Below are 54,663 nucleotides of genomic sequence, written 5' to 3' on the forward strand. Positions count from 1 at the left end.
ACTCGCGCCCATGTTGGACGAATCCATACGGCTTTTCGCCGCCCTTTTCGTCGTTCTGGGCCACGACTTTCCCTTTTATCTGGGTTTTCGCGGCGGCAAAGGCATTGCCACAACCTTCGGCTCCTATACGACGCTTGAGCCTCTATGGGGAGGCGTAGCGGCCGTGGCCGGCGTCATCGCAGCGAAGCTCACCAAATACGTGAGCGTCGGGTCCTTGACCTTTCTCAGCCTGAGTAGTGCGGCCATGCTTATAAAATACGGAAGCATCGGCTACAATCGCTGGGCGATTCTCGCCCTGTGGCTTATGGGCTTTATTCGCCATAAAGACAATTTGATTCGCTTGAAAGAAGGCAGAGAAAACAAGATCGGAGGTTGATTCGGTGAAGATCGGAATTTTAGGTTGCGGCAGTTGGGGCAGCGCCATTGCCAATCTCTTGGCCCGCATCGGCCACGAGGTGCATATGTACACACGCAACGAAAAACAATACGCGCGGATTCAATCGGTGGGGGACAATCCCGGCTATTTAGAGGATTTCACCTTCGATCCGTCCATTCAGGTGCACCTTTCTGTGGAAGAAACCATCGACGGTGCCGACGGCATCGTCTTGGCCGTGCCCACAGGGGCGGTGCGCTCCACCATGGAAGCCGTGGCTCGGGCGGGATCGAAAGCCCCGGTCATTAATCTGGCCAAGGGATTGGAACAGGGAAGCCATCTGCGCCTCTCTCAGGTGGCCAAAGAAATCCTGCCCGATTCGCCCTACATCGTCTTATCCGGGCCTTCCCATGCGGAAGAGGTGGCGAAATTCATGCCCACCACCGTCTTGGTCTGCGCCGAAGACGAAAAACACGCCCTGTGGGCCCAAGACTTATTTACTTACGACAGCTTCCGCGTCTACGTTCAAGATGATATGATCGGCGTGGAAATCGGAGGCGCATTAAAAAATATTATCGCCCTCGGCGCCGGTCTTTCCGATGGTCTGGGCTACGGCGACAATGCCAAGGCCGCCTTGATGACCCGGGGCCTTACGGAAATTCAGCGTTTAGGCATCGCCCTCGGCGCAAAGCCAATTACCTTTCAGGGCCTTTCCGGAATCGGCGATTTAATCGTCACTTGCACCAGCGTGCACAGCCGCAATTGGCGCTTCGGCAACCTCATCGGCAAGGGCACGGATCCCGATGCCGCCATCGAAAAAGTGGGCATGGTGGTGGAAGGGTATAAAACCACGAAGGCCTGCTACGAACTCTCTCGGGAGCTTGGCATCGAAATGCCCATTACCGAAAAACTCTACGACGTCTTGTACCGCGGCGCCGATCCCGGGCAGGCCGTGTCGGATCTCATGCAGCGGCCCAATAAACACGAAAACGAGAAGATATTTTTACTATGACTCAAAGTTCGAACGTTCGAAAAAAAATTCGACGGCGGCAGAACCGGAAGAAAAAGCGCAGGCGGCTTCTTCTCGTCCTCCTTCTGTTGTTGATTTTAGCAGGCGGTGGCTACTCCGTTTATTACCGCCTGGTTTGTGCGCCTAAAACGGAGCAGCCCCAAGAGGTGTGTTTTCGCGACGTGGTCCGCGGCGACGGCTACCTGCTTTTTGACGAAGAGACGATCTTCACAAAGGCGAGCGGCACCGCCGTTTACAATGTGCGGGAAGGAAAGAAGGTGCCAAAGGGTTTTCGCGTGGCGGATATTAATGTCATGAACGACAATTCCAAGGTGAAGGACCAGCTTATTCGAATTCAGGCAGCCATCGACTTTAAAAACGACCGCACCTCGGAAAAATCCAAGGACAGGATCAACGAAGAAGACGAAAATGTCATTCGAAACATTCAGCGCTTCATTCGCGACGAGGATTACGAAAAACTGATTTCCTCCATTAATACCTTGGATTTAAGCACGAAACATACGGTGAATGTGTCGGAACTCAACGAGTTGTTGAAACTTTCCATTCCCGAGTTGGAAGAGAAAAAAGATCGGCTCACTCGCCGCATTGCCTCTACCAGTGCCGATTACGTGGCCCCTTCATCGGGGATCGTAAGCTACACTTTCGACGACTTTAAAAAAGAGCTGTCCCTGGAGAATGACGACGATACCTTTACCGCAGCCTATTTGAGCGGAGTGAGCATCGAGCCTTTGACTCGGGGGGAAAATCAGGTAAAAGAAGGCAGGGCCTTTTTCCGTACCATCAGCGACACGGCCTATAAAATTGCCTTGCCTGTGGACGACGCGCGATTGGTAAAAGACGAAATGGGAAAAATGGTGACGGTTAGAATCGGAAAAGTCGTCACCGAAGCGCGGGTGGAATCCGTAGTAGGCGACGACGATTCGCCTGTGGTGATTTTAAGCCTGCAAGATAAACTGCAGGAAGTCTATCGACCCCGGAAGCAAAAGACCACCATTATAAAAAGCGAATCCCCGGCCCTGAAGATTCCAACCACGGCCATCGTCAAAGGAAAACACGGCGAAAAAGGCGTCTACGTCGATGCCGTGCGCCGATTCGTCACCTTTGTGCCGGTGGAGGTCCTGTCGATTCGTGACAAAGCCGCCTACATCAGCATGGGCGACGACAAAGGCATGATTAAAAACAAAAAAGGCAAAGAAGTGACCACTTTGCGCCCCACCAACGAAGTCATCGTGGAGCCGAAGAAGGTCCGAAAAGATAAAATTGTGTATTGATAACAGGAGGTGCGTATGTCGACGATTGGCGACGAACTCAAGCGGGTGCGAGAAGAAATCGAAGAAGCGAGACGCCACAGTTTAACCGGCGAGCCGGTGCAATTGATCGCCGTGACGAAAACCCACGGCGTGGATGTCATCGAAGAAGCATTGAAATACGGCGTCACGGATATCGGCGAAAACAAGGTGCAGGAGCTGACGCAAAAAATAGATGCCCTCGGTTCTCGTGTTCGTTATCATATGATTGGAAACTTGCAGTCAAATAAGGTAAAATATATCTACAATGATGTGGTTTTGATCCATTCACTGGACAGGCCGTCCTTGGCGAAAGAAATTCAAAAACGAGGATGCGAAACGGATCACGTCGTCCATTGTCTGTTGGAAGTAAATATCGGCGACGAGGCCTCCAAAGGCGGCTTGGCCTACGATCAGGTTCTGCCTTTTCTGGAATCCATCGTCGATTACTCCCATCTAAAAGTCGACGGCTTAATGACCGTCGCGCCCAATGTGGATGACGAGGCTTATTTAAGGAAGCTGTTTCGGAAAATGGTGGCCTTAAAAGAAGACATCGCCGGACGCCATTACGAAGGTGTCGACATGACTCACTTGTCCATGGGCATGAGCCAAGACTTTCACATCGCCATTGAAGAAGGCGCAAATATGGTACGCGTAGGCAGTCGCATTTTCGGTGCACGGCATTATTAAGGAGGAAATTATGGCAGATTTTGGTAACAAGTTAAAAAGGGCGTTCGGTTTCGGTGAAGATTACGAATACGACGACGAATACGATTACGCGGAAGACGACGCATTTCAAACGACGGAAGTGGAACCCATCACCACGACCCATTCGCAAAAACCCGTGGCTCCCCGCAGAAAAGACAGCGGCAATGTGTTGAGCATTCAAACGAAAGCCGCCATGGTCATTACGGTGCACGAACCCTTGAGCTACGACGAATCGCCGAAGATCGTTGACGACTTAAAGGAAAACAAGGCCGTCGTCTTAAATTTCGAACAACTGGATTTAGACGTGAAGCGGGAAATTTTTGACTTCGTCAACGGCGCCCTTTACGCCATCGAAGGCAAGATTCAAAAGGTGAACAAAGACATCTTTATTCTCGCGCCGGCGAACATCGCCATCGACGGGTTAAAAGAAGAATTACAAAACTCGGGCATCTTTCCTTGGTAAAGAGCCTTCGGAAGGATGAACTCCTTCGCCACATAAGAGAGCCTGAAAAAATCACTCGGTTGCGCCACGTTCTCGATCTGCCTGAAATCAGCTCGAGAAATTACAGGGCGACAGCCGGTGATTTTTTAGATCCCTACGAACAGAGCCTGGTGGCTTCCTGGGCTGGTCATTTCCCGGATGTGAAGATGACTTTCGAGCCGGCGGGGAACTGGGAGAGGAAGATCCCGGTTTACAAGCCCTTTCCCGTGGAAGAAGAATTTGTCGCGGCCTTTTACTTAGAAGGCGGCGACTTCGATCACCGGCAAATCCTCGGCTCCCTGTTGGGTATGGGCATCGAGCGTGACAAAATCGGCGACATCGCCCCCACCGACGAGGGGGCCTATGTCTTCGTGAAAAAAGAGATCGCGAATTTTATCGCCGTGAATTTCAGAAAAGTCGGCTCTGCGCCCATAAGCCTCAAAGAAATTCCAACGGCCTCCGTGCCTGAAATCGAAGAGGACTGGATCGTGTCCGCGGCCGTGGTGTCGTCCATGCGCTTAGACGCGGTGGTGCGGGCCGTGACCCACAAGTCGCGAGACGAAGTAAAGGGTCTCGTGGCCAAGGGCTTGGTGAAAGTAAATTTTAAGCGGGCGGAGAAGACCCACGACACCGTCGAACCCGGTGATCTGATTTCCGTGCGGGGATTTGGGCGCATAAAAATTTTAGAGCCCCTCTATGAGACGAAAAAGGGGAAAGTGCGCGTTCAGTACGGAACCTTAAACAGCAGATAGGAGCGCTATGGTTACATTCATTATTCTATTACTGATCGCCTTGGACCAGCTGTCCAAACTTGCGGTCTTGCGCCACTTGGCAGGCGGCGGGGAAGTGGAGATTATCCCGGGCTTTTTTCGCCTGCTCTACGTGGAAAATCGCGGCGCCGCCTTCGGCATTTTGCAGGAAGGCCGGCCCCTTTTTATCGTGATTACCGTCGCGGTGATCGGCGTTTTGCTCTACGGCATTTACAGAAAGCGGGATGAAGTGAAGGGGGCTTTGCGGGTGGCCTTGGTTTTGATTCTCGCAGGTGCCGTGGGAAACTTTATCGATCGGCTCCGCCTCCACTTCGTCGTGGACTTTTTGTCCTTCCGCTTCTTCGGCAGAGACTTCGCCGTCTTTAATCTCGCCGATAGTTTCATCGTCGTGGGCACGATTTTGCTTATGATCCACGTCCTTTTCGGGGATGAGAAAAACAGCCATGCTTCATAAATTGACGGCGGAGAATGCCGGCGTCCGCCTGGACAATTTTCTTGCCGAAAAACTGGAAATGAGCCGCTCCCAAGTGAAGCGGGCCGTGGACGAAGGGCGGGTCGCGGTAAACGGACAGAAGGTAAAGGCGGGGTATAAACTTCAGGCGGGGGACGAAATTTCCTTCGAAGAAGAAGCGCCCTATGTACTGGAGCCGAAGGACGTGCCATTCAATGTTCTCTACGAAGACGAGCACCTGGCCTGTATCGACAAGCCCTACGGCCTCGTGGTCCATCCCGGGGCGGGCCGGGAAGAAGAAACCTTGGTTCACGGACTGCTGCACCGCTTCGATAATCTGGCAAAGGGAAGCGATCCCCTTCGCCCGGGCATCGTTCATCGCCTGGACAAGGACACTTCCGGCGTCATGGTGGTAGCGAAAACAGACGCGGCCTATGACGGATTGGTAGAAGCTTTTCAAAATCGGCGGGTGCAAAAGATTTACTACGCTATTTGTCGCGGCGTTATACGGGAAGCGGGCATCATCGATTCACCCATCGGGCGGGATCCGAAAAATCGCATTCGCATGGCGGCGGGTGTGTATCCTTCCAAAGAAGCCTTGACGGAGTATGCGCCGGTGCTCGCTTTTCGCGATTTCACTCTGATTCGCGTGGCCCTTCACACGGGGCGCACCCATCAAATTCGCGTGCACATGGCATCCATCGGTCACGGGCTTTTAGGCGATCCCTTGTATGGGGCGAAGAACGACAGAGAAAAAGAACTTTTGCTCCACAGTTGCCACTTGGCCTTTACCCACCCGATCACGGGAGATGAAGTGGCCGTCACCTCGAAACTTCCCGAGCGCATGCTCGCTTATATACGAAAGGAGAAAGGGGACCGATGCACAAGATTTTAGATGAACTCGCCATGAAACGGGCCACGGCTCGCATCGCCAATGAAATTATCGAGCGAAACAAAGGGCTGGACGATGTGGTCCTCATCGGCATCGTGACGCGGGGCGAATTTTTCGCTCGCCGCCTTCAAGAGAAGATGAAACAAATCGAAGGCGTGCATGTGCCAGTCTATACCCTTGATCCGAGTTTTTTCAGAGACGATCGACGGGACGAGGCCTTTTTGCCCATGGAATTTATGGGAAAAATCGACGGCAAACGGGTGGTCTTGGTAGACGATGTTCTCTACACGGGCCGCACGGTGCGCGCCGCCATGGACGCCCTTATGGTGAAAGATCGGCCCAAGCTTGTGGAACTGGTGGGTCTCGTGGACCGGGGCCACAGGGAGCTGCCCATACGCGGTGATTTTATCGGCAAGAATGTGCCCACGGCTCAGTCGGAAAAAATCATCGTACACTTTAAAGAATCAGACGGCGAAGATGCCGTCTATGTAGAGGGATAAAAAACCGGCGGCGTGATCGGAAGGATCGCGTCGCCGGTTTTTTCTCGGATGAATTACAAGAGATCGATTCGTGCCTCTCGCACCACGCGATCCGAAGTAAAGACCTTATCCACGGCGCGGATAATCTTGTTTCTTACTTCTTCGGATTTGGAAATAACCATGGTGTCACTTACGCCGGTGCAGTAGTTGATGACGTGGCAAATATTGGCGTAGTGGAGGCCCATTTCCCGCGCCAGAACCACTTCCGGCACATTGGTCATGCCCACCACGTCGCCGCCGATGGAGGCGTAAAATTTTATTTCCGCGCGGGATTCGAAGCGGGGGCCTTCCGTGGCCACGTAGACGCCGCGGGGAAGTTTTTCGCCGAAGGCCATTTCAAAAGCGTCATTTAACTCCGAGTCGTAGGGCGCGCCCATGGCGATGTGTTTCGCCGCTTCGTGATCGCCGTCGTAAAAGGTGTGGGGCCGCGTCTTCGTAAAGTCTAAAAAATCGTCGCACAAGACGACGGAATCGGGGCCGTAGGCTTTTTTTAAACTGCCTACGGCGCTGATGCCGTATACTTCCGTAACGCCGATTTCTTTCAGCGCCCAAATGTTTGCCCGATAAGGCACCTTGTGCGGGGGAATGGTGTGGTCCGTGCCGTGGCGAGAGACGAAAACATAAGGCTTGTTTTCGGGATAAATAAGCTTGGCGTCGCCGTAGGGCGTGGAAAAAATTTCTTCTTTGGCGGGAGAAAAGGGAGCTTCAAAGCCGGTGCCGCCGATGATTCCGTAATGCATGATAACCTCGTTTCTCTTTCCTGAATATGGTACTATTATACATGGAAAGAGAGGGACCTATGCAATTTGACGGAGATTTAGCCTACATGCTTCAGGCGGAGCACGTGGCCTATTATAAAGACGGCGTCGTGTCGATTTTGGACCGGCGCATTTACCCGGTGCGGGTGGAATACGTGCGCTGCAAAACCCATGTGGAGGTTCGCGACGCATTGAGGAACATGGTAACCCAATCGGCGGGGCCATACACGGCGGCGGCCATGGGCATGGCCCTTGCGGCCCACGAATCACGCCACTTAAAAGGAGCGGCGCGGCTTCGTTACTTAGAAGAGGCGGCGGAGGTACTGGCGAGCGGCCGCCCCACCACGGCCATGCGTATGGCACAGGTGACTCGAGGCGCCCTTGCTGTGGCGAAGGATCATATAGACGAGGAGGATCTGGATTTGATCCTTCGGGATCACGCCCTTCATTCCATGGAAAAGCGCTACGCTACCATCCACCGCGTGGCGAAGAATTTCATGGAGCTGTTGCCCGAAGAGGGCACAGTCATGACCCAATGTTTCGGCGAAACCATTATCGGGATGTTGGCGCGGGAAATTATAAATAGCGGAAGAGACATCAGCTTTGTCTGCCCGGAGACGCGGCCTTTTTTACAGGGCGCCCGCTTTACCGCCTCGGTCTTATCTCAAATGGGCCTGGACACGACGGTGATCACGGACAATATGGTGGCGGCCTACATTGAAAATCACGGCATCACTCTGTTTACCTCGGCGGCGGATTCCATTTGCATGGACGGCAGCATCGTAAACAAAGTGGGCACCCACCAGATCGCCATCGTTTCGGCATACTTCGGCGTTCCCTATTACGCCACGGGGATTCCCGATATGGACGTAAAAAGTGCAAAGGACTTAACCATCGAAATGCGGGATCCTGAGGAGAGCCTGAGCGCTCACGGCGTCAAGCACACGATAGAAGGCGTGAAGGGCTATTATCCGGCCTTCGACGTGACGCCGCCGAATCTGGTCACCGGCGTGGTGACGGATTTAGGCATTTTCAAATCGAATGAATTAAAGGAATACGAAAAGAAAAAAGGAGCGGGCGATTTTTATTTCGCCGTATAAGTATGAGCCAACGATTAGACAAGCAGATCGAATTTATTTACGCTTTGGAAAAAATGAAAAGCGTCTACCGCAGAACCCATCTCCTCCACGCCGATCGCTTTGAAAACGACGCGGAGCACAGCTTTCACATTGCGGCCATGGCCTTTATATTGAAGGAATATGCCCCGGAGAATGTAGACATGGAGCGGGTGGTGTTTATGCTTTTGTTCCACGATGTGGTGGAAATCGAAGCCGGCGATACCTTCGCCTACGATACTGAAAACAACAAGACCAAGCGAGAGCGGGAAGTGCGCGCGGCGGAGCACTTGTACGGGATGCTTCCCAAAGAGCAGGGGGAAGAGCTGCGGACCCTTTGGGAAGAGTTTGAAGCCCAAGAGACACCGGAGTCGCATTTCGCCCTGGCCATGGACCGAATTGAGCCCATTCTTCTCAATGCGGCCGGTGGCGGCGGCACCTGGATCAGCCACGAAATCAAGCAGGAAGACGTCTACGCGCGCATCGAGCCGGTGCGGGAATTTCCGCCCCTCTACGCCATGATCAAAGAAAAAGTCGACGCGCATTTTGAAGGGAGAGTGAGTCCATGACGAAGATTCTACTCGTCGAAGATGAGGTATCCATTCGTAAATTTATTAAGATTAATTTAGAGCGGGAAGGCTTCGACGTATACGAAGCGGGAAGCGGCGAAGAGGGCCTTGAAATCGCCGAAAGGGAAAAGCCCGCCATCGTGCTTTTGGACATTATGCTCCCGGGCATAGACGGATTCGAAGTGTGCGATCGCCTGAGAAAATCCTTCCCGCACCTGGGCATTATCATGCTCACGGCAAAGGCCGAGGACTACGACAAGATTATGGGCCTGCAAAGCGGCACCGACGACTACCTCACCAAGCCCTTTAATCCCACGGAGCTCACCCTGCGGATAAAATCCCTTGAGCGACGCCTCGGCGGCGAAGACAGGGGCGAGAAAAAAGGCGAGCGCTTCTTGGAATCGGGGATCTTTAAAGTGGATGTCTTCGGCCATAAGTTTTATAAAAGCGGCAAGGAAATCGAGCTGACGCCGACGGAACACGAAATCGTCAAGTTTTTCATTACCCACGCCAACCGCGCCTTGAGTCGCGACGAGATTTTAAACGCCGTGTGGGGCGAAGAATTTTTAGGGGACAGCAAAATCGTCGACGTCAACATTCGACGCCTTCGCTCGAAAGTGGAAGAAGACGCCGCCCATCCCGTCTATATTGAAACCGTGTGGGGCGTAGGCTATCGCTGGAAAAACACAGCTAACGACGCATGAAACATTCCATTCGAAAAACGGTGACGCGAAATTTCGTCGCCCTGATTCTCTTAACCGTGAGCCTTTTGGATCTGGCTCTGATTTTCGGATTTCGCGAATACACCTACGGCGGGGTAAAATTCTACTTAAATCAACAATTGGACAGCGCCGTCTACACCTACGACCGCTATTTTAAAAGCCGAAGCATCGACGAACTTTTGGACGGCGACTACGATATGATCTTTAATCAATTTGGCGGCCAGGTGCAGATGATCGACAAGGATGCCCAGCTGGTCTACGATTCCATCGGCGCCATTAACGACCCGGTGAAAGATTACCCGGATGTCATTCAGGCACTGAAAGGAAAAGCCGGCTTTCGCATCGGGCCCGTGCCCTATTCCGACACGAAACTCTTGTCCGTCTCCCGCCCCCTTTATTCCAATGACAATCGCGTCATCGGCGCGTTGCGCTACTCATCATCTTTGGCGCCTGCCATTCGTTCGGTGTGGACATTGAGCCGCTATCTTCTTCTTTTAACAGCCTTTGTCATGGCCATTGCCGTTGTAGTCAGTCGCATGTTGGCGAAGAGCATTACAAAACCCATCGAGGAGATTCAATCCACCGCTATTCAATTGGCCGACGGCCAGTACAAAAAACACATCGTCATGAAGCGAGACGACGAATTGGGGCAATTGGCCCAGTCCATTAACACGCTGGCTGCGGAAATCGTGCGAAAAGAACAGGTGAAAAACGACTTTATCTCCTCCATTTCCCACGAACTGCGCACCCCGCTTACCTCCATCAAAGGCTGGGCGGCGGTACTGAAAGATACGGATCCGACGGAGACCGAAGTCATGAACGAAGGCTTCGAAATTATCGAAAATGAAACGGATCGTTTGTCGAAAATGGTGGAAGAGCTCTTGGATTTTTCCCGATACATTTCCGGGCGAATCACCCTGAAAAAAGATCGCTTCGACATTACTTCCACCTGCGAAGATGTGTGGAAGCAAATGAAGCCCCGGGCCTCAAAAGAGAACATTCACTTAGTTAACGAAATCAATGAAGATGTGGTGCTTCTGACAGCCGATGAAGACCGCCTGCGCCAGGTGCTCATTAATCTCATCGACAACGCCATAAAATTCACCGATCCAGGCGGATGGGTGCTTTTTGAGGCGCGGAAAAATTTCCCGAACTACGAAATGGTCATCTCCGATAACGGCGTGGGCATGGACGAAAACGAACTGGTCCTGGCCAAAGAAAAGTTTTACAAGGGGAAACACTCCAATTCCCACTCGGGCCTCGGCCTTTCCATCGCCGATGAAATCGTAAAGCTTCACAACGGCGCCATACAAATCGTGTCGGAAAAATCCGTGGGAACCACCATTCGAATCATCATACCCTTGGGAAGCGAGGCGGACGCATGAAAAAACGACTCCCGATCCTACTCCTGCTCCTGTTTTTAACGGCTTGCGGCCCCATTAAGGGCGACTACCGCATCATCGAAAAGCCCGCCCTCAATCGATCCCCTCTCCAGGGACGTTGGGTTGTGACGAAAATTCAAACCGTCACCGACGACAGCGTCGATCTTCGGCCTGTCATCGGATGTGACGCCATTTTCGCTCCCATGGGCGCCCTTTTTAACGGGCAGCGCATCGACAGTCCCACCTATGTCATTCGCAAAGGCAAGACTGACTATTTAATGAAAGTAGGGTATAATAAAACGAAAGACGACGTGGGCATCGCCGGAGACAATTTGTTTATCATCGACATCTACCAAGACGATGAAAAGCTCTTTACCGTCTATCGCGAAAAAGACGATGTGGCCTATATTGACATTTACGGCAATCTCTTGCAATTGGTCAAGACAAAACGCAGCCTCGACGAGCGTCAATTAAAAAATCTTATGGAACAGGCCGAGGCCCATCGGACGTATTACTCCCGGGTGCCCGGCAAGTAGGAGGATCACATGATATCGAAAATCTCTGAAAGTTTAAACGGAAACTTGCAGTATATAGGCATATTGGTACTGGCGGTTATCATCGCCCTTATTCTTACCTTCGTCATCAATATGATGGGGAAACAAATGAAATTTATGCGCTACCTACCCGGTTTGGCCCTGGTATTTATCGGCATGTTTTCGCTCATCATGGTATTGAATCGCCTCTTCGAACGCTCCAGTTTGACCAATATATTTATCTCCGTGGTCTGCATCACGGCGGGCATCTGCTCCCTGCTTTTCGCCCTGTGCATCGGCATCTACAATAAGGACCGCTACCCGGATGGTTCCCGGGAAAGCGAGCGGCGCCGGAGAGAAAACTAAACAGAAGAAATGAATTTGTCGCTTAGGCGGCAAATTTTTTTGTATTTTTAAAAAACAATCTTGCTATAATAGTGAGAAAGAGAATAAGAGGAAGAGAAAAGCCAACTGAATTTTGACGGCCTCAAAAATTGGCGGAATAAAACAATTGTGCTAAATGGGGATTTAGTATATATTATTGAGTATAGCTGGGAGGGATTATGAACGTCGGCGAAACGGGCGAAGGGATTGCGGCGAAGTTTTTGGAAAAACAGGGCCACGAAATTCTGGAGCGAAATTTTCGATTTCAACGTGGTGAAATCGATATCATAAGCTTTACGAAGGGCATCGTGGTCTTTACAGAGGTGAAGACGCGGACCAATGTCTCCTACGGCGACCCGAAGGATGCCGTGGACATCTTTAAACGGCGCCAGATCTATATGACCGCAGAGCACTATTTGACGCAACGATCGCCTTTTTACCGTGCGGCCCGTTTCGATGTGATCGAAGTGTTTTTAACGGACAAGCCGATGATTCATCACATAAAAAATGCCTTCGACGGAAATGACTTGGGGGAATAACATGTATGCCAGAGTGAAAACCTGTAGCTTAGAAGGATTAGACGGATTTGTCGTGGAAGTCGAATGCGATTTAAGTCGCGGGCTTCCGCGCTTTCTTATGGTCGGATTGCCCGACGCGCAAATTCGCGAATCCGGCGAACGGGTCCATGCGGCGATTAAAAACATCGGCATGCCTTACCCCCAACAGCGCATCACGGTCAATTTATCTCCCGCAAACCGACGAAAAGACGGATCCCAAATGGATTTGGCCGTGGCCGTGTCCATATTGGCCGCAGAAGGCTTTGGCGATCCGAAAGTCATCGACGAGTACATATTTTTAGGGGAGCTTCAGTTAAACGGCGAAATCTCCGCCATACGCGGCGCCCTTCCCATGGTGATTTCACTGAGAGAATTGGGATACAAGAAATTCATCGTCCCCAAGGCCAACGAAAACGAAACGGCCATAGTTCGCGACGTAAGCATTTATCCCGCTTCTAATTTAAAAGAAGTAGTTTCTCTCCTGACCGGTGAATCCACCATCGACGAGGCCGTGGTGGAAAATCCGATGGATCACATGAAGACCTACGATGTGGACTTTGCCGATATTAAGGGGCAAAGTCAATTGAAGCGCGCCTTGGAAGTGGCGGCGGCCGGGGCCCACAATCTCTTGATGATCGGCCCGCCGGGTAGCGGAAAGAGCATGAGCGCCAAGCGCCTGCCTACGATTTTGCCGCGCATGGCTTTTGAAGAGGCCATCGAAGTGACAAAGATTTATTCCGTCTCCGGTCTTTTGGCGGAAAACCGGCTGATGACGGAGCGGCCCTTCCGCTCACCTCACCACACGGCCTCCGGCGTCTCCCTCATCGGCGGCGGCCGCATCCCGAAACCGGGAGAAATTTCTCTAGCCCACCGCGGCGTCCTATTCCTCGACGAGATTCCGGAATTTCAGTCCAGCGTATTGGAAGTGCTGCGTCAGCCCATGGAAGACGGGAAGATTCATGTGGCTCGAGCCACGGCAAGTCTGGAATTTCCCGCCGATTTTCAGCTCATCGCCTCTATGAACCCTTGCCCCTGCGGCTATTACCAGGATCCCAATCACGAGTGCAGTTGCAGCATGCAGCAAATTCAAAAGTATCTGGGAAAGATTTCGCATCCTCTTTTGGATCGCATCGATCTGCAGGTGGAAGTGAAGCCCATTAGTTACGAAGACATGAAGGAAACGGTACAGGGCGAAGATTCGAAAACGGTACGGGAGCGGGTGGAACGGGCCCGCGGCTATCAAAAAGCCCGCTTCGAAGGCACGGGGATTATGACCAATGCGGATATTCCCGATCGCGACGTGGAAAAATACTGCTGTTTATCCCCGAGTTCGCAAAAACTCCTGGACATGGCCTATAAGAAATATAAATTCAGCGGACGGTCCTTACATAAAGTGCTGAAGGTGGCCCGTACCATCGCCGATTTGCGAGACGGAGGGCCCATTACGGACCAGGACGTTTTAGAAGCCGTGCGCTACAAATCTGTGGAGGGAAAATATTGGTCGGAATAAGAGAAGATTTGCGGTCCCTGTTCGTCCGATTGTCCCTCGCCGGCATGCCCAACGCCGAAATGATGGAGCTATACGGCTACATGACCGAAGAAGAAGAGCAATTGTCTCTTTTCGAAAGCGACAATATTCCGGAAAAGTTGAAGACGCGCACGGACATGTTCTTGAAAAGGGATTTGAGCAAACGAGAAAAGGTGCTGGAAACCCAATGCATTCAGACTCTGGTGGTGGGCGACGATTTTTATCCCGAGAAACTGGCCCTTACGCCGGATCCGCCCATGGTGATCTATGCCTTGGGCAATTTGGAACTCATGGCGAAGCCGGCCCTTTCCGTGGTTGGCGCGAGAAAACATACGGATTACGGCCAGAGGGTCTGTAAAAAATTCGTGTCTCAGCTGGCGGCATCGGGCCTCGTCATCATCAGCGGCCTGGCTCTCGGAATCGATAAGCTGGCCCATCAGGCCACACTGGACGCCGGCGGTGAAACCATCGCCGTCTTGGGAAACGGCATCGGCGACTGTTATCCCAGGAGCAACCGCGCCTGCTACGAGGCCATTAAATCCACAGGGCTGATTTTAAGCGAGTATCCGCCCTACACCTCGCCCCAGCCTTTTCGCTTTCCCGAGCGAAATCGCATCATCGCGGCTTTAGGCGACGGCGTGTTGGTGGTGGAAGCCAAGGAAAAAAGCGGCTCTTTGATCACCGCGCGCTTGGCGGCGGAATACGGAAGGGAAGTCTTTGCCGTCTGCGGCAATGTGGATTCCATTTACAGTCAAGGCACCAATCGCCTGATTTTCGACGGCGCATCCATCGCCCTTTCCCCGGAAGACATACTGGATCATCCGGTCTATCAGATGAAAAAAGAGAAAACTTCGCCGGATCTTTCCGAACTCTCTTTGGAAGAAAAAACATTGTATGATAGTATAAGAGACGGCCATCAAAATACGGAGGCCCTTATGGAGCATATCGGTTGGGATATTACCGACGTGTTAAGCGTATTAACCATGTTAGAATTAAAAAATTACATTACAGGTGTGGATAGCAACTGCATCGAAATACTTTAGTGCAGGAAAGGATTTGGAATAATTTGGCAAGGAATCTGATCATCGTGGAGTCGCCCACAAAGGCAAAGACCATCCGCAAAATGGCCGGCAGCCATTACAAAGTCGTGGCCACTGTGGGGCACATTCGTGATTTGCCTAAATCGAAATTAGGCATCGATATAGAAGACAATTACCAACCGAAGTACATTAATATTCGGGGCAAGGGTCCGGTTATTAAAGAGCTGAAGGCAGAAGCGAAAAAAGCCAACAAAGTGCTTCTCGCAACTGACCCGGATAGGGAAGGGGAAGCCATCAGTTGGCATTTGACTCATATTTTGGACATGGATCCCGAGGACAATGTGCGGATTTCGTTTAACGAAATCACGAAAAATGCCGTGAAAAACGGGATAAAAAATCCCCGGCCCATCAATATGGAGCTGGTGGACGCACAACAGGCCCGACGGATTTTAGATCGCCTGGTGGGCTATAAAATCAGCCCGCTCTTATGGAAGAAGGTCAAATCCGGACTCAGTGCGGGGCGGGTGCAGTCGGTGGTTTTAAAAATTATTTGCGACCGCGAAGAGGAGATCAACGAGTTTGAACCCGCGGAATACTGGACCATCGTGGCGAAAGCTCTGAAAAACCGGAAAACCTTCGAGGCGAAGTATTTCGGAACCCTAGAAGACGGAAAAATTCAGTCGGTGACTTTAAATACCAAAGCCGATGTGGACGCCGTAATGAATCGCATGGACCCGAAAGAATTGGTGGTCTCGGACATTCAAAAGGGATCGAGAAAGCGCCGCACCTTAGCGCCTTTCACCACCTCAACCATGCAGCAGGAGGCGAACAAGCGCCTGAATTTCACAACCCGCAAGACCATGCAGGTGGCGCAAAAGCTCTACGAAGGGATTACCATTCCCGGGGAAGGCTCCGTGGGTTTAATTACCTACATGCGTACGGACTCCACGCGGATTTCCGAGCAGGCCGTCGCCCAAACAAAGGCCCATATTTTAAAGGCCTACGGGGAAAAATACAGCGCGCCCTCCACCTGGTCGAAGAAGAAAGAAAACACCCAGGACGCCCACGAATGTATTCGCCCGGCGGATGTGAGTCGCACGCCATTGAGCTTAAAAGAAAGTTTGGGGCGCGACGAGTTTCGCCTTTATGAATTGATCTGGTCCCGCTTCGTGGCCTCGCAAATGACGGCGGCCCTTTACGATACGCAAAAAGTGAAGCTTTCAAGCCGCACGGAAATGTTTCAAGTGAACGGCAATACCCTGGTATTCGACGGTTTTTTGAGGGTCTTTCCCTCGAAGGATCAAAAGGACAAGGAGATTCCCGCCTTCGAAGTGGGAGAACACGTAAAAGTAAAAGAGATTTTGCCGGAACAACACTTTACCCAGCCGCCGGCCCGCTACAACGAAGCGTCCCTGATTAAGCTCTTGGAAGAGCTGGGCATCGGACGCCCCAGTACCTACGCGCCGATAATTAACACCTTGCTTTCCCGCTACTACGTGGTGAGCGAGGAGCGGCGCTTCGTGCCCACGGAGCTCGGGGAAACGGTCAATGACCTTTTAACGGATTACTTCCCCATGTTTGTCGACGAGGATTTTACGGCGAAGATGGAACACAGTTTGGACGCCGTGGCCGACGGGGAACTTGCCTGGCAAAAAGCCGTGGATCCCGTGTACAAGCAACTGGCCGAGTACCTGGAGCGGGCGGAAAAAGAAATCGAGAAAGTTGAAATTCGCGACGAGCCCACCGACGTTATCTGCGAAAAATGCGGTCGGAATATGGTCATAAAAATGGGGCGGTACGGCAAATTCCTCGCCTGTCCGGGCTTTCCCGATTGTCGAAACACCAAAGCCTTGGTGGAAAAAATCGGCGTGAAGTGCCCGAAGTGCGGCGAAGGGGAAATCGTCATAAAAAGAAGCAAGCGGGGGCGGAAATTCTTCGGCTGCGACAAGTATCCCGATTGCGATTTCGTTTCGTGGGATGAGCCCATCGACGAGCGTTGCCCGAAATGCGGCGATATATTGACGAAGAAGACCACGAAACGCGGCACGCGCATCCAATGCCACAATTCGGATTGCGATTACCAGCGCACGGAAGGCGACGAGTCAAAAGAATCATAGTGAAGGCGGGCATGGGAAGGGCCGCAATTTTTGGAGGCAGTGATGGACAAGAAATTTTCCTTTTCCGCATCGAAAGACAAAGGGCAAATGAATACCCAATCGACTGTTTCGGCGGGCCGCGTCAGTGCCGTCCAATTAAGCGAAAAAATTTTAAATGATGCCGCCGAAGCGTGCTGTTCCGACGTGCATATTGAACCGGCCGGTGAAAACTGGCGGGTTCGTATGCGTCGAAACGGCACGCTCTTTTTGTACGACACCTATCCGAAGCGATTGTACTCGGAATTTGTCACGCGGATCAAATTTCTCTCTTCCATGGACATAGGCGAAAAGCGGAAGCCTCAAGACGGCCGCTTCACCTTTAAGCACGACGGTCGCGACGTGGACGTGCGGGCATCGGCGATTCCCGTAAAGGGTGAGGAAAAGTTGGTGCTTCGCCTCTTGGACAGAAGCGGCCTAAACTACACCCCGGAAGGCATCGGCTTGGATGGAAAGAACCTGGCCCTAGTTGAAAAACTGCTGCGCCAACCCTTGGGCCTTGTTTTGATCTGCGGGCCCACGGGCTCCGGGAAAACCTCGACCCTCTATACGTTTATCCAACTCTTAAACAGCGTGGAGCGAAATATTCTGACCATCGAAGATCCCGTGGAATTTGCCATCGAAGGGATCAATCAAATGCAGGTGAATCCCAAGGCGAACATTACCTTCTCCACGGGTCTGGAAGCCATGTTGCGTCAGGACCCGGAGGTCATGATGGTCGGGGAAATTCGCTCCATGGAAACGGCGGAGATCGCCCTAAGGTCGTCGATTACGGGTCATCTGATCTTTTCCACGCTCCACACCACGGATTCGCCCTCGGCCATTATCCGCCTCATGGACATGGGCATCGAACCTTATATGTTGTCGGCGGGAATTATCGGCGTGATCTCCCAGCGCCTCGTACGAAAACTTTGCGACCACTGCAAGAAAGAAGTTTACAGAAAAGACGATTACTTTCGAATCGACGGACCGACCTACGAGGCCGCGGGCTGCGAACACTGTTTTGAAGGCTACACCGGTAGGGAAGCCGTCTTCGAAATCATGGCCATGAACGAAAAAATCCGCGACCTAATTAAGCCCGGCGTCACGTTAGATGCTCTGCGGGATGCGGCGGTGATAACGGGCATGATTCCATTGAAAGAGGCCCTGCGGGAGAAGATTCTTGCGGGAACCATCAGCCTCGATGAGGCCTACCGCACCATTATGACCATGTAGGTGAGCCATGAAGTTTAAGTATAAAATCATCGACGCACAGTCGAATCTCGTGACCGATGAAATGGACGCGGAGAATTTACAGGAGGCGCGGGAAAAGCTCCACGAAGCCGGCTACCGCATCGTCGCCTTGAAAGAAGAAGGGCGGCGACTTCAATTAACAAAGCCGCGGCGGGTGATTGCGAAAGGGCAATTGGCCTTATTGTTTTCCCAACTGGCCCTTATGTCGTCCGGAGGTTTGGACATCGTTACGGTCATGGAATTAATGGCCCGGGAGTCCAAAGGCCTTCAGAAAGAAAAATTGGAATTCATCGTGGAGGCGGTGCGGCAAGGGAAGCTCCTCTCCGAGGCTTTCCATGAAGCCGACTGTTTTCCCCATTTCGTCCCCGGCATGATTCGAAGCGGGGAGGCGGCGGGAACCTTGGGCGACATCTTTCGCCAACTGGCGGATTTTTTCGACGAGGAACAACAAATGCACAGAAAACTTGCAAATGCCCTGGCCTATCCCGTCATCCTTATGATTACATCCCTTTTTGTTTTGCAGGTGGTGCTTCATTCGGTGCTTCCCGTATTTACCGACGTCTTTGAATCCCGACAGGTGCCCTTGCCCCTGATGACCCGCATGCTCATCGCCATCGCCGATCATTTTAATCGCTTCGGCCTTCTTTACATCGCGGCGCTTCTCCTTTTGATGCTGATGATTTTGATCCTGAAAAATCATCCGAAAACCGCCGACGGCTTCTACCGCAGATGGTACCATCTGTCGATCGCTGCGCCTTTTTACCGAGACCCCTTTGAGCTGAGGCAATTAAGAACCATGAAGATGCAAATGGATAACGGCGTGGACCTGTTGCGCATTATGGAAAACATGAACGAAGGGGCGGAAAATCCCTACATCGAGAGAAAGGCGCAGGCGATGATTCGCGGCCTGATGAAAGGGGAGGAGCTCTCTCTGGCCATGGAGAAAAGCGATTTGTTTAAAGCGCAGAACTGCTCTTTCGTCGCCTTAGGCGAGGCCTCTTCCGCCGTAAGCGAGATGCTCGCCGTGGCCATCCATTTGGAGGAAGGACGGCAGAAAAATCGCGCCGAGCGCATAAGCATATACATAGAGCCGGCACTAATTCTGCTCATGGCCGTCGTCGTCGGATTTATTATTTTTTCTATTGCCATTCCCATGTTTGACATGGTAAACAGTTTTTAGGAGGAATTATGAAAAAGAAAAAGGGATTCACCCTGATCGAACTCATTATTGTCATCGCCATCTTGGCCCTGCTCATCGCCATCGCCATTCCCCGCTACCAACGCTCCAATTTAAGCGCTCAGGCCACAGCCCACAATGCCAATGTGCGGGTCATAAAAAATGCTGCGATCCTTTACTCCATGGACAAACCGACCGAAGGGACGATTGAATTAGATGATCTCAAGCCCTATTTGGAATCCGGCGAAGTTCCGAAGCCGGCCAAGGCATTAAGTAAATATACTTCTTTTACTGTGAAGGTAGAAAATGGAAACATTATCGTGGAGCCCGGCATGGTAAAAATAGATAATAATAATACTTTGGTGCCTGATACGGGTAAGCCTGATCAAGCAAAACAAAAATGATACTGATCTATCTGGTTGCCTTTTTTCTCGCGGCCTCCTTTGTGTCCTTTTTCAATCTTTTCGACGACAGGCGTAGGCGCGGCGAAAATTGGACCTACGGAAGAAGCCGCTGCGAATCCTGCGGCCGCATCATTCCGTGGCCCTATTTGATTCCCGTCCTCGGCTACATTTTCTGTCGCGGGCGATGCGCTTGCGGCGAAAAAATCTCCCTCTACCATCCGCTGAGCGAAGGAATCGGAGGCGCGCTCGCCGCCTTTTTGCTCCATTACTTGGGCATGGAGAAGGCCTCCGTCCTCCCGGTGGCCGCCGTATTTGTCATGTATCTTTTGGCTCTGGAAGACAGTCGCCACCAGGATGTGTTTACAGGGGATCTTGTCGTAGGCGGCGTTATCTTTGTCGTGGCTCTGATTCTCGATGGATCCATTCATCCCTTAAGCGGCGCCTTTCTCTTTTTCCTGATCGGCGCGCTTTATTTTCTCTTTCCCAAGGCGGTGGGCGAGGGGGACATTTATTATGCTTCGATTCTCGCCTTGGGCATCGGGGAGATATGGAGAAGCTATTTATTTTTTACCGTGACCTTTGTTTCGGCCGCCCTCATCGGCGGGGGCCTTTACTTTTTCAAAGGCCTCAAACAGAAAGCCGTCCCCATGTTTCCCTTTTTTCTGTTGGGTTTTTTGATTGTAGGAATTTATTTGTGAACGAAATTGTTTAAATTACATAAAAATTACGCATTCGTGGGATATAATGCTTGTAGGAGGGCGAAATGAAATTATTTAATAAGCGCGAAGCGATAATTTACTTCGAAGATCGTCGCTGCTATGTAGCAAACGTAGACGAAAACAAATCCGTAAGCACACTTTATTCTTTTGATATACCGATGAACGTCCTTAGTGACGGCGAAATTTTAGACAGCGCACAGTTGCACTATCTTTTGAAAAAGACCTTGGAAGAAAACGAGCTGACCAAGAGCCATGCCTTGTTCGTCATAAATTCCGCCTCGGCGGTAAACCGCACCATGCATGTGCCGTCTATGACGGAGAAGGAGAGGGCTTCGCTAATCGAAAACGAGTGTCCGTCACTTTTCCCTCAGGATTTAGAGGAATATGCCTTGGATTCGGTGGATTTAAAAAGTGACGACGACATCCACCATCTGTTAATTACGATATGTCCCGAAGAACTCTTGGAAGGTTACAGGGATTTAGCGAAAAAATGCGAAATAAAACTTCGCGGGATCATTCCTTTTTCAACGTTATGCCTGGAATACGCCCATTGGCTGGGCGGCGCAAGGGTGAATTTCGTCGGCACGAGCCACTTGGGCTTTTACTACGGCCACGAAAATCGCTTCTTCGACCGCACGGAGGTCAACGATTCCGTCCTGGACTTTATGAGTAGAAACGAACTGGAAGCGGAAGATGTCCTGCGCATTAAAGACGAAAATTTCGACGAGCGCATGAGCGATGTGGATCCCGCCGCCATGAAAAGGGAAATGCAATCGGCTTATTACGAAGCGTTGGGCCATGTGGAGCATATGGGCGGCGATTTTGCCCTGGCCGACAGGCAGTTAATCGCAGGATCTTTCGTGGAAAGCGGTTTATTTTCCGCACTTATGGACGAGGAAGTATACAAGCCGCTGAATTTAGGGGATATCTTTGCCGCCGCGGCGGAACACGGCGATGTTGCCGCCATGTTCTCCGGCACAAGACGCTCCGGCGGCGGAGGCAAAAACTACTACCTGCCCATCGGCGCCCTTGTCGTGGCCTTTGCCATTCTCATCGGCTCCTTTGTCTACGGTGAAAAATTAAAGCAGCAAAACCGAGACCTTATCGTCCGGACCCACGAACAGGAAATGGCGCAAGACGAATCGGATTCGACTGAAGGCGGAAGCGGTGCACAAAAGAGCGCCGACATTGCCGATGCCATTACCAAGGTGAAATCCTCTGCGCCGGATACACTGACCGTAACGGGCATGGATTACCAAAACGGCACCCTGTCCATTCGCGGCGAAGCAAAAGATGCCAACGAAATACAAAACTGGTGCAGTCAATTGGAAGACGTGTTGAAAGTTAAAGTGGAAGAAGAACCGACGGCGACGGTCGGCGATGTGATCTACTTCCAATTAACGGCCTATTTAATCGGCGGCGAAGAAGGTGATTCCACCCCTTCCGAAGAAACGGACGACGGTATGGATTCCGCAGGCGACGAGATGATGGGCGACGAGATGACGGTAAACGACGCCGGCGACAACAGCGCCAGTATATAGGAGTCATAAATGAAAGTTTATAAGGACGTAGGAAAACTATCCAACGAAGAATTGGACTCACTGATTCTTTCAAAAATAAAATCGAAGCGAAGCGAGGTCTTGAGCGCATCTTCCATCGGCGAAGACACGGCCATGTTGGACTTCGGCGGAGATCTGATCGTATTGAGCAGCGATCCCATTACAGGGGCTGCGGAAAACTTGGGCGCACTGGCCATTCATATCAGCGTCAACGACGTGGCGACGAAATCCGCCGACGCCGTGGGCGTGTTGCTGACGTTGCTCCTTCCGGTGAACACCACGTCGAAAGACATCGAAACCATTATGGCCGACGCGCAAAAGGCCGCCGACGCGGTTAATATGGATATTATTGGAGGACACACGGAAATTACCGATACCGTGTCCAAACCCATTATGATCTCCACCGTCGTGGGCCGCGTCAGCAAAGACAAAGTGCCCGATCCGTCGAAAGTGCGGGCAGGGGACGTGGTGGCCATGAGCAAGTACGCGGGCCTTGAAGGCACGGCCATCCTTGCGACGGATTGCGCCGAGGCCCTGAAGGAGATCGGCGAGGAGCTGCTCCGAGAAGGCCGGGGGCTGGTCGATGCCCTCAGTGTGCAAACGGAAGGCGAAGTGGCCGAGGATTTTCGCATTCGCGCCATGCACGATGTCACCGAAGGCGGCGTGGAAGGCGCCATTTGGGAAATGGCACAGGCACTGAAGGTGGGCGTGGCCATCGACAAAGAAGCGATTCCCGTATTGGAATCCACGAAAGCCGTGGCGAAAAAGGCCGAGGTGGATTTGTACCGCCTTATTTCCAGCGGCTCCATGTTGGTTGTATTGGATAAAGACGATTTTGAACCCATGCAAAAGAAATTAACCGACCGGGGCATCTTATTTACGAAAATCGGCGAAGTGACCGATGAAAACCGCGTCGTCTACAAAATGAAAGACGGCTCGGAACAAGAAATCGCCTCCCCCGGCCCCGACGCCCTCTACACGGCTTTAGTAAGATTACAATAAAGTTACAAAGATTACGGACTGTTTGACATTTAAAGGCGAGGGAACCATAATAATTATTGACAAAGTGTTACCAATTTGAAGGAGGTTCCCTTGAAACGATTTTTAAGAAGTTTCGCCTTTTGCTTCGCGTTTATGTTAATCTTTTCAGGATTTTCGGAAGCAGCCGGCGCAACCATGCGTGTTAAAACCAATGGCAACAATCGAAAGGTCAGCGTCGCCAATGTCAAGGTAAATGGCTTTGACCTATACAGTGAATACAAACCTTATGTAGACAACGGCCGCACCTTCGTTCCCATTCGCGAGCTCACGGAACTTATGGGAGCCAATGTTAAATGGAATCAAAAAACCAAATCGGTGAGCATTTCCATGATGGACAAAGACGTGAAGCTGAAGATCAACAGCTCCGTCGTCTACGTCAACGGAAAGAAAATGCGCATCGACGACGCGTCGGTGCCGAAACTGACCCAGTACACGGCCCAAAACAATGAATGCAAGACCATGGTGCCTCTGCGCTTCTTGTCGGAGTCCCTGGGATTCAGCGTCGATTGGGATCAAAACAAACGTTTGGCGATGATCGACAACGGCGTCGTTAAGGCGCCGCAACAACAGAATAATGCGAAACCGGTCCAAGAGCCGAAAGCGCCCGTTGAAAAAGTAAAAGAACCCATGCCTCTGCCGAAAGAGCCGGAAGTAAACGATGCGAAGCCCCAACCCATGGAGCCGGGTCAAAAGAAAAACATTACCGTCGTCATCGATCCCGGTCACGGTGGCAAAGATTCCGGTGCCATCGCTGAAGACAAGACGACGGAAAAAGCCTTGAACCTTCGTGTGGCGCCTCGCGTGGAATCCATGCTGAGAGAGCGGGGCTACAATGTGATTATGACGCGCACCACCGACGAATTTATCGCCTTGAGCGAACGGGCGGCCATCGCCAATCGCAACAATGCGGATATTTTTGTGAGCATCCACTTTAACTCGGCGGGCAGTGCGTCGCCATATGGAATCGAAGTTCTCTACGCCTCCGAAAATGACGTGGAACTGAAAAAAGATGCAGGCGATCAAACGCTCCTTGCGAGAGAGGTACTGAACGCCGTATTAAAAGAAACCGGAGCCAACAGTCGCGGAATCAAGAATCGTCCGGAACTCGCCGTGCTAAGACGAACCAATATGACGGCCTGTTTAATCGAGGGGGGCTTTATGTCCAATCCCGACGAACTTGAAAAGTTGAAGAGCGACAGCTATTTGGACAAATTGGCAACCGGCATCGTCAAGGGAATCGAAAACTACAATCGCAAATACATGTAAGGAAGGCGGGAGCCTTCCTTTTTTAAAGGAGACGCCATGAATATCATCCTGTCCACGGACAACGAACATAAGCTCAGGGAAATTCGTGAATTGGTCGACGAAAAATTCCGCGTCCTGTCGAAAACCGAAGCCGGCTACGGCGACATCCACCCCGTGGAAGACGGCGACACCCTGGAAGCAAACGCCATGATTAAAATCAAGCCCTTGGAGGGCGAAATCGTCATCGGCGACGATACTGGTCTTTTCGTCCAAGCCCTCGAAGGGCGCCCCGGCGTTTATTCCGCACGCTATGCCGGCGAAGACGGAAACGACGAAAAAAATCGCGAAAAACTCTTGCGCGAAATGGAAGGCAAATCCGACCGCAGCGCCTATTTTAAAACGGTCATCGCCGTGAAGAGAGAAAAAGAGATCTACACGGTGGAAGGAATCTGTCCCGGACACATAACCGAATCGCCTCGCGGCGAGGGAGGCTTCGGATACGATCCGCTCTTCGTTCCCGAAGGCTACGACAAAACCTTCGCCGAAATGACCGACGACGAGAAAAATGCCGTCAGTCACCGCGGCCTGGCCCTACGCGCATTTGTTGAATCATTAAAAAGCTAAAAAACATTTGACATGGGTATTAAATGATGTTAATATATATCCATCGTCAAATTTTGTGGTGGGTATGGCCTAGTCGGTTAAGGCGCCAGATTGTGGTCCTGGAGATCGTGGGTTCGATTCCCACTATCCACCCCATAATCCTTCGGGATTTCAACTCGCATCGCGAGTACGCGGGAATGGCGGAATTGGCAGACGCGCTAGACTTAGGATCTAGTGTCAACGACGTGGGGGTTCAAGTCCTCTTTCCCGCACCAGACGATTTAGTATTTTTCCGTTTGCTTACAAATGGCTAAAAATACGCATTTTAAAAGCACGTAGGGTTTTTATCCTTACGTGCTTTTACTTATTTTTACGGCTCCGTAGCCAACTCATAGCCAACAATTTTTATTTTTTCGCATAGATTTTATCGAAAACGGAGACGGCTTCTTTTTTCTTCTCGGGCATGACGTGGGTGTATATGTCCAGTGTCGTTTTATAGTCGGAGTGGCCCATGAGCTCCTGGACGGTTTTTATGTCCACGCCTTCCTCAAAGAGCCGTGTGGCGTAGGAGTGGCGAATGGAGTGTAGTGGCCTGGGTTCCATATTTAACCTTCTACAAATCGATTGTAGGCGCCGATTCGGACGTTTTTCTTCGATGGGATGACATAGGTCATCGGAAAAGATGAAACTGGAAGAAGTAAAGGCTTTGTTTAATCGTTTGTGTTTGCCGATAGATTCTTCTTTCAGACCATTTAAAAAGTCGACGGCGATTTCGGGAAGCGGGATGGTACGGAATGAACATTCCGTTTTCAGAGAATGAATCTTGTTTTTCTCTAAGGTGTTTGCGCCGGTATCGTCGAAGATGTAGTTTCTCCGCATCTGTTGATCGACTATGATGGAGTGATCATGGAAGTGTCGCCACTGGAGTCCTCGGAGTTCGTTGCGCCGAAGCCCGGTGAAGAAATCAAGGTAGAGCATTTGATCGACAAAGAAATTAAGATCGAGGGTAGCCATGATGTTCTCTTGTTCAGATCTTGAGAAAATGCGGTACTTTCCTGAATTAACATGGGTTTCTTTTTTAGGCACTGTTACATAATGACTCGGATTGGCTTGGATAATGCCCAAGACGATGCAGTAGTCCAAAAACAGCTTGATCAAGCTCAGGGTATTTTTAGCGATTAAGGCAGATGAGCCTTCTTCCTCAACCAAATAATTTACAAATTTTTGTAAGTTTAGGATGGTGATATCCTTCACCTTCGTATTGGCGTATGGATAGGGGAGAATGTGCAGCCTCAGCAGTTGGTCGTACCGGATGACGGTGGTGGACTTGATCTCTTTGGCTTTGATGTTAAATATCCAGTACTTTAGGAAGTCGCCGAGGATTTGGCTTCCGTTATCCACAATGCCGGAGACATTTGTAAAAGTGGATGCCTTTTTCATCTTTTCTACGATCTCGGATTTTTTATAGCCGGAGAAGGACTTCCGAATTTGTCTGCCTTGGACGTCCTGGCCAAGGGTGATCCGGCCTGTCCAATATTTCTTTCCGTTTCGCATGGTATAGGTGAGTGAACCTAATCCGCTTGCATTTTTTGACATAAAAATAGCCTCCTTAACTTGTGGAGGCTGTGATATACTAAGTGTGTTGTAGGTATACCACGCCTCAACCATTTGCCTCTATCCTGCTGCAACAGGGTAGGGGCTTTTTTATTCCTTTTCTTCTGGTTTCAAGTTTTTCCGGTAAATCTCTGATCTCATATTGATCAGACAATTATTCCAATAAACCTAAATAAATTGGAATAAGAGAGTAGCATTCCAATAAATCGAAATAAATTGGAATAAGATAACCTCATAATTATCCCGAGTTCTTACCCTATGAACGAAGGTAGGCGCTGATTATCTTCCTAATCCATGCTATTGTTCGATCAACTTTTCAAAGTCATTGCCGAACATGGACCGTAGATAGACATTGGCCGAAGGATCGTTCAGTTGGAAACCGACGACAACTTCAACCGGCGTGTTAGGCTTTATTTGAGTTTCGCCCATTTTGACCGCTTCGGGCTTATAATCATCAGGGAATAAGCCATTCGCTCCATTTAACAAGTCGACAGTGGCATCCGTTTCCTGCTCGCCTTTAATGGCAGTAGCAAAGTTTAACCAAGGATTTTGCGGCTGGTCTGTTTTGTTTACATAATCCATGGTGATGGCCAAGATTTTCTTGCCATATTTTCCATCTAGAAATTCGAAGTTTTTCATGACAAATGAGGCGTCTTTAGTTTCATATTTTGTAACCTCTTGAAAATCAATGGTTTTAGAAACAACCTCATGATCCTTTACGACTAGGAACGGCGTCTCAGAATCGTCTTCAAAAAAATAGTTTAGCGTAAAGTTGGGTGAAATATTTTCCTGCATCCAAGTGGACTCATCCAAGACTGCATCTAAAAATTCAGAGGTAAAGGTGGGGTGTTCATCATTAATATTGAAAACAGTGTGATTAATTGCCATTTGATCTTTGTTGAAAGACGCAGATACAACGCCGTGTTTATTGATCCCATCTAGGTATTCTTGGAGTTTTTGTTCATCAATCTTCTCGTTGGCTGCAGCTGAGTTGGCGGGCGCATTCGAAGCGGCTTCGTTTTTTGTGGCCTCCTGGTTTGAACATGCGGTGATCAAGGTGAGCGATAAAAGCAGCGGGAGTAAGAATTTCTTCATGAGTTCCTCCTTATGTATGGATTTAATGCATGGCGGACATCTATCTAAAAGCGCATGGACGCTGTTGTCGTTTATTTCACCGGGCGAAGGACGTGGGTGGCTTTACCCAGTATGATAACGGTTTGGGTGCCGTCGAGGTCGATAGGCGGGTAGTGGGGGTTATCGGCACGAAGCTGCACTTTATCCGCGATTTTATAGACGCGCTTGAGTGTGGCCTCGTCGTCAATCAAAACGGCGGCGATTTCGCCGTCGTCCACGTCGGATTGTTTTTTTATGAAAACCAGATCGCCGTCATCGATTTCGGCGCCGGTCATGCTGTCGCCTTTGGCGTAGAGGCAGAAGTCGGAGTCCAGGTATTTGTCGTCGGCAGTGAAATAGCCTATGTAGTTTTCTTCCGCGAGGATGGGGTTTCCGCAGGCGATTTGTCCGAGGATGGGGATGCGGCGGAGTTTTTTTATTGGAATGATGCCTTTGATTTTGGTCAGATCGACATCGTCTGAGCTGTTCCATCCCATGAGGTAGGAAGGGGACACGCCCAAGGCCTTGGCAAATTCAATAATTTTTGATTGAGACAAATCTACTTTTCCGGCTTCAATTTTAGCTATCGATGTCCGATCCTTGTATCCTGTCATAGCTGCAAGCTGTTCCTGTGAGAGTTCTTTGCTTAATCGAAGCGATTTAATGTTTTTATATAAATCTAACACTTGCGACCTCCTCCTTGGCTACATTTTAGCATCGACGTGAAATAAATTCAACAAAATTAGGAAATTTAGTTGACAGAAATTCACGGCGCGTATATACTCTAAATAGTGAATGTAATTCACGGAAGTGAGGTGATCGTATTACAACTCTAAGGGATAAAATAGCTGTGTCCGGATATAAGATGGAATATATCGCAGAGCAGCTAGGAGTAAACAGGAAGACGCTATACTTGAAGTTAAATGGGGAAACTGAATTTAAAGCTTCAGAGATTGCCATTTTACGGGATCTTCTTGAGATGAGCCCGGAAGAACAAGAACGTTATTTTTTTACGCCGAAAGGTGAATTAAATTCACTATAAGAGAATAAAGGAGGCGTGGTATGGACAGGGAAATTTATACGGCGAAGGAGCTCGCCAAGGTGATCCCCATTGGGGAGCACAAGCTCAGGGAGATGGCGAAGAAGTATCCGTCGTTTCCGAAGCTGCGTGTCGGGAATCGGACGCTGTTTTTCAAGGAAGAAGTGGAAGAGTGGCTTCGGAAGAGTTCGAAGCAGGGGATTCAACTGTGAAGGAGGCGAATGGCATGGCAAAACGAAGAGCGTGCGTGATGTATAACGATGCGAAGTATGTACGGCGCAGGACGTTGGCGTTTTTGGCCATCGTCGGTTTGGTGGCGCTGGTGAGTTTTATGCTGGCCGTTGCTTGTGACGATTTGGCGGAAAGCGCATGCGTTACGCAGCTTGATAATAAAGCGGCGTGGGCGGTGGCCTACAGTAAGGAACGCGGCCAGTACCCCTATTAGGAGGAAGCATGAACAATCAATGGAAGTCGCTGGCGGACATTCGGCCGAAGGTGATTGCGCTGCTTAAGCATTATGGACCCACCGAGGTTGTGGCCGATGTAGTCGGCATTGGAGATGAAACGGTGCAGCTCATTTACTCGCGGAAAAGGGAGTATGTGATCGGTCCGGTGGCAGAAAAGATTGAAGCCGCATTTGATGCTTTGCCTAAGCAGCGCCACCGGCAGCGTATCGTGGCAGGGCGTAGTCAACGGAAGTCCATCACGGCAAGGTGCAGTGAAGACATAAGGCCTCTAATTGCAGGTGAAGGCACCGAAATGTATTGGGATGCGCCGAAGCCGCAAAATATCGGCGGAACGCTTCGGGCGTTGGAAATAGGAAAGTGGTATTCCGTGACCTACGACAAAATGAATGGAACTAGACATAATAAGAACTTCGTTGCCGGGAAGGTCATCGGCGAGTACGCCCATTACTATTTGTTTGAGACCGAGCATAGGTTGAAGTCTTCGGTGCTGAAGAATGATTTGTGCCGCGAGACGACGCGCGTAAATGAAAAAATCTCGCCGGACAGGTGTCCAAGCGAGATCGATCGTTAACCACCATTAGTATAACACAAAGGAGATCAAAATGTATTACGAACACGTGGAACCCACCACAACCGGTGAAAGGTTGGAAGGGAAATTGGCGGAGTTAAACCGTTGCGATATCGATATCCGCATCGGTGAAGCAGCCAAGGAGAAGAAGCCCCGGCTTTTAGCCGAGATTCAGGAGTTGTGCCGGCAGTTAATGAATGAGGAGGGCGAGAAATGAAGTTGTATGACATTGCCGAGATTTACGAGAATCTCGAGAACATCGACGACGATGTGGCCGTTTCGGCGGCCATGGATTCCGTGGATGCAGCCCTGGAAGAAAAGTTGGAATCGACGGCGAAGGTGATTCGCAATCTGGAAGCGGAGGCGGAGGCGCTGGAAGCGGAGGAAAAGCGGCTCAAGGCGCGGAAGATGGCAGTGAAGAACCGCATCGCGGATATTAAGGGCTATGTGCAACAGAATCTGGAAGCCATGGGCAAGGACAAGGTCACTTCGGGGATCTTTAAGTGGAGCATCCAGGCCAATGCGCCGAGTGTGAACATTCTCGATGAAGATCTTATTCCCGATGCTTACTGGAAGATCGAACGAAAGCCCATGAAGACGGAGATCAAGAAGGCTATTGAGGCCGGAGAGCTGACGGAAGGCGCAGAACTCGTGCGAACGAAGTCGCTGCGGTTGAGATAGGAGGCGAAGATGGATCGCTATCTCGACCGGGAAGCGACGGAGGCGTTCATTGCGGCGCATTTCCGGACGAAAAAAGATTTTGTTTGTGCATGGGGCGTCAGTTATTCTCATTTCCTCAAAATGATGGAAGGGCGGGGCATCTGTGGCGCTAAGTCACTTGAAAAGCTATCGACCATCGCTGATCGTTACGGCGAGGATTTAGAACTGTTCCTGGAGCCGATTCCGATCCTTATGAAGGATATGGAGGTACGAGAAATCATCGTAAAGGACGCAAACGGCCTTTTGATCGCATCAATCGATTCGAATGGCAATGTTTGTTGTGAAGGTTATGTAGTTGAGTACATCCTAAAAGATGAACTAGTCTAAGTTATTTTTTGAGGATTTATCAGGGTTCGATACCGGCGTTTTGATGCCGTTAATCGTTCTGACATGGTACCCGGGATAGTTACCGGCATTTATGGATGTTACAAATTGTTTTCGTGTCATGTATCGGCCGGTGGTCGTGTCTTTAAAATGTGTGTTTCTGCCTGTTTTAGATTCACGCGTCACTTTGATTCGTCCCAATAAAGTTTCTCCTTTCTTCTTCGATGAGTAAACAGGAGGATGTACTCTTAAATAGTTTACTACAAATTACTACAAAAGCAACTATATATAGTAGTTATGGAAAAATACTCACTATATGTAGTACCAAATAGGAGGTCTTCTATGGATTTAAAATTGGATCGCAAGATTAAAATCGCCGCTTTACAGACGTTCTTTGAGGAGGATGCGAATTTAAGCAAGCTTTTCACGCATCGTTTGGCGGCCTATGTCTACGACAATTGGGAGCTGTTGGATCGGGTTATCGCCGGGAAGGTGGAAAATTTAAGTGAGGAGGTTCGCTATGTCGAATGTGAATGAAGTACAAGTGCAAGAAGTAAACGTCCTGTCTTTGATCGAATCGACGAATTTGCAGTCGATTCAAGGAAGTATTCAAAAGATTAAGCAGTTTCAGACGTTGGTGCAAAGTCAATTTACACAAAATCACGACTTCGGCGTGATCCCCGGCACGGGGAAGCCGACGCTTTTAAAGCCCGGCGCGGAAAAGCTGATTATGCTCTTGGGACTGACCAGTGAATTTGAAATTCTGGATTCAACACGGGATTTCGATACGGGCTTCTTCCAGTACCAGGTAGCATGCCGGCTGAAGAAGAACGGCGAGGTCATGACGGAAGGCTTCGGCAGCTGCAATACCCGCGAACGAAAATACATTAAGCAGGATCCTTACACCATGGACAACACGGTGCTGAAGATGGCGAAGAAGCGGGCCATGGTGGATGCAGCATTATTGGTAGGCTCTCTAAGCGATGTCTTTACCCAAGACATTGAGGACATGGACTTAGCCGGCAATCAGGCTTCGGCCTATCAACGGACCTACACGGATCGCGACGGCACGATTTCCCAAGCGCAGGCGAAGCGACTCTATGCCATTGCCAAGGGTGATGCTGAGTTGTGCAAGTCGGTAATGAGTAAGTACGGCTACGGCCACAGTGACGAGATTAAGAAGACGGACTACGAAAAGATTTGTCAGGAAGTCGAGGCAGAAGCAGCCAATAAATAATCGGTGAGGGGCATGTGCCCCTTACCATGCCTTTTGTACGCATATCTAGCGCCGATTCGGTTCTTGGTATGCCTACAGTGATGGAGGTAGTATGGCAACAACACAATATTTCCCGCATTATTCCAATGCCAGGAACGACGAAAAGATCCTCGCATTGCGCATGAAGTATGGGATGGAGGGCTACGGCGTTTTCTTTGCTATCCTCGAGCGACTCCTAGATAGTACAGACTACATGCTTTCCACAAATTATAATTTAATTGCTTTTGACTTCCGGGTGAGTAATGAGTTTATAAAATCGATCGTCGAAGATTTCGGTTTGTTTGAGTTTACGGAAGATCACGAATCTTTTTATTCGGTTCGCTTTTTGGAACACATGGAATATAAGGATGACGTCTCTAAAAAGCGCGCTGAAGCCGGCAGAAAAGGCGGGCTTAGCAAGGCGAAGAAGCAAGAGTCTAGCAATTGCTTAGCAAATGCTAAGCAAAGCTCTAGCATTAAACGAAACGAAACAAAACAAAACGAAACGAGACGAGACGAAACGAAACCAAACCCCGCGGCGGTTTCTTTTTTCGAGGCCGCGTGGCAGGCTTATCCCAACAAAAAAGGCAAGAGTGCCGTAACGAAAAAGGCCAAGGCGGCGATTCAGGACCTCGGGAAAGAGACTATTTTGCGTGCAGTAGAGAACTACAAGCAAGATGTGATGAATCAACGCGCCAATGGGTTTACGTCTCTGGCGTTTATGAACGGGTCGACGTTTTTTAACGGGCGTTATGAAGATTTTTTAGATGCGAGCAGCATCACGCCGTTGAATGGATCTCGCCCGGCATCGGGGACGGAGCGCACAAGGCAGGTACTGGAGGAGATGATGCAGGATGAATGCGAATAAAATACCGCAGGCTTATGCGAATTTGTTTATGGGCATCAAAGAGAGCTACCCGAAGTCCGGCCTTTTTGAAAATCGATTGGCCATTGAATTCTGGTTCAAGATGCTTGGAGACATTCCCATTGATGCCCTCACAAAGGCTGTGGCGAAGCACATCGCGACGAACAAATTTCCGCCGACCATTGCGGAAATTCGGGAACTCGCCACTGAAGAGGATGTGATGATTCGTGATTTTTCGTACGGCTATGGGCTGGTGCAGCGGGCAATATCACGTTTTGGAGGCTACCGGGAAGCGGAGGCCATCGCTTGGATTGAAGAGCGAGACCCGATTGCAGGGAAGGTGATTCGCCGCTTGGGCTTCCAAAGCTTTTGCTTGAGTGAAGATCCGAAGGCAGACCGAGCGAATTTTCGCATGGCCTATCAGAACACGAGCGCCATTGAACGCAGGGAAGCGCAATTGCCTGAGAATCTGCGAGGTCATGGGAGGGAACTGGAAAGTAAAAAAATGAAAATCGAAAATATGCTCGAGGAAGTGGCAAAACAAAGTCCATGGAGGTAGGGATGATTCAGGTACTGATGGTCCCTTACCGTAGCTTTAAGGAGCGAATGAGGCTCGTCGGCGAATTGCTCAAAGAGGGCTACCATGTGGAGGTGGAGGAAAATTATTTGTTTTGCATAAGGCATGTGGAAAGGAGCGTGTTTTGAGAGGCAAGGAAGGGAAGATTCAGAAGGAGATTGCCGATGCCATAAACGGCACAGGGCTGGGTCGCTGTTGGGTGGCGACCAGCGGGCTTTTAAAGAGTCCGGACGGGAAGCGCTTTGTGCGGGCGTTGCCGGAGGGTTTTCCGGATCTCTTCGGTTATAGAAAGGCGGACGGAAAGATGTTTTTCATCGAGGTGAAGACGGCATCGGGCGTGGTTTCTCAGTCGCAGATTGATTTTATGCGGTCGGAGGTATCGCCGAAGGTGCTTTATGGGATCGCCCGGAGCATTGACGATGCTTTCGGGATTCTCGGATATGAGCAGGGGAAACTGTTGTAGTTAACGTTTGTTAATGTTTTTTTGAGGGTTTGAAGGAACGGAGAAGATGATTTTAGATGCTTGTTGCGGGAGTCAGATGTTTTATTTTGACAAGAGCAGAGATGATGTTGTCACCATGGATATACGAAAAGAAAAGTTTGAAATCCATGGAAAGAAAGTAGATGTTAATCCGGATATAGTCGGTGATTTTCGAGACATGCCATTCGATGACGAAACTTTTCATCACGTGATATTTGATCCGCCACATTTGAAATCTCCAGGCAACTCTATCATGCGAGCACAATATGGCGGACTAGATAAAAATACATGGCAAGATGACATAGCACAAGGTTTTTCTGAGTGTTGGCGGGTTTTAAAGCAAAACGGAACTCTAGTGTTTAAATGGTCTGATCATGATATTAGCGTAAATAACGTTTTAAAACTTTTTAACGAGACACCAATTTATGGTCATAGACGAGGAAAGACAGTATGGACTGTTTTTGTTAAGCAGGGAGAAAGATGAAGGCAGAAAATCAAAGCAGAAAAAGGCGCGTCAAGTATAAGACATACCGCTTTAAGGGAGTTGTCGAAATATTTGTACAAAAAATGAACGTCGACGGAATAGAATTTGACGTAAACATCAATGCTTCGGCGTACAAAATCGCGCGAAGGCGACTTGATATGGTTGTTTTAGGCTACAGACCGGACCCGAGCAAAGAGCACTTTGTTTATTATTTTGATATTGACGGCGAGGAGGTAAGCGACGATGAACGAGTTGATTAAGAAAGTGGAAGCGTGGGGCGAAGAAAAAGGGATTGTGGATCCGTCTAATGCCGACAAACAGTTCGCGAAATTCAAGGAAGATGTCATCTGGATTGAGGCGATGTTGGATGTTGAAGTAACGAATTACGCTTCATACGGAGATTACGTGCTCTGCGATAAGACAAAGGTGAAATTTGGCGATGCGTTGGTGACATTGGTTATTTTGGCCAAACAATTGGGGATGGATTTGGAAGAGTGTTTATCTACTGCCTACAAAAAAATAAGGACAGCAAGGGCAAGATAATTGACGGCGTTTTTATAAGAGAGGAGGATTTGGAAGTACGTGGTGCGGTGATGAAAGTTTTTGTGGTGATAGATGGAGAAGAGACTGGAAAGGAATCAATTGTCGGAGTTTTCGAATCATTAGAGAGGGCAAATGCTGCATTCGCTGATTATATACTAAGCACAAAAGTGGGCACAAAATATTCTTGTTGTGTGGATATTGCAGAATTTGAGGTGGAAAAATGAAACTATTCAGCACAATACTAGCCGATTTTACAGAAGAAATTGGCAAGATGTGAAAGATGGAATCAAAGAGAGTATGATAAATCAGTTTGAAGAAATGTGGACGCAGTATTATGTATGGGATAGCGAACAGATCGAGGATATGTTAGCGAGCAAACTAGATGACTTTATTGCCGATCAATTTAGAGAACTCTTTAGTAGAAAAGACATGAAGAAACTTTTTATGCAAGAAATGATGAAGCAGATTAGCGGCAGTGGGAAATAAATTGAGAATTTCGAAAGGAAACACGAACAATGAAAGAAAAAGAAGACATAAAAAGCACGAGAAACTGTTTATGGTGAGGAATAGATAAAAGGAGTGGGAATAGTGAGAGCGTGGATATTAAGTTCAGACGAAAGTCCAGAACCTTATATTAGTCTTGTATGGGCTGAATCAAGAGGCAAAGCCAAGCAAATGGCAAATTGTTGGAGTCCTTATATGTATCAATGGGACCTAGAAGTAGAAAACTTTACAAGCATAAATGCAATTAGAGCCAAGAGTTTAGATAACTGTGAGGATTTATCAGAAAAAGAGATTTGCTTGCGACTTATGAAAGACTACGAGTGTATTTTTTATGTAGATGATGAAATTTATAACGAAGATAACATTGAAGCGTTTGAAAAACTTTTTGAAGCGGAAAGGATAAAAAATGACAACGAATGAACTTATAAAACTAATAGAAGAACTTGGACTTACGCCGGACTTTGATCATGTTTTATACTGCGATGGAGAGGAACGCGATGTGTTATCGGTTTTTAACAGGGAGGGCACGGTGGCAAATGTATACGTTAATATGGTCGGCTTATGGTATTGCCACGAATCGTATTTTGATAAGTTGGAGCCACATAAGCGCCACAAACTTTTAGATGCAATTATAGAGTATTCTTATACGCCTGTTATTGATCGCGAGGAGGAAAAACGATATATTTTCCCGCTTCCGGGGTTAATTACCACAGACGGGGAGCAGCAGTATTTGACGCAAAAAGGGGGACATTGGTTTGCGTGCCGGCGAAAGAAGGATTTGCGGCAGACATGGAAAGAGAAGCATATCAAGTACGTGCCAGAGGTGTACCGTGATTTTAAGGTGGAGTTGAAAAAATGAATGTGGTGGTTTTATACGGACGTCTGACCCGCGATCCGGAGCTGAAGTATAGCCAAGGCGGCGTAGCGAATTGCTTCGCCACGGTTGCCGTGGATCGGGGGATGACGAAAGAGAAGCGGCAGGAAGCGGAAGCAGCGGGCAGACCCACCGCTGATTTTATCAGCATCAAGGCGTTCGGTAAGACCGCCGAGCTGTTGGCCAATTACTTTCGCAAAGGCAATAGAGTGGCCCTTGAAGGACGGATACAGACAGGAAGCTACGAGAAGAACGACGAACGGGTGTATACCACCGATGTCATTGTGAACCGGCTGCACTTCGTAGAAAGCGCGAAAGAAAATGGCGGCGGAAATATCGGAAGCTTCGCACCGATGAATGGACAGGCGGGCTATTATGAGGTGAACGAAAAGGATGTGCCGTTTTAGATCATTGTTTTGCAGGTATTGACCTCTGAGGTAGAATAAGAGATAATAAAAAGAACTAATGTTCTGATTAAATTATTTTACACGGAGGTTCCGGCATGAATTATGGCGAAAAGACGTTTATCCAAGAAGTGTATGATCGAGGTTATGCGACGAAGACAGCGGCCAGAGAGTATGCGAAAGAAAACAAAAAGCATTTTTACACAGAGCAGGATCTTTTGAACGTACATGAACGGTATTGGTCCATTCGGACAAAACGGATGGATGAGGCACGCTTATGGGCGGACAAGTTGCTCCGGGAGGAAGACGGAGAGGATTAACAAAGCATAAGGAAGGAGCTGGCATGGACGCTGAAACGCTAAAGGAGTACCGGTATTTAAAACGTGAAATCAAGAGTCTGCAAAAGCGGATCGACCATCTGAATTCGACGTTGACGGATCGTGTGCGTGCGTCCAACAGCGAGTTTCCGTATCAAGAGATACATATTCAGATTGAGGGGGAAGACCCGAGGAAAAGCAACTTGGAGCTAATTCTACAGGAGCGACTGGATGCGTGTGTCGATAAGGTCATTGAGATCGAGCGATTCATTTCATCCATCGAAGACAGTCGAACCCGGATGATTTTTCAAAGGCGCTATGTCGACGGGTGGAGCTGGCAGAAGATTAGTATGAGCATGGGAAGTGGTGGTGAAGCATACGCTAGAATGGTTCACAATAGATTTTTAATGAGGAAAGAGTAACTTTAACTTTTAGTACAAGACTATTGTGTTATAATTATCCTAGGAGGAGATAGTTATGACCTGTGTAGATATAATAGATGGAGTATACTCTGCTAATGATATTGCCAATTGGTTTTTAAACTATAATTTTCAATTGCGAGAATTTGAAGATGAAGATACAGACAATATTAGTAATTTAAAATTACAAAAGTTGTTATATTATGCACAAGGTACTTTTTTGGCTATTCACAATCAAAAATTATTTAACGACCCTATAGTGGCCTGGAAGCATGGGCCGGTCGTAGAGAGCGTATACCAAAATTTCAAATCTTATGGTGCTTCAGGAATCGATCAATTTCAAGAAGTTAAGTTGGATGATGAGACTGTAGATCTTTTGATCGAAGTCTACGACGTGTTCGGGAAATATTCCGCTTGGGGTTTAAGAGAGATGACGCATCAAGAGGACCCTTGGAAGAATACGAATCAAAGTGATGTTATTGATCCTCGTCTAATAAAAAAATACTTTGAGGAACATTATGTCTCGTAAGAAGAGGGTTTCAAAAAAGCCAGATAACATCAAAATAAAAGAGCCGGATAAGCCACTTCATTATCCGGTTCTTTGTTTTAAGCATTTAACTAAAAATAAGAAATTTAATATTAAGTACTTTAGGGATGACAAAGAGAAATTAAAAGCTTACGGCTCCTTTTTTTATCTTGTAGGTAGTATTCAGGAAACTGATTGGCTGACTTTGTATCAGAAATCAAAAGCATCAGGATTGGAAACCATTCCGAGTAATCAAATTAATTTTAAACCTTATAATTACAAACTAACACCTGACGAGAAAGTAATTGTATTCAGATTTTATCATGGAAAATACAGATTGATTGGTGTGAAATCGGCAAAAAATAAGGACGTGTTACATGTATTAGGATTTGATTTTGATCATTCGGCATACGATCATGGTAAATAGTGGTGCGTTTTGTGCGATTTTGCCGTGGCATAATGATAGTGTGGATAACTAGAGAGATCTCCGGAGGGAGGTTTCTTTTTTTATGTCCTGAGGTAGCTCGGTGGGGCCTTCTTGAATGAATCGTAAGCATGGACTGTTTCGAACGGATGGTACATTTTGATCTCCTATTTCCTCGAACCGAGCGGGGCGCGAAGCACGGCACTTTGATCGCGCGGGGCGGGTTTCAGCCGTGATACATAAGATAAAAGCTATTTACAGTATTGACAGAAAGCATAGAAAATAATCAATTGATAGGACTTTAAAGAGGTGGGGTGATGTCGAGCCGTAAGTTGGATTATTGTGGCGCAAAGACGCGCGCAGGGACAGCGTGCAAAAAAACAGCCGGCTGGGGAACGGATCATGTGGGAACCGGCCGATGCAAATTACATGGCGGAAAGAGCACCGGGCCAAAGCCGGAAAACATGCGCGGCAATAAGAATGCAGAGAAGCACGGTCTCTTTAGTAAATACTTGCCGGAGGAAACACAGGCGCTTTTGGATGCCATCGAATCATTAAGTCCACTGGATATCCTATGGGAGAACATCAAAATTCAGTATGCAGCAATTATTCGGGCACAGACGATCATGGAGGTAAAAAACCGTGAAGACCTAGTGCGATTAGAAAAAAAGAAAAGCGAAGGGGAATTCGGTGATGCCGTCGAGTACGAATATCACACGGCTTGGGATCGCTACGAACGCTTCTTAACATCACAAGCGAGGGCGATGACGAATCTAACAAATATGATTGTGAAGTATGAAGCGCAATGCAATCAAGGATTGGCGACAGAAGAGCAGATGCTTCGGATCGATAAGCTAAAGACTGAAATCGATAAACTGAAAGGAATTTCAGAAGAGATTGAAGACTTAGATGAAATTAAGGAATTGGTTTATGAAGAAAAAGACGATTCCATTTAATTTTAGCGACAAACACGTCAACTATATTCGTAGATGCAAAGAGAACATGTACAACGTGGCGGAAGGTGCTGTTCGTGCGGGTAAAACCGTAGATAATATCTTCGCTTTCGCTATGGAATTGATGACCGTACCCGATAGGATCCATCTCGCAACTGGTTCAACAGTCGCAAATGCAAAATTAAATATCGGTGATGCGAACGGCTTCGGCCTTGAATATATTTTTCGAGGACAATGTCGTTGGAGCAAATATAAAGATAATGAGGCCTTGATTATAAAAGGGCCTCATACTCGTTTTAAAGAGAAAATCGTTATATTTGCAGGCGGCGCGAAAGCCGACAGTTATAAGAAAATACGTGGTAACTCTTATGGAATGTGGATTGCAACAGAGATCAATTTACATCACGACAACACAATCAAAGAAGCATTCAACCGAACAGCAGCAGCGAAGGTAAGAAAATTCTTTTGGGATTTAAACCCTTCGCACCCGAAACATAAGATTTATGTTGATTACATCGATAAGTATCGCGATATGGGCGACGAATTGATTGGCGGATATAACTACGAGCATTTCACCATTGACGATAACATTAATCTTCCGAAAGAACGTATTTTAGAAATCAAAAGCCAATATGATCCTAATACGGTTTGGTATCATCGAGACATTCTAGGTCGCCGAATGGTAGCAGAAGGTTTGATCTATCGGAATTTTGCCAACAATCCAAAGAAATATGTCTTAGAAAAAATCTCAGAACCGTTGATTATTCAAATCGGCTTAGACTTTGGGGGATCCGGTTCAAAGCATGCTTTCGTAGCTAGTGGAATAAGTCGTGATTTGAAACGGTTGTACGCACTGGCAAGTAAGAGAACAGAACCTGAAGATCCTGAAACGCTTTATAGAGATTATCTGGAGTTTGAGCGGTTTGTTTCAATGAAATACGGACCAATTGCAGCGTGTCATGTAGATTCTGCCGAGCAGGTTTTGAGGCGAGGTATCCAGACAAAAACCGTTATTCCGATTAAAAACTCAATAAAAAATGAAATCAACGACCGAATTCGAGTGACGGACCAACTTATGAATTCAGGTCGTTTTTATATGACGAAAGATTGTGAGAGTTTGTCTGAAGCATTATCTATGGCAGTTTGGGATCCAGATAAACCAACTGATTTTATTCGATTGGATGACGGAACATCCGATATAGATACATTGGACGCGTTCGAATATTCGTGGGAAAAGTACATTAAAGCATTGAATATATTGTAGGAGGTGAGATCGTGTTACAAGATGAGATTCGGCAACGCCTTGGAATCAATAAATCAAGCAATCAAAACGACTTTATGTTGTGGATGGATTGCTACCACGGTGAATACCCATGGCTTGGTGGTGATAACTTAGAAAGTTTAGGTTTAGCTGCGAGCATTTCGTCCGAGTTTGCAAGGCTTGCGACCATTGAGTTGGAAAGTGAAATTGTAAATGACGAAGAATTAAATAAAATTTATCAAGAAGTCATTGACCATTGTAGGAACTTTACAGAATATGCCATGGCGTTTGGCGGTTTGATTATAAAGCCGTATCCAGTAGGCGATGAGATTAGGTTTGATTTCGCCACGCCTGATCGTTATGTCATTAAAGATATTAACAGCCACGTTATTTTCATCGATCGAATAATCAAGTTTGAAGACGACAAAGATGTTTATTACACGCGACTTGAAGAACACATGAAAGACGGACATTGGATCGTGACGAATTCATTCTATCGTTCTGAAAATTATTCAACATTAGGCGAATTATGCACTCAAGACGGCATTGCCGAGTGGGCAGGAATTGTTCCTGAATCAGTTATTGAGTATGACCGACCGTTATTTGCCTATTTAAAAAATCCACAAGCGAATAACTTAGATTGGCAGAATAAAGAAGGCGTTTCTTGTTTCGCCAGGGCATTGAGCTTGATTCAAGATGCGGATGAGCAATATCAACGTACCTTGTGGGAGTTTAGAGGTTCTGAACTTGCCATCGATGCGGATGTGACTGTTCTAACGCAAAGAGGAGAGCTACCACATGGGAAAGAAAGGTTATTTCGAAACCTTGGGATTGACCAGGAATCAGGATTTTATGAAGTGTTCAGTCCTGCGATTAGAGATTCTTCCTTGTTTAATGGTTTAAATAAAATTCTTCGCCGAATTGAATTCACTGTAGGACTTGCTTATGGAACATTATCCGAAGTGGATCAAGTGGATAAGACGGCAACAGAAGTGAAGGCAAGTAAGCAACGATCTTATGCCACTATCGTCGACATTCAAAAAGAAATTCAAAAAGCGTTAACTGAGACGGCCGAACTGATTTGCTTCTGGCTAAATAAACAAGAGCCCGACATTAGTTTTAGTTTTGATGATTCCTTGATCGTGGATAGCGAAACGGAACAGAAGATACGGATGCAAGAAGTAGCAGCCGGCTTGATAAAGCCTGAAAACTATTTGATGTGGCGGTATGGAATATCTGAAGAAGAAGCGAGGAAGATGCTTCCGAGCGTTGAAGAAACGGATGATGAAGATGACGAAACGGTGGAGTAACCTATGCTTAGCCCAGATTATTTTGTCGGAGCTGATAAACAGATTCAGAAGTATTTAGAACAACTTGAAGACGATGTGCTTCGGGATGTTGCGAGACATTTAAGAACTGCGACCGGGAGAAATCAAATGGAAGCAATGATTGATGTAGATTACAGCCTTAATGACATGACGAAGAAGGTTGCAAAGTTTTCAAATCAATCGGTCTCCGAAATTGAAAAGATCATGGAAGCGGCAGGTGTAAAATCATATGCCGATGACAAAAAGCTATACGCAAAAGGGGAAAAGCATCTTCCGGATTACCAAGACAATTTATCGGCCATGAAGTTCGTTGAGGCAATTAAAAGACAAAGTGGAAATGATTTAAAGAATATCACCAAAACTACCGGTTTCGCCGGGAAGGGGTTAACGCAGTTTTACCGGACAGAACTTTCTCAGGCAGTTTTAAATTTAAGATCCGGCGCCTTTTCTTCCGATCAAATTATTCGACAAATGGTCAATAAATGCGCCGACCGCGGCTTGGTAAGTGTAGACTATGCCTCGGGAAGAACAATGCGCATGGAAGCTGCTGTGCGAATGTGCGTGAATACAGGATTTAGACAATTAACAACTCAAATGGGGTTAATGAATGCAGAACTCGTCGGCCAAGATTTAATGGAAATATCCGCACACGCAGGAGCAAGGCCGACGCACCAAGAGTGGCAAGGACAGATTGTTTCTTTAAGCGGAAAACCTGATTATTTGTCATTGAATGATATTGGCTATGGTTCCGCCGACGGCTTTAGCGGCGTCAATTGTAGGCATAGCTGGTACCCATTCTTTGAGGGAATCTCTGAACCTGCATATAGTGATTTCGAAGAGCCGCAACCGTTTGAGTATAAAGGGAAAAAATACACTGCGTACGAAGCCGCTCAACGCATACGGCATCTGGAAAATTCCATCAAGAAAGAAAAACGAAAGATTACTATGTATGACGAACTCGGCGATGAAGATAGAGTAACGACGCACAAAGTGCGGGAGCAGCGATTGCGCCAAGAGCGGGATAAATTCAGCAATCATGCGAAGGTGTACAGGACAAAAAAAGATGGGTATAATAGGAATGATAGAAACATTTCCGGCGCAATATCGGATGAGCACTCTCAAGAGGCAAGAAAGCACGCTAAGCTCTATTACAATGAGATTCGAGGACAAACCACCGATATAGCAAGAATTGCATCGAATACCGGTTATGACGAATCTATTATAAAGGAGATAAAAGAGTATCTTTTCATCGATAAACACCAGTTGATTGACGGCTATCGTAGATTCGATCCGGACTTCGCTATTGCTCAAAGCTGGCAACGATTAGCTCAGAATGACATTAAAAAACATGATTTGACATTGTTAAAACACGAAATCCACGAACGAAGGCTGATAGCTAGAGGAATGACGCAAGACGAAGCGCACAAAGAAACATCGAAGTTATACAACTATAAGAAAGAGGCGGGTGAGTATTATGCTAAACTTAAGAAGCGTAAGAAAAGAAAATAATATCATTTCTGCGGACTATTACCCTGAAGATTGGGGTGAGTTTGGCACCGTTTCTGTCAATTGTAACGACTTTGATGACTATGAAATCAATCTTAGTCCGAAGGATAAAAGGGAATATAGTGGCTATCCATATGCAATTAACGCATTAAATGCTCTTAGAGACATGGCAGAAGGTGAACGTGAGATTAAAGACTGCGTAGTGATGTGGTATTAGATGATTGAAGACTTTAAGATAATTTACACCATCCTATCGACGCTCCAAAGCTCTCTAGATTATCCGAAGGTTGATGTCGAACGCTTAAGCGCAGAATATTTGGAAATCAATAAGCACCGGCGCGATCATCTATTAGAAATGCTCGTAGATGCAGGATATATTAAAGGAGTTCAGGTGCGGCGCTACGAAGACGGAAGCTATCTTTTAATGTTGAAAGATGTTCAAATTACCCTGAAAGGCTTAGAGTACTTAGAGGAAAACTCTATTCTAAGGCGCGTTCAACGTGAGTTAAAGGGAATCAAAGAAACAATTCCGGGGTTATAAAACAGAGCTCTTGTTCAAACGAAATAGGAGCTTTTTTAGTGCAAAAATATGAAGCTAACAATAAAACACTATCCAAAGTTGGAGCGGCCTTGGTTATTAAAGCGTGAGCATGGAGATTACGATCAACATGCTCATTTTTATACCGAGAAAGAAGCGAAATGCTGTCGTCGATTGATCGATCAAGGTCGTTATCCTTATGAGAAAAAATATAAAATCGCGATGAAGCGACTTTTATCAGAAGAAGAATTTAAAGCGTTGCGTAAAAAGCAACGCTATTTTAATAGTCAAAAAGGAGTCCGTAGGTCCTGAGTAAGACGTTAAACTGCTCCATGTTTTGGTCTCCTTTCGATCATGGCGGCGAAAAGCCGCCAATATAGAAGTGTAGCTTAGTTAGGCAAAGCATCGGTCTCCAAAACCGAAGATCGAAGGTTCAAATCCTTCCACTTCTGCCAGATTGGCGAATCTAAAACGCAAACACAAGACAGAGCGACGTCTCAAAAAGCTAAGTGTAGGAGGAACACATGACAACAGAAGAACTGAAAGCACTAGGGTTAGATGAAACGCAGATTAAGGAAGTTTTTAGGCTGCATGGATTAGTCGTAAGCGAATTTAAAGACTTAGAAAACGAAAACAAAATCTTGAATTCGGAAAAAGAAAATTTAGAATTGCAATTAAAAAATGCGAATGAAAAAATTGAAGAATTTAAAGATTTAGACGTGGATGCAATCAAGAAGGAAGCCGAAGACTATAAACAAAAATATGAAGAGTCGACAGTGAACCATCAATCGGACATTGATCGATTAAAGCGTGATTTTAATATTGAATCGGCGTTAATGGGTGCAAAGGTAAAAAATACGAAGGCCGCAAAAGCGTTATTGGATATGGACGCGTTAACAACGGCAGAAGATTTTAATAAGGCACTTGACGCACAAATTAAAGGCATTCGCGAAACAGATGCTTATTTGTTCCAACCGACCCAAGGAAGCGGATCTATTGGAGGAACGGGCAATCCTGAAAAGCCGAAAGAAAACATGACTTATTCTGAAATGATGGATTATTTATCGACACATCCAGGTGCTGAAATTTAAGGAGGAAAAGAAATGGCAGGATTATTTGACAGCAAAAACTTTAATGCCGAAGTGTTCGGCAAGTATTACGACACGATTCCGAAACTGAAAAGAAATGAATTAGTTAAGTCGAAAGCGATCGTGATGAATGATCGCATTAAACCGACCATGGCAGAGCAAACAGGCGGAAACATTGTTACTGTTCCCTTGTTCGGTCACATTGGCGGTACTGTATCGAACTATGACGGTCAAACGGACATCGTAGAAAATGATACCCCGACCTTTACCCATACGCGGGTTGTTGTCGGTCGTGCGAACGCATGGGTTGAAAAAGACTTCGCCTATGATATTACAGGCGGCGTCGACTTTATGGACAATGTGGCAAAACAAGTGTCTGAATACTGGGATGAAATCGATCAAGATACGATTCTTTCTATCTTGAAAGGCATCTTCGGTATGACCGGCGCCGAAAACAAAAAGTTTGTCGACGGCCACACTTCCGATATTACGAAAGTTGATAGCGGCAAATTTAATGAAGTAACGCTGAATAACGCACTTCAAGCAGCCGTGGGAGAAAACAAAGTTAACTTTAGTTTGGCGATCATGCATTCTCAAGTTGCTACGAATTTGGAAAATCTGAATTTACTTGAGCATCTGAAATATACCGACGCGACAGGCGTTCAACGCGATCTAACCTTGGCAACGCTGAATGGCCGTTCTGTAATTATTGACGATTCCATGCCTACTGAGGTTGAAACAACTTCCAGCGGCGATGTGGTGAAGTACACCACTTATATTTTAGGCGAAGGTGCGTTCGAATTTACCGATGCAGGGGTTAAGGTTCCCTTCGAAATGGATCGCAATCCCAAGGTAAACGGTGGTCAAGATACTCTGTACTCTCGTCAACGTCACTGCTTCGCCCCTTATGGGATCAACTTTACTAACAAGTCCATGAAGACTTTATCTCCGACCAATCAAGAATTGGAAAACGGAACGAACTGGGAATTAGTCAATACCAACGCATCCAGCGGAAAACAATATATCGATCATAAAGCCGTGCCTATCGCCAGAGTTATTTCTTTGGGTTAATTATGGAAAACTTATATAAGGAATTTACAGACTCGGGCAGAGATATGACTCTGTCTGAGTTTTCCTTAAAGTTTAAACAGGCGAAAGCTCTGATCGATTACTTGACGTTCGGGCGAATTGACTATACTAATCCTCAATTGGTGGAGCGATTCAATGATTGCGTTCTGGAACTAATCACTTATGATTTCGATCAAGAGAAAGACTTTTTAAAAGGTCATCGTTCGGACGGCATAAAGTCTGAGGCGGTCGGATCTCAACGCGTCGATTATTTGACGGCCACTGTTGACGATATGAACAAATTGGACGCAATGAAACAAAACAAATATGTTGGGATTATAAAAAAATATTTTGGATTGACAGGTTTAATGTATCGAGGTGTTTAAATGCTAACAAATGCAAACTTAACAATTTTTAATCGATACATTGAAAACAGGGAAACAAAATATCAAAAGTCCTACGTTTACGATGTTCACTGGGAAGACAATCAAGGGGCAAATATCTTGCAATCTGGACTCGTGAGCGCTGATCGATCGACGGTTTATATTCCTTTCGATTCCTGTGAGACGTATGTTCCGCCTTCTGAATTTAAAACGAATCATCAAGGAAAGATTACTTTTCAGCCGGAAGATGTAATTGTTAAAGGAATTATCGAGGACGAGTTTACTACTGTGAAAGACCTTGAAAAGAAATATGATTTTGTGCGTATGGTGACGACGGTCGACACGAGGGATTATGGGTCACAGAAAATGCGTCACTGGGAAGTAGGTGCGAAATAATGAACATCATATTGAAAAAATTTGATTTCGATCAAGGCGCAGCCTACAGGAAGCGGAAGCTTGGAAAAGGTCAGGAAGTACAGCGATATATTGATTCTGAGTGTATGCGTTTAATGAATCCTTATACGCCGTTTCGGCAAGGGATGTTGATCGGTGCTGCAAGTAACGGAACCAACATTGGTTCTGGAAAGATTATTCAACAAACGCCTTACGCAAAGCGCTGGTATTATGAGACCGCAAATTTTTCAGGCGCTCCAATGCGTGGGAATAAGTGGTTTGAGCGGATGAAGCAATCGCACAAACAATCCATTTTAAAAGGTGCGGCAGCCATTGCAGGAGCTAGATCATGACAGCGATTGAAGCAATTAGACAATATTTCATGGATTGTCCCTTATTAGATGCAGAAGCCAGAATCAATGTGAATTATATTGGAGTTGAGCCGCTGGAATATATTATTTATTCAGATCCTATGGATCCGATTTATAAGAGATATTCCGATGGTGGCGTCATTAAACAATATGGATTCACTTTCGCCACACTGAATTACCACTCGCCCGAAGTGATTCAACAATTGGAAAACTCAGGTTTTTATGAAGATTTTTCACGTTGGATTGAAGAGAATAACAAAAAAGGGGCGCTTCCCGAAGTGGACGGCGCACAACGAATAGAAGTATTGACCAATGGCTATTTGCTCAATGCAGAAGCTGATCGAGGACAATATCAAATACAACTAAAACTTTTATATTTGGAGGTTTAATATGACTACAAAATTAGTACAAAGAGCAGATAAAGTCGCTTTTATGAAGGTAGACGACACCTACCACAGAATGAAAGGCTTTACTGGCCTATCGAATTCCAAGAATCCGAAAGAATACACTCGTCAATATGTCGATGAAATGTTCGAAACTACTGACGTCGTCGGTATTTCGGCATCCATCGAATGGGGCTTTGACCAACTTCTTGGCGATCCTGTTCACGATAAATTGGCTCAACTGATCGATGATGAAATTATCGGCACCGATGCGGTTGTAGAAATTTTGGTCGTCGACTTTACAAAGAAAGCCGGCACCGGTTACGAAGCAAGAGAACGGAAATATTCCGTCATTCCTAACACCGACGGCGGATCCATGGACGCGTACACTTATGAAGGTACGTTTAGAGTAAACGGCGACTTTAAGAAAGTAACCGTTACCTCTAAAGACGAATGGCAAACAGCGACCATCGACGCCTCGGCAGCACCTCAACAGTAATTAGAGAAAGGAGACCATGAACATGGCAAAATTAAAATTTACGAATAATGAAATCAAGGTTGACATTGAAGACAACATTTTTTATATCGACATTTTCGACGATGTAGCAAATGAAGGATTTAAAGAAATCCTTGCTCTTGCAGACGAAATGAAAAGCGGGAATTATGGTTCTTATGATGATCTAATTGCCAAAATGATTCCCATCTTTGACAAAATTCTCGGAGAAGGCGCGATTAAAACCATCTTCGGTGATAAAAAACCTAAAATGATGCACATCATTCAACTTGCCTATTATTTGACAGATGAGATGAATACACAAAGAGAAGAAATTTTCAAATCGATCTATGTAAAAAAATGAGTAATGTAATCTTAGATGATTTACCCTACTCGGTAAAAATCGAAGGTCTAGAATACCAATTTAAAGCCGATTTTAAAACATTTATGCGATTCGAAATTTTAATGGAAGACAAGGAAATTGACGACGCATTGAAGATAGAAATCGCATTGGAAATGTTTTACGGTGACCAATTTATTGTCAATGAATCCGAGGCAATCACTCGGATTCTTGACATTTATGTTGGAGATGTTATTGAAAAGTCAACTGAAAAAGTTGATCCGGTCTATTCGTTTTCAGAAGACGGCGATTTGATTTATGTTAGTTTTGTTGAAGCGTATGGAATTGACTTAACTGAATCAAAGATGCACTGGTGGAAATTCAAAGCCTTATTTTATAATCTCCCAGAAACAACGATCATGGCAAAAGTCATGGGTTATCGGGCGAAGAAAATTACAACCAACATGCAGCGGGATGAAATTAAGTTTTACAAAAACATGAAGAAATTATATGCACTGAAACAGAACAAAACGGCATCTGAAAAAGAGCAAGATTTCGCAGATTCTCTGTGGGGTTAGGCTCTATTTTTTATATAGAAAGCGAGGTGAGAAATGGCAAGTGATGGAAAACTAATATTTGACACAGAGTTAAATGATTCTGGGTTTAAAAAGGGAATGAGCAAGCTCGGCAGTGTGACGGGCAAATTCGCAAAAGGCACCATGAAAGCAATTGGGCTTGTATCGGGTGCAATCGGTGGAATGGGCCTCGCTGCTGCTAAAGTCGGTTCCGAATTTGAGTCTGGAATGAGTCAAGTTGCCGCGACCATGGGATTCACACAAGAACAAATCAAAGGCGGTTCTAAAGAATTCAAACAGCTGGAAGCTGCCGCCCGTGAAATGGGTGCAACGACACAATTCTCAGCAACTCAGGCTTCTGAAGCATTAAACTATATCGCTCTCGCTGGCTATGATGCAGACGATGCTATTAAGTTGTTACCGAAAACATTGAATCTAGCTGCAGCAGGCGGTTTAGATCTAGGTTATGCAACCGACATTGTAACAGACGCCATGAGCGCGCTGGGTTTGTCTATTGAAGATGCTGATTCGTTCATCGACCAGATGGCGAAGACTTCTCAAAAGTCGAACACAAATATCGCTCAACTCGGTGAAGCAATCCTAACTGTAGGTGGTACCGCGAAAGACTTGGCGGGCGGTACAGTTGAATTAAATACCGCATTAGGGATTCTTGCAAACAACGGCATCAAGGGCGCAGAAGGCGGCACAAAACTCCGTAACGTGATTATGTCCTTGACGGCTCCGACAGACAAAGCGCGGAAAGCAATGGAATCCTTGGGAATTACCGCGTTCGATGCTGAAGGCAATATGCGACCGTTAAAAGACGTGTTCCGCGACATTTCACTTGAAATGGCCAATATGACCACGGCAGAACGAAAAGAGTGGTTGAATACCGTCTTTAATAAGCAAGATTTGGCCGCCGTTTCGGCATTGTTGGCCGCCAATGCGACCAATATTGATGATATTTCCATGGCGCTGGAAGCCGCAGGTGGGCCAGGTGAAGAGTTTAAAGAAAACATCGCTGCCCTCGGAAAAGAATTTGACCAATTTGCCGACAAGCAAGATTTCGTCAATCATGCTATGGAAGCCTTCGGGCTATCCGCCGAACAAGCCGGCATTTTATATGAAGGTCTGAAGTCGTCCATTGAAGGTGGCGAATGGAACCAACTTGAACAAAATATCAGGAATTCTGCTGGCGCTGCCGAAGAGATGGCCAAGGTTATGATCGACAACCTAAAGGGCGATCTGGTCATTATGAAATCGGCATTGGAAGAATTGGGCATAGCCTTTTACCAGACCTTCCAGGGAGATTTGAGAACCTCGGTTTCGACGGCCACAGGCTACATTGACGCCCTTTCCATGGCCTTCCGTGGATTAGACATGGGAGAACTCAAGTCGAATCTGGAAGACGCTGGGATTAGTGTCGATGAACTCGGGATTAACCTCGTACAAGCCAGCTTCAAGATGGAACAATTCGCCACAAAAGCGGAATTTGTCGATTGGGCTATGCAACAATTCGGATTAAGTTCTGAACAAGCAAGCACTTTGTTCGACCAACTCGCAGCAAGCATGGAGAATTCCGGTAGTCGGATGGAGTTAATCGGTAAAGTTATCGGCGAAACCATGGCAAGTGTCATCGCCGATATTTCGGCAGTTGCACCACAATTTATGCAACTCGGCATTGATATTACGCAACAATTAATCACCGGCATTTCTCAAAATATCGGTCAAATTGGCGAAAGTGTTTCACAAATTGCGACGACGTTAATCGAAGGTGTTACGACATTACTTCCGCAATTTTTAGCATTAGGTGCTCAGTTAATCGTTAGCTTGGTTCAAGGTCTGGCACAAAATGCGCCTCAAATAGGAACTGCCGTTATGACCGCGATTGGTCAAGTTGCAAGTGTGTTAGGCACAGCAGTTCCGCAATTTATCCAATCCGGCGCTGAAATGATCTTAGGATTGGCTCAAGGAATCGGCGAAAATATTCCTCAGGTTATGACAACTATTCTAGAAATGGTGGTCAATATCGCCGACGCAGTTATCGGCGCGATTCCAACATTGATCCAAGCCGGCGGTGAAATCCTTAAAGGTTTAGCTCAAGGTATCGCGGAAAATTTACCTTTGGTCATTCAGGAAGCTCCGAGACTAATCAATGAATTCGCATCTGCGGTTTATAGTGCGATCCCTCAAGTAATAATGATTGGTATTCAAATTATTGGCACCATCGCAAAGGGCTTGATTCAAGCAATTCCTACGTTAATTGCCAATATCCCCCAAATCATTTTGGCGCTTATTAACGCATTTAGTTTGGCCAACCTCGCAAGCGTTGGTAAAGGCTTAATTAAATCACTAGGTGCTGGAATTAAAAGTGGCGCCGAGACGGTTTATCTTAATGGCCTTTATCTTATTGAAAGATTAAAAACTGGCATCATGTCAGATCCTGCGGCATTACTAAACTCTGCAGTAAAACTGGTTCAAAGTTTTATTGGCGGCATTGTCACGGGTGGCGCTCAACTGTTGAGTACAGGCGCACAGCTAATCGGTCAATTTGTGGCTGGAATCGGCACACAAGGACCCGCATTGCTTGCAAAAGGCGCTGATTTGCTAACGCATTTGGCCGTGGGTATTATTCAAGGTATTCCCACTGTATTAGCAGCGGTTCCAGGTATTATTGCAGCAATCGGCACAGGCATCGTTAGTGCTGGTGGTCAGTTAATATCTGCCGGCGGAAATCTTATAAAATCATTTGCTTCCGGATTATTGGGCGGAAAAGGCGAAGTCGAATCTGCTTCACAATCAACCGGTCAAGCCGCTGTATCTGGACTAGCAAATTCCAGTGGTGAGGCTTCATCTAAAGGCGTTGAAATTACAACCAATTTCAGCTCTGGAATTTTATCTGGACTTGGAGAAGTCGATTCCGCTACCGGTGAAATTAAAAATTCTGCTATTTCTGGATTGGGAGGATCAGGGGAGGCTTCTGGAAAAGGTTCTGAAGTATCCAGTAATTTTAGTGCGGGCATTTTATCAGGTGTCGGAGAAGTTAATTCTGCTTCTAATACGACCAAAACCTCCGCAGTAACTGGATTATCCGATTCTGGTGAAGCTAGTAGCAAAGGTTCTGAATTAGGAACAAGTTATGCAAGCGGGATTTTGGGATCCTCCGGTTCTGCAAGCTCCGCTGGTACTGGATTGTCTCAGGCAGCAATCGGCAATTTAAAAACATCTGCGCCTAAAGCAAGCACTGAAGGTAAATCAACCGGAGACAACTATGCTACCGGGGTTAAGGGTACGCAAGGTCAATCTCAATCTGCTGGTAAGGCTGTGTCGGACGCAGCCGTAAAAGGAGCTCAAGCGTCGAAGTCTCAAATGCAAGCAGCAGGTTCTCAAGCCGGCCAAGCGTTCGCAGCAGGATTCAAGTCTCAAGTCGGATCTATTTCTTCGGCCGTTTCGTCTGCAATGACTTCTATGGTTAGTGGTGTTAATGCTGCGAAAGGTCAAATGCAATCGGCCATGACTTCGATCATAAATGGCTTAATTCAAGCGATTTCTGCAAGTAAAAGCAGATTCCAGAATGAAGGTCGCCAATTGATGACTTCGGTGACGAATGGCATCAGGGCATCTCAAGGACAAGTTATATCAGCTATAAGAGCAGTACTAAATGCCGCAGCAAGTGCTGCTAATTCCTATCGTGGACGATTTGTTTCTATTGGTAGAAATATTTCAGCAGGTATGGCTAGTGGGATCCGTTCTGGTTCAGGTGCCGTTGCTGCCGCAGCTAGAGCTGTAGCAGCTCGAGCAGTCGCTGCAGCGAAGGCATCGTTATCGATTCATTCGCCATCGAAGAAAATGGCAGCAGAAGTCGGTTTGCCAGCAGGTCAAGGGATTGCCGTAGGACTTGAAGATTCAATGCCGGCAATCGAAAAATCCATGCAGATTATTAGTGACGGCATGATTAAAAGCATGACCGATCAACACATGAACATGGCATTATTTGAACAGCGAGAAGTTGAAGAACGGCATCGAAAGTTAACAGACCTCGGCATTCTGAACATCGGCAAGATGTATGAATCTTTCCAAGCGCTTCATAAAGAAAAAATCCAACAAGTTCAATCTGAAATTGAAGCCCTTGAAAGTCAAATCGAAAAAGCCCAAAGCGGTAAAAAATCCGAGGCAAGGAAGAAAGAGCTTGAAGCGGACAAAAAAGCTTTGGAAGAGAAAAAGAAAAACTTAGAAGACTATGCCAAAGCATTCGATGAAACCTATGGTGGCATTGTATCGTCATATGAAAAAGCCGCTGAATCTATTAAAAACAAAGCCGAAAGCCTAAAGCAAAAACTCATCGATTATGGTGATGTTATTGAAGCGGTCCGAGATTCTGAAGGAAAAGTAGTAAAGAATGAATTCGGCGAAGATATGTTGAAGCTGACAGATTTGGAACCTCAGCTGCAACAAGTTGCCACTTATGGAAGTTTGCTCGATCGGTTATCGGCAAGAGGTGCCGACGCACAGGTAATGACGGAAATGCTAACTATGGACATTGACAAAGGCGTTCAATATGCACAATTGCTTCTCAATCAATCAGAGGCCGATTGGGATCGATATATGGATGTTATGAAGCGGAAACGCAACATCGCCGAAGGCATCGCGAAAAAATACTATGACCGTGAATTAAAACAATTGAAAGGTCAATACACTGATAAGCTCGTTACCAATCTTGAAGAAATTGTGGATACAGCCGGCGAAGTCGGGAAGAAATCCGCAACGAAATTGACAAAAGGTTTCGACAAAAACAAAGATGGATTCATTAAATCGGTTAAGGATGTTTTAAATCAAATGCGAAAAATGGCTGAAATGGAAGTTAATGCGACGATACAAGATTCTCAACACAAGCTGAACAACCTGAAAACACAGATTTCCAATGCGCAAGGCGCAGTTAATAATATCAATGTATATCCGCAAGCAGCTGGTCCGTCTCCGTATCAAGCCGGTACGCAGATGGGTCGAGGTATCGACCGCGAATTAAGGCGAAGGGGGATTTAATGCGAGGAACGTTAAGTGATTCTTTTGAGTTTCGAGGCGTCAATTTTAGAGATCGGTTTAATATAAAAGTTGTAAAAACTGATTTTATTTTGCCCCCGAAGCGTGAAAGAAAAATAGCCATCCCAGGGCGTCATGGTCAATATGATTATGGCGCCGAATGCTGGGAAGAG

General features: G+C 47.2%; 73 protein-coding genes and 3 tRNA genes (2 of these 76 running past the window's edge). 72 read left to right on the top strand and 4 right to left on the bottom strand.

Going from position 1 to position 54,663, the window contains the following annotated elements:
• The 9 genes in view from plsY to pyrR are tightly spaced (at most 15 nt apart) and all read left to right on the top strand, a layout consistent with a single transcriptional unit that may run on beyond the window.
• Positions 1-376 carry the 3' portion of a glycerol-3-phosphate 1-O-acyltransferase PlsY gene (gene plsY, locus OCV31_RS03695; RefSeq protein ID WP_148472730.1) on the top strand. The gene continues 209 nt to the left of window position 1, outside the view, so the window shows 376 of its 585 coding nt (coding positions 210-585); its start codon lies beyond the left edge, outside the window; the stop codon is at positions 374-376.
• 4 nt (positions 377-380) lie between these two features.
• Entirely contained in the window at positions 381-1,385 is a 1,005-nt protein-coding gene (locus OCV31_RS03700) for an NAD(P)H-dependent glycerol-3-phosphate dehydrogenase (protein WP_148472732.1), read from the top strand.
• Positions 1,382-2,674 (top strand): HlyD family efflux transporter periplasmic adaptor subunit, encoded by a 1,293-nt coding sequence (locus tag OCV31_RS03705; protein WP_148472734.1) that lies wholly within the window; start codon positions 1,382-1,384, stop codon positions 2,672-2,674. Before OCV31_RS03700 ends, OCV31_RS03705 begins: the two co-directional genes overlap by 4 nt.
• 15 nt (positions 2,675-2,689) lie before the next feature.
• The gene (locus tag OCV31_RS03710; protein ID WP_148472736.1) at positions 2,690-3,379 is read left to right on the top strand and encodes a YggS family pyridoxal phosphate-dependent enzyme; all 690 of its coding nucleotides are present in this window, start codon (positions 2,690-2,692) and stop codon (positions 3,377-3,379) included.
• A 10-nt stretch (positions 3,380-3,389) separates the two neighbouring features.
• Positions 3,390-3,860 carry a cell division protein SepF gene (locus tag OCV31_RS03715; RefSeq protein ID WP_108831445.1) on the top strand — a complete coding sequence of 157 codons (471 nt, stop codon included), beginning with the start codon at positions 3,390-3,392 and terminating at the stop codon, positions 3,858-3,860.
• Positions 3,854-4,630: a YlmH family RNA-binding protein gene (locus OCV31_RS03720; RefSeq protein ID WP_148472739.1), complete on the top strand. Its 777-nt coding sequence runs from the start codon at positions 3,854-3,856 to the stop codon at positions 4,628-4,630. The genes OCV31_RS03715 and OCV31_RS03720 overlap by 7 nt, the downstream gene beginning before the upstream one ends.
• Before the next feature lie 7 nt (positions 4,631-4,637).
• Positions 4,638-5,102 (top strand): signal peptidase II, encoded by a 465-nt coding sequence (lspA, locus tag OCV31_RS03725; RefSeq protein ID WP_148472741.1) that lies wholly within the window; start codon positions 4,638-4,640, stop codon positions 5,100-5,102.
• Entirely contained in the window at positions 5,092-5,994 is a 903-nt protein-coding gene (locus OCV31_RS03730) for an RluA family pseudouridine synthase (RefSeq protein ID WP_148472743.1), read from the top strand. The genes lspA and OCV31_RS03730 overlap by 11 nt, the downstream gene beginning before the upstream one ends.
• The gene (gene pyrR / locus OCV31_RS03735; protein WP_148472745.1) at positions 5,979-6,491 is read left to right on the top strand and encodes a bifunctional pyr operon transcriptional regulator/uracil phosphoribosyltransferase PyrR; all 513 of its coding nucleotides are present in this window, start codon (positions 5,979-5,981) and stop codon (positions 6,489-6,491) included. The genes OCV31_RS03730 and pyrR overlap by 16 nt, the downstream gene beginning before the upstream one ends.
• 53 nt (positions 6,492-6,544) lie before the next feature.
• Here the strand turns inward: pyrR and OCV31_RS03740 are convergent, their stop codons facing one another.
• Positions 6,545-7,270, bottom strand: coding sequence for an MTAP family purine nucleoside phosphorylase (locus tag OCV31_RS03740; protein WP_148472747.1), 726 nt, complete (start codon positions 7,268-7,270; stop codon positions 6,545-6,547).
• A gap of 59 nt (positions 7,271-7,329) precedes the next feature.
• On the opposite strand from OCV31_RS03740, the gene OCV31_RS03745 reads away from it, so the two are divergent.
• The 20 genes from OCV31_RS03745 (at position 7,330) to OCV31_RS03840 (ending at position 25,527) form a co-directional block, all read left to right on the top strand.
• Positions 7,330-8,388 carry a s-methyl-5-thioribose-1-phosphate isomerase gene (locus OCV31_RS03745; RefSeq protein ID WP_267303792.1) on the top strand — a complete coding sequence of 353 codons (1,059 nt, stop codon included), beginning with the start codon at positions 7,330-7,332 and terminating at the stop codon, positions 8,386-8,388.
• A 2-nt stretch (positions 8,389-8,390) separates the two neighbouring features.
• Positions 8,391-8,972 (top strand): HD domain-containing protein, encoded by a 582-nt coding sequence (locus OCV31_RS03750; RefSeq protein ID WP_148472751.1) that lies wholly within the window; start codon positions 8,391-8,393, stop codon positions 8,970-8,972.
• On the top strand, positions 8,969-9,676 hold the full coding sequence (locus tag OCV31_RS03755; RefSeq protein WP_148472753.1) for a response regulator transcription factor: 708 nt from the start codon (positions 8,969-8,971) through the stop codon (positions 9,674-9,676). The genes OCV31_RS03750 and OCV31_RS03755 overlap by 4 nt, the downstream gene beginning before the upstream one ends.
• Positions 9,673-11,079 (top strand): sensor histidine kinase, encoded by a 1,407-nt coding sequence (locus OCV31_RS03760; protein WP_148472755.1) that lies wholly within the window; start codon positions 9,673-9,675, stop codon positions 11,077-11,079. Before OCV31_RS03755 ends, OCV31_RS03760 begins: the two co-directional genes overlap by 4 nt.
• Positions 11,076-11,612, top strand: coding sequence for a hypothetical protein (locus tag OCV31_RS03765; RefSeq protein WP_148472757.1), 537 nt, complete (start codon positions 11,076-11,078; stop codon positions 11,610-11,612). The genes OCV31_RS03760 and OCV31_RS03765 overlap by 4 nt, the downstream gene beginning before the upstream one ends.
• Before the next feature lie 9 nt (positions 11,613-11,621).
• Entirely contained in the window at positions 11,622-11,975 is a 354-nt protein-coding gene (locus OCV31_RS03770) for a cytochrome C biosynthesis protein (protein WP_199909585.1), read from the top strand.
• A 197-nt stretch (positions 11,976-12,172) separates the two neighbouring features.
• A complete protein-coding gene (locus tag OCV31_RS03775; protein ID WP_108831434.1) occupies positions 12,173-12,532 on the top strand; it encodes a YraN family protein in 360 nt (119 codons plus the stop codon).
• Position 12,533: 1 nt separating this feature from the next.
• On the top strand, positions 12,534-14,060 hold the full coding sequence (locus OCV31_RS03780) for a YifB family Mg chelatase-like AAA ATPase (protein WP_148472759.1): 1,527 nt from the start codon (positions 12,534-12,536) through the stop codon (positions 14,058-14,060).
• Positions 14,048-15,121 carry a DNA-processing protein DprA gene (gene dprA, locus OCV31_RS03785; RefSeq protein ID WP_148472761.1) on the top strand — a complete coding sequence of 358 codons (1,074 nt, stop codon included), beginning with the start codon at positions 14,048-14,050 and terminating at the stop codon, positions 15,119-15,121. Before OCV31_RS03780 ends, dprA begins: the two co-directional genes overlap by 13 nt.
• A 23-nt stretch (positions 15,122-15,144) precedes the next feature.
• On the top strand, positions 15,145-17,235 hold the full coding sequence (gene topA, locus OCV31_RS03790; RefSeq protein WP_148472763.1) for a type I DNA topoisomerase: 2,091 nt from the start codon (positions 15,145-15,147) through the stop codon (positions 17,233-17,235).
• Positions 17,236-17,277: 42 nt separating this feature from the next.
• On the top strand, positions 17,278-18,486 hold the full coding sequence (locus OCV31_RS03795; RefSeq protein ID WP_148472765.1) for a GspE/PulE family protein: 1,209 nt from the start codon (positions 17,278-17,280) through the stop codon (positions 18,484-18,486).
• A gap of 7 nt (positions 18,487-18,493) precedes the next feature.
• The gene (locus tag OCV31_RS03800) at positions 18,494-19,684 is read left to right on the top strand and encodes a type II secretion system F family protein (RefSeq protein ID WP_148472767.1); all 1,191 of its coding nucleotides are present in this window, start codon (positions 18,494-18,496) and stop codon (positions 19,682-19,684) included.
• Positions 19,685-19,692: 8 nt separating this feature from the next.
• A complete protein-coding gene (locus OCV31_RS03805) occupies positions 19,693-20,085 on the top strand; it encodes a prepilin-type N-terminal cleavage/methylation domain-containing protein (RefSeq protein ID WP_148472769.1) in 393 nt (130 codons plus the stop codon).
• Positions 20,082-20,783 (top strand): prepilin peptidase, encoded by a 702-nt coding sequence (locus OCV31_RS03810; RefSeq protein WP_148472771.1) that lies wholly within the window; start codon positions 20,082-20,084, stop codon positions 20,781-20,783. The genes OCV31_RS03805 and OCV31_RS03810 overlap by 4 nt, the downstream gene beginning before the upstream one ends.
• 65 nt (positions 20,784-20,848) lie before the next feature.
• A complete protein-coding gene (locus OCV31_RS03815) occupies positions 20,849-22,345 on the top strand; it encodes a type IV pilus biogenesis protein PilM (protein ID WP_148472773.1) in 1,497 nt (498 codons plus the stop codon).
• A 9-nt stretch (positions 22,346-22,354) separates the two neighbouring features.
• Positions 22,355-23,365, top strand: coding sequence for an AIR synthase family protein (locus OCV31_RS03820; RefSeq protein WP_148472775.1), 1,011 nt, complete (start codon positions 22,355-22,357; stop codon positions 23,363-23,365).
• A gap of 90 nt (positions 23,366-23,455) precedes the next feature.
• A complete protein-coding gene (locus tag OCV31_RS03825) occupies positions 23,456-24,670 on the top strand; it encodes an N-acetylmuramoyl-L-alanine amidase (RefSeq protein WP_148472777.1) in 1,215 nt (404 codons plus the stop codon).
• 36 nt (positions 24,671-24,706) lie between these two features.
• Positions 24,707-25,273 carry an RdgB/HAM1 family non-canonical purine NTP pyrophosphatase gene (gene rdgB / locus OCV31_RS03830; RefSeq protein ID WP_148472780.1) on the top strand — a complete coding sequence of 189 codons (567 nt, stop codon included), beginning with the start codon at positions 24,707-24,709 and terminating at the stop codon, positions 25,271-25,273.
• 58 nt (positions 25,274-25,331) lie between these two features.
• A tRNA-His gene (locus tag OCV31_RS03835) sits at positions 25,332-25,408 on the top strand.
• Between the two features lie 35 nt (positions 25,409-25,443).
• Positions 25,444-25,527: transfer RNA gene (locus OCV31_RS03840), tRNA-Leu, on the top strand.
• Between the two features lie 130 nt (positions 25,528-25,657).
• On the opposite strand, the gene OCV31_RS03845 is transcribed toward OCV31_RS03840, so the two are convergent.
• From OCV31_RS03845 to OCV31_RS03855, 3 genes are all read right to left on the bottom strand, one after another.
• Complete coding sequence (locus tag OCV31_RS03845; protein WP_148472782.1) at positions 25,658-26,848, bottom strand: tyrosine-type recombinase/integrase; 1,191 nt, start codon at positions 26,846-26,848, stop codon at positions 25,658-25,660.
• Positions 26,849-27,163: 315 nt separating this feature from the next.
• The gene (locus OCV31_RS03850; protein WP_148472784.1) at positions 27,164-27,961 is read right to left on the bottom strand and encodes a DUF5067 domain-containing protein; all 798 of its coding nucleotides are present in this window, start codon (positions 27,959-27,961) and stop codon (positions 27,164-27,166) included.
• Positions 27,962-28,032: 71 nt separating this feature from the next.
• On the bottom strand, positions 28,033-28,665 hold the full coding sequence (locus tag OCV31_RS03855) for a helix-turn-helix domain-containing protein (RefSeq protein ID WP_267303793.1): 633 nt from the start codon (positions 28,663-28,665) through the stop codon (positions 28,033-28,035).
• 179 nt (positions 28,666-28,844) lie between these two features.
• On the opposite strand from OCV31_RS03855, the gene OCV31_RS03860 reads away from it, so the two are divergent.
• The 43 genes from OCV31_RS03860 to OCV31_RS04070 form a co-directional block, all read left to right on the top strand.
• Entirely contained in the window at positions 28,845-29,021 is a 177-nt protein-coding gene (locus tag OCV31_RS03860; protein ID WP_148472786.1) for a DUF739 family protein, read from the top strand.
• Between the two features lie 20 nt (positions 29,022-29,041).
• Entirely contained in the window at positions 29,042-29,230 is a 189-nt protein-coding gene (locus OCV31_RS03865) for a helix-turn-helix transcriptional regulator (RefSeq protein WP_148472788.1), read from the top strand.
• 14 nt (positions 29,231-29,244) lie between these two features.
• Positions 29,245-29,463, top strand: coding sequence for a hypothetical protein (locus OCV31_RS03870; protein WP_148472790.1), 219 nt, complete (start codon positions 29,245-29,247; stop codon positions 29,461-29,463).
• An 8-nt stretch (positions 29,464-29,471) separates the two neighbouring features.
• Positions 29,472-30,056, top strand: a complete 585-nt coding sequence (locus OCV31_RS03875; RefSeq protein WP_148472792.1) for a hypothetical protein — start codon at positions 29,472-29,474, stop codon at positions 30,054-30,056.
• Between the two features lie 31 nt (positions 30,057-30,087).
• Positions 30,088-30,270: a hypothetical protein gene (locus tag OCV31_RS03880; RefSeq protein WP_148472794.1), complete on the top strand. Its 183-nt coding sequence runs from the start codon at positions 30,088-30,090 to the stop codon at positions 30,268-30,270.
• Complete coding sequence (locus tag OCV31_RS03885) at positions 30,267-30,734, top strand: siphovirus Gp157 family protein (protein ID WP_148472796.1); 468 nt, start codon at positions 30,267-30,269, stop codon at positions 30,732-30,734. Before OCV31_RS03880 ends, OCV31_RS03885 begins: the two co-directional genes overlap by 4 nt.
• A gap of 9 nt (positions 30,735-30,743) precedes the next feature.
• Positions 30,744-31,100, top strand: coding sequence for a hypothetical protein (locus OCV31_RS03890; protein ID WP_148472798.1), 357 nt, complete (start codon positions 30,744-30,746; stop codon positions 31,098-31,100).
• Between the two features lie 339 nt (positions 31,101-31,439).
• On the top strand, positions 31,440-31,634 hold the full coding sequence (locus OCV31_RS03895; protein WP_148472802.1) for a hypothetical protein: 195 nt from the start codon (positions 31,440-31,442) through the stop codon (positions 31,632-31,634).
• The gene (locus OCV31_RS03900) at positions 31,618-32,334 is read left to right on the top strand and encodes a hypothetical protein (protein WP_267303794.1); all 717 of its coding nucleotides are present in this window, start codon (positions 31,618-31,620) and stop codon (positions 32,332-32,334) included. The genes OCV31_RS03895 and OCV31_RS03900 overlap by 17 nt, the downstream gene beginning before the upstream one ends.
• Before the next feature lie 91 nt (positions 32,335-32,425).
• Positions 32,426-33,220 carry a DUF4373 domain-containing protein gene (locus tag OCV31_RS03905; RefSeq protein ID WP_148472805.1) on the top strand — a complete coding sequence of 265 codons (795 nt, stop codon included), beginning with the start codon at positions 32,426-32,428 and terminating at the stop codon, positions 33,218-33,220.
• Positions 33,207-33,776: a replicative helicase loader/inhibitor gene (locus OCV31_RS03910; protein WP_148472807.1), complete on the top strand. Its 570-nt coding sequence runs from the start codon at positions 33,207-33,209 to the stop codon at positions 33,774-33,776. Before OCV31_RS03905 ends, OCV31_RS03910 begins: the two co-directional genes overlap by 14 nt.
• Before the next feature lie 142 nt (positions 33,777-33,918).
• The gene (locus OCV31_RS03915) at positions 33,919-34,257 is read left to right on the top strand and encodes a VRR-NUC domain-containing protein (RefSeq protein WP_148472809.1); all 339 of its coding nucleotides are present in this window, start codon (positions 33,919-33,921) and stop codon (positions 34,255-34,257) included.
• Between the two features lie 46 nt (positions 34,258-34,303).
• Positions 34,304-34,759 carry a class I SAM-dependent methyltransferase gene (locus OCV31_RS03920; RefSeq protein WP_148472811.1) on the top strand — a complete coding sequence of 152 codons (456 nt, stop codon included), beginning with the start codon at positions 34,304-34,306 and terminating at the stop codon, positions 34,757-34,759.
• On the top strand, positions 34,756-35,019 hold the full coding sequence (locus OCV31_RS03925; protein WP_148472813.1) for a hypothetical protein: 264 nt from the start codon (positions 34,756-34,758) through the stop codon (positions 35,017-35,019). Before OCV31_RS03920 ends, OCV31_RS03925 begins: the two co-directional genes overlap by 4 nt.
• Complete coding sequence (locus tag OCV31_RS03930; protein ID WP_267303795.1) at positions 35,003-35,302, top strand: nucleoside triphosphate pyrophosphohydrolase family protein; 300 nt, start codon at positions 35,003-35,005, stop codon at positions 35,300-35,302. The genes OCV31_RS03925 and OCV31_RS03930 overlap by 17 nt, the downstream gene beginning before the upstream one ends.
• Before the next feature lie 29 nt (positions 35,303-35,331).
• Entirely contained in the window at positions 35,332-35,526 is a 195-nt protein-coding gene (locus tag OCV31_RS03935; protein WP_267303796.1) for a DUF7336 domain-containing protein, read from the top strand.
• 49 nt (positions 35,527-35,575) lie between these two features.
• A complete protein-coding gene (locus OCV31_RS03940) occupies positions 35,576-35,788 on the top strand; it encodes a hypothetical protein (RefSeq protein WP_148472815.1) in 213 nt (70 codons plus the stop codon).
• 102 nt (positions 35,789-35,890) lie between these two features.
• Positions 35,891-36,226 carry a hypothetical protein gene (locus OCV31_RS03945; protein ID WP_148472818.1) on the top strand — a complete coding sequence of 112 codons (336 nt, stop codon included), beginning with the start codon at positions 35,891-35,893 and terminating at the stop codon, positions 36,224-36,226.
• On the top strand, positions 36,213-36,665 hold the full coding sequence (locus OCV31_RS03950; RefSeq protein ID WP_148472820.1) for a hypothetical protein: 453 nt from the start codon (positions 36,213-36,215) through the stop codon (positions 36,663-36,665). Before OCV31_RS03945 ends, OCV31_RS03950 begins: the two co-directional genes overlap by 14 nt.
• Positions 36,662-37,087, top strand: a complete 426-nt coding sequence (locus tag OCV31_RS03955; protein ID WP_148472821.1) for a single-stranded DNA-binding protein — start codon at positions 36,662-36,664, stop codon at positions 37,085-37,087. The genes OCV31_RS03950 and OCV31_RS03955 overlap by 4 nt, the downstream gene beginning before the upstream one ends.
• A 95-nt stretch (positions 37,088-37,182) precedes the next feature.
• Positions 37,183-37,404 (top strand): hypothetical protein, encoded by a 222-nt coding sequence (locus OCV31_RS03960; protein ID WP_148472823.1) that lies wholly within the window; start codon positions 37,183-37,185, stop codon positions 37,402-37,404.
• Positions 37,405-37,427: 23 nt separating this feature from the next.
• Complete coding sequence (locus OCV31_RS03965; RefSeq protein ID WP_148472825.1) at positions 37,428-37,823, top strand: hypothetical protein; 396 nt, start codon at positions 37,428-37,430, stop codon at positions 37,821-37,823.
• Between the two features lie 55 nt (positions 37,824-37,878).
• Positions 37,879-38,349 (top strand): Panacea domain-containing protein, encoded by a 471-nt coding sequence (locus OCV31_RS03970; protein ID WP_148472827.1) that lies wholly within the window; start codon positions 37,879-37,881, stop codon positions 38,347-38,349.
• Positions 38,339-38,773, top strand: a complete 435-nt coding sequence (locus OCV31_RS03975; protein WP_148472829.1) for a hypothetical protein — start codon at positions 38,339-38,341, stop codon at positions 38,771-38,773. Before OCV31_RS03970 ends, OCV31_RS03975 begins: the two co-directional genes overlap by 11 nt.
• Positions 38,774-39,087: 314 nt before the next feature.
• A complete protein-coding gene (locus tag OCV31_RS03980) occupies positions 39,088-39,726 on the top strand; it encodes an HGGxSTG domain-containing protein (RefSeq protein WP_148472831.1) in 639 nt (212 codons plus the stop codon).
• Positions 39,701-40,987, top strand: a complete 1,287-nt coding sequence (locus OCV31_RS03985; RefSeq protein ID WP_267303797.1) for a terminase large subunit domain-containing protein — start codon at positions 39,701-39,703, stop codon at positions 40,985-40,987. The genes OCV31_RS03980 and OCV31_RS03985 overlap by 26 nt, the downstream gene beginning before the upstream one ends.
• 11 nt (positions 40,988-40,998) lie before the next feature.
• Positions 40,999-42,294, top strand: a complete 1,296-nt coding sequence (locus OCV31_RS03990; RefSeq protein ID WP_148472836.1) for a phage portal protein — start codon at positions 40,999-41,001, stop codon at positions 42,292-42,294.
• A 3-nt stretch (positions 42,295-42,297) separates the two neighbouring features.
• Positions 42,298-43,821, top strand: coding sequence for a phage minor capsid protein (locus OCV31_RS03995; RefSeq protein WP_148472838.1), 1,524 nt, complete (start codon positions 42,298-42,300; stop codon positions 43,819-43,821).
• Positions 43,787-44,035 (top strand): hypothetical protein, encoded by a 249-nt coding sequence (locus OCV31_RS04000; protein ID WP_148472840.1) that lies wholly within the window; start codon positions 43,787-43,789, stop codon positions 44,033-44,035. Before OCV31_RS03995 ends, OCV31_RS04000 begins: the two co-directional genes overlap by 35 nt.
• The gene (locus OCV31_RS04005; RefSeq protein ID WP_148472841.1) at positions 44,036-44,359 is read left to right on the top strand and encodes a YjcQ family protein; all 324 of its coding nucleotides are present in this window, start codon (positions 44,036-44,038) and stop codon (positions 44,357-44,359) included.
• 48 nt (positions 44,360-44,407) lie between these two features.
• Positions 44,408-44,668, top strand: a complete 261-nt coding sequence (locus OCV31_RS04010; RefSeq protein ID WP_148472843.1) for a hypothetical protein — start codon at positions 44,408-44,410, stop codon at positions 44,666-44,668.
• Between the two features lie 66 nt (positions 44,669-44,734).
• Positions 44,735-44,811, top strand: a tRNA-Trp gene (locus tag OCV31_RS04015).
• Positions 44,812-44,880: 69 nt separating this feature from the next.
• Entirely contained in the window at positions 44,881-45,447 is a 567-nt protein-coding gene (locus OCV31_RS04020) for a phage scaffolding protein (protein WP_148472845.1), read from the top strand.
• A gap of 12 nt (positions 45,448-45,459) precedes the next feature.
• On the top strand, positions 45,460-46,515 hold the full coding sequence (locus OCV31_RS04025) for a phage coat protein (RefSeq protein ID WP_148472847.1): 1,056 nt from the start codon (positions 45,460-45,462) through the stop codon (positions 46,513-46,515).
• A 2-nt stretch (positions 46,516-46,517) separates the two neighbouring features.
• A complete protein-coding gene (locus OCV31_RS04030; protein ID WP_148472849.1) occupies positions 46,518-46,898 on the top strand; it encodes a head-tail connector protein in 381 nt (126 codons plus the stop codon).
• On the top strand, positions 46,899-47,291 hold the full coding sequence (locus tag OCV31_RS04035) for a DUF6751 family protein (protein WP_148472851.1): 393 nt from the start codon (positions 46,899-46,901) through the stop codon (positions 47,289-47,291).
• Positions 47,291-47,641 carry a minor capsid protein gene (locus OCV31_RS04040; RefSeq protein ID WP_148472853.1) on the top strand — a complete coding sequence of 117 codons (351 nt, stop codon included), beginning with the start codon at positions 47,291-47,293 and terminating at the stop codon, positions 47,639-47,641. Before OCV31_RS04035 ends, OCV31_RS04040 begins: the two co-directional genes overlap by 1 nt.
• Positions 47,638-48,048, top strand: a complete 411-nt coding sequence (locus tag OCV31_RS04045; protein WP_267303798.1) for a hypothetical protein — start codon at positions 47,638-47,640, stop codon at positions 48,046-48,048. The genes OCV31_RS04040 and OCV31_RS04045 overlap by 4 nt, the downstream gene beginning before the upstream one ends.
• Before the next feature lies 1 nt (position 48,049).
• A complete protein-coding gene (locus OCV31_RS04050; RefSeq protein WP_148472858.1) occupies positions 48,050-48,541 on the top strand; it encodes a hypothetical protein in 492 nt (163 codons plus the stop codon).
• Between the two features lie 22 nt (positions 48,542-48,563).
• Positions 48,564-48,899 (top strand): hypothetical protein, encoded by a 336-nt coding sequence (locus OCV31_RS04055; RefSeq protein WP_148472860.1) that lies wholly within the window; start codon positions 48,564-48,566, stop codon positions 48,897-48,899.
• Complete coding sequence (locus OCV31_RS04060; RefSeq protein WP_148472862.1) at positions 48,896-49,453, top strand: Gp15 family bacteriophage protein; 558 nt, start codon at positions 48,896-48,898, stop codon at positions 49,451-49,453. Before OCV31_RS04055 ends, OCV31_RS04060 begins: the two co-directional genes overlap by 4 nt.
• A gap of 33 nt (positions 49,454-49,486) precedes the next feature.
• Positions 49,487-54,493 carry a phage tail tape measure protein gene (locus OCV31_RS04065; protein WP_148472864.1) on the top strand — a complete coding sequence of 1,669 codons (5,007 nt, stop codon included), beginning with the start codon at positions 49,487-49,489 and terminating at the stop codon, positions 54,491-54,493.
• Positions 54,493-54,663: the 5' portion of a distal tail protein Dit gene (locus OCV31_RS04070; RefSeq protein WP_148472866.1), read on the top strand. It continues 360 nt past the right edge of the window; only the first 171 of its 531 coding nucleotides appear in the window; its start codon is at positions 54,493-54,495; the stop codon falls past the right edge of the window. Before OCV31_RS04065 ends, OCV31_RS04070 begins: the two co-directional genes overlap by 1 nt.

The organism is Aedoeadaptatus acetigenes (assembly GCF_025566985.1).
GTDB classification, from domain to species: domain Bacteria; phylum Bacillota; class Clostridia; order Tissierellales; family Peptoniphilaceae; genus Aedoeadaptatus; species Aedoeadaptatus acetigenes.

Excerpts from the sequence above, each read along its gene's own strand:
- OCV31_RS03705 (WP_148472734.1), top strand. The coding sequence starts at position 1,382 with ATGACTCAAAGTTCGAACGTTCGAAAAAAAATTCGACGGCGGCAGAAC.
- OCV31_RS03710 (WP_148472736.1), top strand. The coding sequence starts at position 2,690 with ATGTCGACGATTGGCGACGAACTCAAGCGGGTGCGAGAAGAAATCGAA.
- OCV31_RS03715 (WP_108831445.1), top strand. The coding sequence starts at position 3,390 with ATGGCAGATTTTGGTAACAAGTTAAAAAGGGCGTTCGGTTTCGGTGAA.
- lspA (WP_148472741.1), top strand. The coding sequence starts at position 4,638 with ATGGTTACATTCATTATTCTATTACTGATCGCCTTGGACCAGCTGTCC.
- OCV31_RS03730 (WP_148472743.1), top strand. The coding sequence starts at position 5,092 with ATGCTTCATAAATTGACGGCGGAGAATGCCGGCGTCCGCCTGGACAAT.
- pyrR (WP_148472745.1), top strand. The coding sequence starts at position 5,979 with ATGCACAAGATTTTAGATGAACTCGCCATGAAACGGGCCACGGCTCGC.
- OCV31_RS03740 (WP_148472747.1), bottom strand. The coding sequence starts at position 7,270 with ATGCATTACGGAATCATCGGCGGCACCGGCTTTGAAGCTCCCTTTTCT.
- OCV31_RS03745 (WP_267303792.1), top strand. The coding sequence starts at position 7,330 with ATGCAATTTGACGGAGATTTAGCCTACATGCTTCAGGCGGAGCACGTG.
- OCV31_RS03750 (WP_148472751.1), top strand. The coding sequence starts at position 8,391 with ATGAGCCAACGATTAGACAAGCAGATCGAATTTATTTACGCTTTGGAA.
- OCV31_RS03755 (WP_148472753.1), top strand. The coding sequence starts at position 8,969 with ATGACGAAGATTCTACTCGTCGAAGATGAGGTATCCATTCGTAAATTT.
- OCV31_RS03760 (WP_148472755.1), top strand. The coding sequence starts at position 9,673 with ATGAAACATTCCATTCGAAAAACGGTGACGCGAAATTTCGTCGCCCTG.
- OCV31_RS03765 (WP_148472757.1), top strand. The coding sequence starts at position 11,076 with ATGAAAAAACGACTCCCGATCCTACTCCTGCTCCTGTTTTTAACGGCT.
- OCV31_RS03770 (WP_199909585.1), top strand. The coding sequence starts at position 11,622 with ATGATATCGAAAATCTCTGAAAGTTTAAACGGAAACTTGCAGTATATA.
- OCV31_RS03775 (WP_108831434.1), top strand. The coding sequence starts at position 12,173 with ATGAACGTCGGCGAAACGGGCGAAGGGATTGCGGCGAAGTTTTTGGAA.
- OCV31_RS03780 (WP_148472759.1), top strand. The coding sequence starts at position 12,534 with ATGTATGCCAGAGTGAAAACCTGTAGCTTAGAAGGATTAGACGGATTT.
- OCV31_RS03795 (WP_148472765.1), top strand. The coding sequence starts at position 17,278 with ATGGACAAGAAATTTTCCTTTTCCGCATCGAAAGACAAAGGGCAAATG.
- OCV31_RS03800 (WP_148472767.1), top strand. The coding sequence starts at position 18,494 with ATGAAGTTTAAGTATAAAATCATCGACGCACAGTCGAATCTCGTGACC.
- OCV31_RS03805 (WP_148472769.1), top strand. The coding sequence starts at position 19,693 with ATGAAAAAGAAAAAGGGATTCACCCTGATCGAACTCATTATTGTCATC.
- OCV31_RS03810 (WP_148472771.1), top strand. The coding sequence starts at position 20,082 with ATGATACTGATCTATCTGGTTGCCTTTTTTCTCGCGGCCTCCTTTGTG.
- OCV31_RS03815 (WP_148472773.1), top strand. The coding sequence starts at position 20,849 with ATGAAATTATTTAATAAGCGCGAAGCGATAATTTACTTCGAAGATCGT.
- OCV31_RS03820 (WP_148472775.1), top strand. The coding sequence starts at position 22,355 with ATGAAAGTTTATAAGGACGTAGGAAAACTATCCAACGAAGAATTGGAC.
- rdgB (WP_148472780.1), top strand. The coding sequence starts at position 24,707 with ATGAATATCATCCTGTCCACGGACAACGAACATAAGCTCAGGGAAATT.
- OCV31_RS03845 (WP_148472782.1), bottom strand. The coding sequence starts at position 26,848 with ATGTCAAAAAATGCAAGCGGATTAGGTTCACTCACCTATACCATGCGA.
- OCV31_RS03850 (WP_148472784.1), bottom strand. The coding sequence starts at position 27,961 with ATGAAGAAATTCTTACTCCCGCTGCTTTTATCGCTCACCTTGATCACC.
- OCV31_RS03860 (WP_148472786.1), top strand. The coding sequence starts at position 28,845 with ATGGAATATATCGCAGAGCAGCTAGGAGTAAACAGGAAGACGCTATAC.
- OCV31_RS03865 (WP_148472788.1), top strand. The coding sequence starts at position 29,042 with ATGGACAGGGAAATTTATACGGCGAAGGAGCTCGCCAAGGTGATCCCC.
- OCV31_RS03870 (WP_148472790.1), top strand. The coding sequence starts at position 29,245 with ATGGCAAAACGAAGAGCGTGCGTGATGTATAACGATGCGAAGTATGTA.
- OCV31_RS03875 (WP_148472792.1), top strand. The coding sequence starts at position 29,472 with ATGAACAATCAATGGAAGTCGCTGGCGGACATTCGGCCGAAGGTGATT.
- OCV31_RS03880 (WP_148472794.1), top strand. The coding sequence starts at position 30,088 with ATGTATTACGAACACGTGGAACCCACCACAACCGGTGAAAGGTTGGAA.
- OCV31_RS03885 (WP_148472796.1), top strand. The coding sequence starts at position 30,267 with ATGAAGTTGTATGACATTGCCGAGATTTACGAGAATCTCGAGAACATC.
- OCV31_RS03890 (WP_148472798.1), top strand. The coding sequence starts at position 30,744 with ATGGATCGCTATCTCGACCGGGAAGCGACGGAGGCGTTCATTGCGGCG.
- OCV31_RS03895 (WP_148472802.1), top strand. The coding sequence starts at position 31,440 with ATGGATTTAAAATTGGATCGCAAGATTAAAATCGCCGCTTTACAGACG.
- OCV31_RS03900 (WP_267303794.1), top strand. The coding sequence starts at position 31,618 with ATGTCGAATGTGAATGAAGTACAAGTGCAAGAAGTAAACGTCCTGTCT.
- OCV31_RS03905 (WP_148472805.1), top strand. The coding sequence starts at position 32,426 with ATGGCAACAACACAATATTTCCCGCATTATTCCAATGCCAGGAACGAC.
- OCV31_RS03910 (WP_148472807.1), top strand. The coding sequence starts at position 33,207 with ATGAATGCGAATAAAATACCGCAGGCTTATGCGAATTTGTTTATGGGC.
- OCV31_RS03920 (WP_148472811.1), top strand. The coding sequence starts at position 34,304 with ATGATTTTAGATGCTTGTTGCGGGAGTCAGATGTTTTATTTTGACAAG.
- OCV31_RS03925 (WP_148472813.1), top strand. The coding sequence starts at position 34,756 with ATGAAGGCAGAAAATCAAAGCAGAAAAAGGCGCGTCAAGTATAAGACA.
- OCV31_RS03930 (WP_267303795.1), top strand. The coding sequence starts at position 35,003 with ATGAACGAGTTGATTAAGAAAGTGGAAGCGTGGGGCGAAGAAAAAGGG.
- OCV31_RS03950 (WP_148472820.1), top strand. The coding sequence starts at position 36,213 with ATGACAACGAATGAACTTATAAAACTAATAGAAGAACTTGGACTTACG.
- OCV31_RS03955 (WP_148472821.1), top strand. The coding sequence starts at position 36,662 with ATGAATGTGGTGGTTTTATACGGACGTCTGACCCGCGATCCGGAGCTG.
- OCV31_RS03960 (WP_148472823.1), top strand. The coding sequence starts at position 37,183 with ATGAATTATGGCGAAAAGACGTTTATCCAAGAAGTGTATGATCGAGGT.
- OCV31_RS03965 (WP_148472825.1), top strand. The coding sequence starts at position 37,428 with ATGGACGCTGAAACGCTAAAGGAGTACCGGTATTTAAAACGTGAAATC.
- OCV31_RS03970 (WP_148472827.1), top strand. The coding sequence starts at position 37,879 with ATGACCTGTGTAGATATAATAGATGGAGTATACTCTGCTAATGATATT.
- OCV31_RS03975 (WP_148472829.1), top strand. The coding sequence starts at position 38,339 with ATGTCTCGTAAGAAGAGGGTTTCAAAAAAGCCAGATAACATCAAAATA.
- OCV31_RS03980 (WP_148472831.1), top strand. The coding sequence starts at position 39,088 with ATGTCGAGCCGTAAGTTGGATTATTGTGGCGCAAAGACGCGCGCAGGG.
- OCV31_RS03985 (WP_267303797.1), top strand. The coding sequence starts at position 39,701 with ATGAAGAAAAAGACGATTCCATTTAATTTTAGCGACAAACACGTCAAC.
- OCV31_RS03995 (WP_148472838.1), top strand. The coding sequence starts at position 42,298 with ATGCTTAGCCCAGATTATTTTGTCGGAGCTGATAAACAGATTCAGAAG.
- OCV31_RS04000 (WP_148472840.1), top strand. The coding sequence starts at position 43,787 with ATGCTAAACTTAAGAAGCGTAAGAAAAGAAAATAATATCATTTCTGCG.
- OCV31_RS04005 (WP_148472841.1), top strand. The coding sequence starts at position 44,036 with ATGATTGAAGACTTTAAGATAATTTACACCATCCTATCGACGCTCCAA.
- OCV31_RS04010 (WP_148472843.1), top strand. The coding sequence starts at position 44,408 with ATGAAGCTAACAATAAAACACTATCCAAAGTTGGAGCGGCCTTGGTTA.
- OCV31_RS04020 (WP_148472845.1), top strand. The coding sequence starts at position 44,881 with ATGACAACAGAAGAACTGAAAGCACTAGGGTTAGATGAAACGCAGATT.
- OCV31_RS04025 (WP_148472847.1), top strand. The coding sequence starts at position 45,460 with ATGGCAGGATTATTTGACAGCAAAAACTTTAATGCCGAAGTGTTCGGC.
- OCV31_RS04030 (WP_148472849.1), top strand. The coding sequence starts at position 46,518 with ATGGAAAACTTATATAAGGAATTTACAGACTCGGGCAGAGATATGACT.
- OCV31_RS04035 (WP_148472851.1), top strand. The coding sequence starts at position 46,899 with ATGCTAACAAATGCAAACTTAACAATTTTTAATCGATACATTGAAAAC.
- OCV31_RS04040 (WP_148472853.1), top strand. The coding sequence starts at position 47,291 with ATGAACATCATATTGAAAAAATTTGATTTCGATCAAGGCGCAGCCTAC.
- OCV31_RS04045 (WP_267303798.1), top strand. The coding sequence starts at position 47,638 with ATGACAGCGATTGAAGCAATTAGACAATATTTCATGGATTGTCCCTTA.
- OCV31_RS04050 (WP_148472858.1), top strand. The coding sequence starts at position 48,050 with ATGACTACAAAATTAGTACAAAGAGCAGATAAAGTCGCTTTTATGAAG.
- OCV31_RS04055 (WP_148472860.1), top strand. The coding sequence starts at position 48,564 with ATGGCAAAATTAAAATTTACGAATAATGAAATCAAGGTTGACATTGAA.
- OCV31_RS04060 (WP_148472862.1), top strand. The coding sequence starts at position 48,896 with ATGAGTAATGTAATCTTAGATGATTTACCCTACTCGGTAAAAATCGAA.
- OCV31_RS04065 (WP_148472864.1), top strand. The coding sequence starts at position 49,487 with ATGGCAAGTGATGGAAAACTAATATTTGACACAGAGTTAAATGATTCT.